A 41,302-nucleotide genomic window follows, 5' to 3' on the forward strand; every position below is an offset into this window, starting at 1 on the left:
GGGCCGCGTCGCCTTCGTCGTGTCTGCGAGGCTGCGCCTCGCGTGGCGGGGGCTGCGCCACCCGCACCCCCGCGCCACCCCGCACCCCCGCGCCACCCCGCACCCGTAGGCTGGGGATGACAGCGAGTGCTGGTCCCCGAAGGGAGCGGGCGATGGCACAGCGTGACGCCCTGGACACGGCAGACGCGGACCCCGTCGAGCCGCTGGGTCCGGACTCTCTCACCTGGCGCTACTTCGGCGACTGGCGGGGCCTTCTGCTCGCCCCCTGGGCGGGCGCCCTGCAGAACATGCACCCGCAGCTCGGCGCCGGCGTCGCCGAGCACTCCCACTTCTTCGAGGAGCGCTGGCAGCGGCTGCTGCGCTCCCTCTACCCCATCGGCGGCGTGGTCTACGACGGCCCGCGTGCCGCGGAGACGGCCCGCCGGGTCCGCCGCTACCACGACACCATCCGCGGCACCGACCGGTACGGCCGCCCGTACCACGCCCTGGATCCGGACACCTTCTACTGGGCCCACGCCACCTTCTTCATGCTCACCGTGCTGGTCGGGGACCGGCTGGGCCCGGGCCTGAGCGAGGCGGAGAAGCGACAGCTCTTCGCGGAGCATGTCCGCTGGTACCGGCTCTACGGGGTGAGCATGCGCCCGGTCCCCGCGAGCTGGGAGGAGTTCCGGCGCTACTGGGACCGGACGGCCGCCGAGGTGCTGGAGGACAACCGCCCGGCACGGCAGGTGCTGGACATCGGGCGCATCGCCCGCCCGCCCGTGCTGTCCCGGCTGCCGCAGTGGGCCTGGCGGCTGCTGCGCCGCCCGCAGGCGCGGTTCATGCGCTGGCTGACCGTGGGCCTCTTCCCGCCCGCGGTCCGGGAGCGGCTGGGCTACCGCTGGACCGCACGGGACGAGCGGCGGCTGCGGCTCTTCGGCCGGGCCCTGCACCACGCCTGGAAGCTGGTGCCGCCCGCCCGCCGCTACCACCCGCGGGCCCGCGCCGGCTGGCAGCGCGAGGCGGGGAGACGCCCCGCGTCCGCCCCGCCCGCGGAGACCCCGGACCGCAACCTGCCGCCCGTCCACCGGCGCCGGCTGCCGCAGCACTACGTTCCGGACGGTTCCGGTCCTCCCGGAGCTCCCGGTCTCCCCGGCGACTGAGCGTCTGCCGGGGGCGTGCCGGGCCGTCCTCGGGTGCAGGCCGCGGCAGCCCTTCCGCCCCCGGCAGGGATAGTGCGGGTACGACGGGGCACACCGGAGCCCGGCGGCGTGACGCGCCGCTCCCAGGAGGAGGAACGAGGCGAGGAGAGGGCGGCGCATGGCGGCCGGGAACCGGGGTGACGTGGCGGCGGCGAGCGGGACGAGGACGATGCAGGTCGGGGTCGTCACCGACCCGGGACTGCCCGCTGCGGTGGCGCGCGCGGCGACCCGGGGCCTTCCCGAGCTGCTGGGGCGTGACCTGGGGGGCCGCTTCGACTGGCGGGTGGAGACGTTCTGCGACGAGCTGCTCCTCGACGAGGAGGGGGTGCTCCCGATGCTGACCGCGGCCGAGGAGTACCAGGACCGCCACGGCTGGGACATGGTGGTCCTGATCACCGACCTGCCGCGGCGGTCCGGCACGCAGCCGATCCTGGCGGACGTCAGCACCTCGCAGCAGGCCGCGCTGGTCTCCCTGCCCGCCCTCGGCGGCGGGTTCCGGCTGCGGGCCCGGCTGCGGGGGCTGCTGGTGCACGTCATCGGGCATGTGGCCCGGGACCGGCTGGGCCTCGCCGCCGAGCGTCTTCCCGACCCCTATCGGGGGGCCACCGGACGGCTCAGTGCCCGGCTCGCCCCGCTCCGGCACCACACGTCGCCGGAGGAGAGGATCGATTTCCATCTGGGGCTGACCGGGCTGCGCGGCCGGTTCCGGCTCCTGGCCGGCATGGTGCGCGACAACCGCCCGTGGCGGCTGGTCCCCCACCTGGCGGGGGCCACCGCCGCCGCGGCGGCGACGGCGGCGTTCGGCATCTTCTACCCCAGCATCTGGAGCATGGCCGACGCCCTGCCGCACTGGCGGCTGGGGGTGATCAGCGCGGTCGCGATCGCCGTCATGGTGCTGTGGCTCCTCCTCTACAACGATCTGTGGGACCGCCCTTCCGGACACCCCCGCCCAGGTGAGGCGGTGCTCTACAACCTGTCCACCGTCCTCACCCTGGTGATCGGTGTGGGCTGCATGTACCTGATGCTCTACGGGCTGGCGCTGCTCACCGCGTCCGCGGTCATCGACCTGGGTTTTCTGCAGTCCCGGCTGGGCCACCCCGCGGGCTTCGGCGACTACGCCACCCTGGTGTGGCTGGCGAGCTCCATGGGCATCGTGGCGGGCGCTCTCGGCTCCAGCCTGGAAGGTGAAGAGGCGGTGCGCCAGGCCACGTACAGCCGCCGGGAGAACCAGCGCCAGGCGCGCAACCGCGCCCGTGCGGACGACGAGGACGCGCGCGACACGCAGCGCGAGGAGCACACCGCTTCCTGAGCCGGTGCCGCCCCGTCCGCGGCCGCCCCCGCCTGGGGCCACGGGGCGGGGCGGCCGCGGACGGGGCGCGGATCGTGCGCGAGTATTGGTCTGAACCTTGACTGGTGTAGACCAAGGTAATTGACTGTTCCCTGTCAACACCCTTCCCCACCTCGCGGCCCCGGGCCGCGTGAAGGAGTGAGTCATGTTGAAGGAGCGCAGTCAGCACGGCAGAGGCGCCCCTGTCCGCCCCTCCGCCCCCGGCCTCCGGGGGCTCCTGCGCCGCCTCGTCGGCACCCGGCTGCGGGCCCTGCTCGCCCTGTCCGCCCTGCTCGGGTCCCTCGCCGTGGTGGTGCCGGCGGCCACCGCCTCCGCCGCCGCCTGTGCGGCCCCCTGGAGCTCCGGGGCCGTCTACACCCAGGGCGACACCGTCTCGCACGCCGGTCACAACTGGCAGGCCAAGTGGTGGACCCGGGGCGAGACACCGGGCACCACCGGTCAGTGGGGCGTCTGGGCCGACCAGGGCTCCTGCGGCTCCGGCGGCGATCCCGACCCCGAGCCCGACCCCTCCGGCTTCGTGGTGAGCGAGGCGCAGTTCAACCAGATGTTCCCGAACCGCAACTCCTTCTACACGTACCAGGGGCTCATCGACGCCACCTCGGCGTACCCGGCCTTCGCGAACACCGGCAGCGACACCGTGCAGAAGCGGGAGGCCGCGGCCTTCCTGGCGAACGTCAGCCATGAGACCGGCGGCCTGGTCCACATCGTGGAGCAGAACGAGGCCAACTACCCGCACTACTGCGACTCCGGGCAGCCCTACGGGTGCCCCGCGGGGAACGCCGCCTACTACGGCCGCGGCCCCATCCAGCTCAGCTGGAACTTCAACTACAAGGCGGCCGGCGACGCCCTGGGCATCGACCTGCTGAACAACCCCTGGCTGGTGGAGAACGACCCGGCCGTCGCCTGGAAGACCGCCCTCTGGTACTGGATGACCCAGTCCGGCCCGGGCACCATGCCCGCACACCAGGCCATCGTCGGCGGCCACGGCTTCGGCGAGACCATCCGCGCCATCAACGGCGCGCTGGAGTGCGACGGCGGCAACCCCGGCCAGGTGCAGAGCCGCATCGACACGTTCCGGCACTTCACCGGCATTCTCGGCACCACCACGGGGGGCAACCTGAGCTGCTGAGCGTCCCGCTCAGCCCCGCACCCCGGCGGCCGACCCGGATGAGTCCCCGGTCCGGCCGCCGGGCCCACCGGAACCCGTACGGTCCCGGCCCCCGCGGGACCCGGCCCCCGCCGCGGCGCAGGCGGCCGCCAGCGCCGCGGCGGCGAGGGGCACCCCGTACGCGGCGGCCACGCCGCCCTCGGGCCCCGTCTGCTGCACCGCCCAGCCGCCCGCGGCCGAACCGGCGGCGACGCCGCCGAGCAGGGCGGTCACCGCGAGCGTCATCCCCTCGTTGAGCCGCTCGGCCGGGGTGCGGCGCTGGATCAGCGTCATGCCCGTGACCATCGTGGGCGCGGTGGCGCCGCCCGCCAGCAGCAGCGCGCCCGCCGTCACCGCCAAACTGCCGCTCGCCGCGGCCGCGAGCGGCAACGTCATCAGGACGGCCATCGCCGCCACGCATCCCGCGAACCGGCGGCGCACCGGGCCGCGCGGCCGCAGCGCGCCGAACGCCAGCCCCGCCAGCGCCGAGCCCGCCGCCTGCAGGGCCAGCACCGCACCGCCCAGGGAGGTGTGCCCGAGCCCGTCCGCATGGGCCAGTGTCACCACCTCCAGCGAGCCGAACACCGCGCCCGTGGCCAGGAAGGTCACGAGCAGCGGCGGCATCCCCGGCAGCAGCGCGGGTGACCGCCGCCGCCCCGCGGCGGTGCGGGGCGCCACCGGCGGCTCGGTGCGGCGCTGCGCCGCGAACAGCAGCGTCCCGGTGATCAGCAGCACGGCACCGGTGAGCGTTCCGGCCTCCGGGAAGAGCGCGGTGCACAGCAGCGCGGCCAGCACCGGGCCCAGCATGAAGCAGAGCTCGTCGGCGGCCTGCTCGAAGGAGTTGGCGGTGTGCCGGGCGGCCGGGTCGTCCCGGAGCAGGTGGGCCCAGCGTGCCCGTGCCATGCCGCCGGTGTTGGGCGTGGTCGCCGTCGCCGCGTGGGCGGCGAACAGCGTCCAGGCCGGGGCGTCCTGGCGCACGCACAGCACCAGCGCCAGCGAGCCCGCGGCCGCCAGGCTCGCGGCCGGCACCACCACCCGGGCCTGCCCGTGCCGGTCCACCAGCCGCGCGGTCAGCGGGGCGACCACGGCCGTGGCCGCCAGGCCGGTCGCCGTGACCGCCCCGGCGAGCGCGTACGAGCCGCGCTGCCCGGCGATCATCATGACCGCGGCGACGCCGAACATGCCCATCGGCAGCCGCGCGACCAGGTTCCACACGGTGAAGGCGGTGGCGCCGGGCACCGCGAAGAGCCGCGCGTACGGCGCGAACGGGTGCGGCCGGCCCGAGGGCTTTCGGCCCCGCGGCCGCCGGGCACCCGGGCCGGGCGCCCGGTCCACCGCGATCAGGCGGTCGCCGCTCACGGTGAGCAGCGGGGAGGCGGGCGGGGAGGCGGCCGGAGGACGGGCGGGGAGCGGGGAGCGCGGCATGCTCCCACCCTCACGGAGCCGCCCGCACGCCGCCAACTGCTTTTCGGCACCGGCCCCGCGGGTGCCGACGGCCGTTCCCGTGCGGCCTGCCGCCGTGCCGCCGTGCCGCCGGGGCGCCCCGCGAGGTGCGGCGCCGCGCATCCCGCGGGCCCGCGGTCGGGGCGGGAGCGGCACACCCGGCGCCGCGGGCGCTCACCGCCTCCGCGGGAGCCGGGTGAGCGCACGGTTTCGCCGTCGTCACCCGGCAGCACAGCGGGGAAATCTGCTGGTCCTAGCGTCGGCGCCGAACCTCATACGTGGCCGGGAGGCGAGGCGCCGTGGGTGCAGTGACGGAAGCGACGAGTACACGCAGCGGGAAACGCTGGATCGAGCGGTGGGACCCGGAGGACGAGGCGTTCTGGGAGGCGGAGGGCCGCCGGGTGGCCCGCCGCAACCTGACCTTCTCCGTGACCTCCGAGCACATCGGCTTCTCGGTGTGGAGCATGTTCTCCGTGCTGGCCCTCTTCATGGGCCCGGAGTACGGGATCGACCCGGCCGGCAAGTTCACCCTGGTGGCCGTGGCCTCACTGGTCGGCGCCGCGCTACGGGTGCCGTACGGCTTCGCGGTGGCGCGCTTCGGCGGCCGGAACTGGACGGTCTTCAGCGCCGGCCTGCTGCTGGTCCCCACCACCGCCCTGCTGGTGATCATGGAGCCGGGGACCTCGTACACCGCCTTCATGGCGGTGGCCGTGCTCACCGGCGTGGGCGGGGCGAACTTCGCCTCCTCCATGACCAACATCAACAGCTTCTACCCGCTGCGCCTGAAGGGCTGGGCGCTGGGCATGAACGCGGGCGGCGGCAACATCGGCGTCGCCGTGGTGCAGCTCGTCGCCCTGGGCATCATCGCCGCCGCCGGCGCCGGGCACCCGCGCCTGCTGCTCGCCCTCTACCTCCCGCTGATCGTCGCGGCCACCGTGTGCAGCGCCCGCTACATGGACAACCTGGGCCCCGTCCGGAAGGACTCCGGCGCCGCACGGGAGGCCGCCCGGGACCGCCACACCTGGATCATGGCCTTCCTCTACATCGGCACCTTCGGGTCGTTCATCGGCTACAGCTTCGCCTTCGGGCTGGTGCTGCAGACCCAGTTCGACCGGACGCCGCTGCAGGCCGCCTCGCTGACCTTCGTCGGCCCCCTGCTCGGCTCGCTGATCCGCCCGGTCGGCGGGCACCTCGCGGACCGGCTCGGCGGCGCCCGGGTCACGCTGGCCACCTTCGTCCTGATGGTGGGCGCCTCCGGGCTGGTCGTCGCCGCCTCGCTGAGCGCCTCGCTGGCCCTGTTCATCGCCGGCTTCATCGTCCTCTTCGTGCTGACCGGCCTCGGCAACGGATCCACGTACAAGATGATCCCGGGCATCTTCCGGGCGCAGGCGGAGACCCGCGGGCTGACCGGCGAGGAGGCCGCCGTGTACGCGCGCCGCCTCTCCGGCGCCTCCATGGCGCTGATCGGCGCGGTCGGCGCCTTCGGCGGGCTCGGCATCAACCTCGCGCTGCGGCAGTCCTTCCTGAGCTCCGGCGACGGCACCGGCGCCTTCGTGGCCTTCCTCGGCTACTACGTGCTCTGTTGCGCGGTCACCTGGATCGTGTACCTGCGGCGTACGGCCGGCCGTGCCCGCGGCCGCACGGTCGCCGCGGGCGGCGCCCGGACCGGGGCGGCGGACGCGGCCGGCGAGCGGCAGCCCGCGTACGCCGAGGTGTGACGAGCGCCGTCCCCGGGGAGGGGTGCACGGCACCGGCCCGTCCGGAGGCGTAACACTGGGGAAATGCCGGCGAACCGGGACCGTCACGGGGCCTTGACATGGTGGACCCCGGGGCGGTCCCGGTCCGGTCGCGTGGACGACCGGCCGGACGGCCGGGCCGTACGGGACGGCACCGGCCCGGGGGCCGGCGAGACGACAGCGACGAGGAGCGCATGAACGCCATCAAGCCACTGGACGGTTTCACGGTGGGCGTCACCGCGGCGCGCCGCGCCGAGGAGCTGGGCAGTCTGCTCGAGCGGCGCGGCGCCCAGGTGATGCATGCCCCGGCGCTGCGCATCGTGCCGCTCGCCGACGACCGCGAGCTGCTGACCGGCACCGAGCGGCTGCTCGCGGAGGCGCCCGACGTGGTGGTGGCCACCACGGCGATCGGCTTCCGCGGCTGGGTCGAGGCCGCCGACGGCTGGGGCCTCGGCGACGCGCTCCGGGAACGGCTGGCCGGAGCCGAGCTGCTGGCCCGCGGGCCCAAGGTGCGCGGCGCCGTACGGGCCGCGGGGCTCCGCGAGGAGTGGTCGCCGGCCTCCGAGTCGATGGCCGAGGTGCTGGACCGGCTGCTGGAGGAGGGCGTGCGCGGCCGCCGGGTCGCCCTCCAGCTCCACGGCGAGCCGCTGCCCGGCTTCTGCGAGAGCCTGCGCGCCGCGGGCGCCGAGGTCGTCGTCGTGCCCGTCTACCGCTGGATGCCGCCCGAGGACCTCACCCCCGTGGACCGGCTGATCGACGCGGTGACCTCGCGCGCCCTGGACGCGGTGACCTTCACCAGCGCCCCCGCCGCCTCCTCGCTGCTGCGGCGCGCCGGGGAGCTCGGCGTGCGGGAGGAGCTGCTGGCCGCGCTCCGCGGCGAGGTGCTGCCCGCCTGCGTCGGGCCGGTGACCGCCCTCCCGCTGGAGGGCGAGGACGTGCCGACGGTGCAGCCGGAGCGGTTCCGGCTGGGCCCGCTGGTGCAGTTGCTCTGCACCGAGCTGCCGGGACGGGTCCGCCCGTTGCCGCTCGCCGGGCACCAGGTCGAGGTGCGGGGGCACGCGGTGGTCGTCGACGGGGAGCTGCGCTCCGTGCCGCCCGCCGGCATGGCGCTGCTGCGGGCCCTGGGCCGGCGACCGGGCTGGGTCGTCTCCCGCGCCGAGCTGCTGCGGGCGCTGCCGGGCGCGGGCAGCGACGAGCACGCCGTGGAGACGGCCATGGCCCGGCTGCGCGCCGCGCTGGGCGTGCCGAGGCTGATCCAGACCGTGGTCAAGCGCGGCTACCGGCTGGCCCTGGACCCGGCCGCGGACAGCACCAAGTACGGCGCCGGGGACGAGCCCCCGGTGCCCGCCGCGCAGACCTCCGCCCTGCGGGACTGACCGCCGGGACTGACCGCCGGGGCCGACCGCCCCGGGACCGGGCCCGCCGCGGTACGGCCGCGCGGCGGCCCGGGCGAGGCCGGCGCCCGGCAGCGGTCCGCCTCCCGCTTGTCCCGGGGTCTGCGCGCTCTCTCCGGCCGGCGGTGAACGCACCGGGCGCCCCTTCCGTATCTCCGGTCGGGCTCAGGCTCTCGACCGGAGGTGGCGCGTGCGAAAGGATGCCGTCGTGAGGGACAGGGCGGCGCAAGAGGACGCGCTCATGCGGGCGTTGTACGACGAGCATGCCGCTCCGCTGTACGCCTTCGTGCTGCGGCTGGTGGCAGGTGACCGGCACCGGGCCGAGGACGTCGTGCAGGAGACGCTGCTGCGGGCCTGGCGCAACGCCGAGCAGCTCGGGCGGGCCACCGGCTCCGTGCGGCCGTGGCTGGTCACGGTGGCCCGGCGGATCGTCATCGACGGACACCGCAGCCGCCGGGCCCGGCCCCGCGAGGTGGACCCGGGCCCGCTGGAGTCCGTGCCGGCCGCCGACGAGATCGACCGCGCGCTGCGCACCATGATGATCAGCGAGGCGCTGGGCGACCTCACCGAGGCGCACCGGCAGGCGCTGGTCGAGACCTACTTCACGGGGCGTACCGTCAACGAGGCCGCCGAAGTGCTCCGGGTGCCGCCCGGCACGGTGCGGTCACGGGTCTTCTACGCGCTGCGGTCGCTCCGCCTCGCGCTCGAGGAACGGGGGGTGACTCCATGACATCGCCGAGCCTGCCCGAGGGGCAGGACCGTCACACCGACGTCGGCGCCTACGCGCTGGGCCTGCTCAGCGACGCCGAGGCGAGCCGCTTCGAGGAGCATCTCGCCGAGTGCGGCTGGTGCGGCGCCGAGCTGGAGTCGCTGCTCGGGGTGGGCGCCGTGTTGGACGAGGTGGCGCAGGACCCCGTGTACGACCCCACGGCCCGGCCCGACCCCGCCCTGCTGCCCCGGCTGCTCGCCCAGGTCGCGGCGCGCCGCCGGCAGAGCCGGCGACGCCGGGTGCTCTCCGTGGTCGCCGCCGCGGTGCTGGTGGCCGGCGGGACGGCGGTGCCGCTGGTGATGTGGCAGGACGAGAACAGCACCCCCGCCCAGGCGGTCCGCACGGCCTTCGAACGGGGCGAGAAGTTCTCCGACACCGACCCCGCCACCCCGGCGGACGCCACCGTGGCCGTGGAGTCCCGGGCCTGGGGCACCCATGTCACCCTGCGGCTGGGCAATCTCCGTGGCCCGCGCGCCTGCGACCTGATCGCCGTCGGCGAGGACGGCGAGCGACTGACCGTGTCGAGCTGGTCGGTGCCGCCGTACGGCTACGGCATCGAGGGCACCCGCTGGTCGGAGCCGCTCTTCATCCAGGGCGGGGCGGCCCTGCCGCCGGAGCGGATCGACCGCTTCGAGGTCCGCGACCTGGACGGCGAACGGCTGGCGACCATCCCGCTCTGACCGCCCGCCCCCTGCCCGCCCGTCGTACCGCCCCGGCGCCCCCGGGCCCGCCGGTACGTGCGCACCGGGGCCTGCGTCGCGTACGGTGGACGGCTGCCCTGAGCTGAGAGAAGGGGGCCGCGGTGGGAGCGCACGACACGGCCGGGCAGGTCACGGAGCCCGAGGGCGTCCGGGAGCGGGAGATCCGCGCCGAGCAGCAGCACCTCGACCGGGTCTACCGGCGGCTGACGGAGAAGATCCACGAGGCGGAGTTCCTCATGGACGACGCCGCCCGGCGTGCGCAGGTGGGAACCCCGGGAGCACTGGCCGAACGGGACGCCCAGGTGTTCCGGGCCGGAGTGCACCTGAACCGCCTGAACAGCGAGTACGAGGACTTCGTCTTCGGCCGGATCGACCTGCTCGACGGCAAGGACGCCGCGCGCGGCCCGGACGGCGCCTACACCTCCGTCGAGCCCGCCGAGGACGCCGTGCGCGCGGACGGCACCGCGGACATCGCCGAGACCCTGCACATCGGCCGGATCGGGGTGCTGGACGCCGGCTACTCCCCGCTGGTGATCGACTGGCGGGCCCCCGCCGCCGCCCCGTTCTACCGTGCCACCCCGGTCGCCCCCGGGCGGGTGGTGCGCCGCCGGGTGATCCGCAGCAAGGGCCGCCGGGTGCTGGGCGTCGAGGACGACCTGCTCCGGCCCGGGCTGCGTCCCCGCCTCGGCGGCACCGAGCTGCCGGTCGTCGGGGACGGCGCCCTGATGGCCGCGCTGGGCCGCGCCCGCGGCCACGCCATGCGGGACATCGTCGCCTCCATCCAGGCGGAGCAGGACGAGGTCATCCGGGCGCCCGCGGCCTCCGTCACCGAGGTGGGGGGCGGCCCCGGGACGGGCAAGACCGCGGTGGCCCTGCACCGCGCGGCCTACCTGCTCTACCAGGACCGGCGGCGCTACGCCGGGGGCATCCTGGTGGTCAGCCCGACCCCGCTGCTCGTCGCCTACACCGAGGGCGTGCTGCCCTCGCTCGGCGAGGAGGGTCAGGTGGCGATCCGGGCGCTGGGCTCGTTGGTGGAGGGTGCCGAGGCGACCGCGTACGACGAGCAGCCCGTGGCCCGGGTCAAGGGCTCGGTGCGGATGGCGAAGGTGCTGCGCAAGGCGGCGCGCGGCGCGCTGGAGCTCGGCGAGGTGCCGCAGCGGCTGCGGGTGGTGGCCTTCGGGCGGAGCGTACGGCTGGAGGCCGGGGAACTGGCCCGGGTACGGCAGCAGGTGCTCGGCGGCACCGCGCCGGTGAACCTGATGCGGCCGCGGGCGCGCCGGCTGCTGCTGGACGCGCTCTGGGAGAAGTCCGGGGCGGCCGGCCGCTACCCGGACGACCCGGAGCTGGCCGCGGAGGCGCGCGAGGGCTTCGACGAGGACGTGTCGGCCGAGCCGGAGTTCCGGGACTTCCTGACCGCCTGGTGGCCGGAGCTGACGCCGCGCCGGGTGCTCGCCGCCCTGGCCGACGAGCGGGCGCTGGCCGGCTGGGCGCGGCGGGTGCTGCGTGGTGAGGAGGTGCGGACCCTGGCCGGTTCGCTGCGCCGGCTTGATGCGGCGGGGGAGGGGCCGCTGTCGGTGCACGACGTCGCCCTGCTGGACGAGTTGCAGCAGCTCCTCGGCACGCCGCCGCGGGAGAAGCCGCCGACCGAGGAGGACCTGCTGGCCGAGCTGGGCGTGGCCGAGGTGACCACGGCCGCCGACCGGAACGCCCCCCGCCGGGCGCGGGCGGACCGGCTCGCGGAGGAGCGCACCGACTACGCCCATGTCATCGTCGACGAGGCCCAGGACCTCACTCCGATGCAGTGGCGGATGGTCGGTCGGCGCGGCCGGCAGGCGACCTGGACCGTCGTGGGCGACCCGGCGCAGAGTTCGTGGACCGACCCGGACGAGTCCGCCGTCGCCCGGGACGAGGTGCTGGGCAGCCGGCCGCGGCGGCGTTTCGAACTGACCGTCAACTACCGCAACCCGGCGGAGGTCGCCGCCCTGGCCGACCGGGTGCTGGCCCTCGCGATGCCGGGCGTGGCCCCGCCGGAGGCGGTCCGCTCCACCGGCCTGGAGCCGCGGTTCACCGTGGCCCGGGAGGACCGTTTCGGCACGGCCGTCCGGGAGGAGGCGCACCGGCTGCTGGCGGAGGTGGACGGCACGGTCGGGGTGGTCGTCCCGATGGGGCGGCGCGCGGAGGCCCGGGGCTGGCTGGCCGGGCTCGGTCCCCGCGTGGTGGCGCTGGGCAGCCTGGAGGCCAAGGGGCTGGAGTACGACGCGACGCTGGTGGTGTCGCCCGCGGAGATCGCGGAGGAGACGCCGGTGGGGCTGCGGGTCCTCTATGTGGCGCTCACCCGGGCCACGCAGCGGCTGACGCTGGTCTCCGGGGAGCGTGACCTGCCGGACGCGCAGGGGGTTCCGGACCTGCTCCGGGACTGACCGCGCCGGGCCGCCGGGGCCGCGGGCGCCCGCCGCGTACGGGAGTCGCGTACGGGCGCTCTTTGTTAGCCTGTGTGTGGCACCGGCCCGACCATGCCCCCGGGCCCAACCATCGTCGCTTCGAGCGACCACTTGCCGCGAGGCGAGCTGGCGGGTCGGTGCCGCCTCTCTTCTCTTGCGGGTGTTCCGGGCGGCTCAGCCCACGACCCGGACCTGCTCCGCCTGCGGCCCCTTGCGCCCCTGGGTGATCTCGAACTCCACCCGCTGGTCGTCCTCCAGGTTGCGGTAGCCGTCGCCGCTGATCGAGCTGTAGTGGACGAAGAGGTCCGGCCCGCCGTCCTCCTGCGCGATGAAGCCGTATCCCTTCTCGGGGCTGAACCACTTGACCGTGCCCTGAGCCATGCCTGGTCTCCTGTGACTGGATGGGTTGTGCGGGCCAGATCCTAAGGTGTTTCCGGCGGATTTCGTCCTATTGGGCTGCATTTGGGCTCAATGTTCCGCCGAGGGGCGGCACGGGCCGGGGTGTTGCCGGAGACCCTTCTCTCGTATGGTGGAAACTGTTTTCCGAATGGGAGAGCGGGTTTCCGCGTACCTGTCGGTAGGTGGGACTATCTGGTGGGCGTGTCGCGCGCGCGTGCGCGGCACATCGTGACAAGGGAAAGCAGAGGAAGTCGGCCATGGCAACGGCGCCCAGCGTCTCGTACTCGATGACCGTCCGCCTGGAGGTCCCCGCGGGCGGGACCGCGGTCAGTCAGCTCACCACGGCCGTGGAGTCCTCGGGCGGCTCGGTCACCGGTCTGGACGTCACCGCCTCCGGCCACGAGCGCCTGCGCATCGACGTCACCATCGCCGCCAGCTCCACCGGGCACGCCGACGAGATCGTGCAGCGGCTGCGCGAGATCGAGGGCGTCTCGCTGGGCAAGGTCTCCGACCGTACGTTCCTCATGCACCTCGGCGGCAAGATCGAGATGTCGTCGAAGCACCCCATTCGCAACCGCGACGATCTGTCCATGGTCTACACGCCCGGCGTCGCCCGGGTCTGCACCCAGATCGCCGAGAACCCCGAAGACGCCCGCCGGCTCACCATCAAGCGGAACAGCGTCGCCGTGGTCACCGACGGCTCGGCGGTGCTGGGCCTGGGCAACATCGGCCCCAAGGCCGCGCTGCCGGTGATGGAGGGCAAGGCCGCCCTCTTCAAGCGCTTCGCCGGCATCGACGCCTGGCCGATCTGCCTGGACACCCAGGACACCGACATGATCGTGGAGGTCGTCAAGGCGCTCGCCCCCGGCTTCGCGGGCATCAACCTGGAGGACATCTCCGCGCCCCGCTGCTTCGAGATCGAGCAGCGGCTCCGGGAGGCCGTCGACATCCCCGTCTTCCACGACGACCAGCACGGCACCGCCATCGTGGTGCTCGCCTCGCTGCACAACGCGCTGCGCGTGGTGGGCAAACGCATCGAGGACGTACGGGTCGTCATGTCCGGTGCCGGGGCGGCCGGCACGGCCATCCTGCGGCTGCTGCTGGCGGCCGGCGTCAAGCACGCGGTGGTCGCCGACATCCACGGCGTGGTGCACGCCGGACGGCCCGACCTGGTGGACGCCGAGATCGACTCCCCGCTGCGCTGGATCGCGGACAACACCAATCCGGAGGGCGTCACCGGCACGCTCAAGGAGGCCGTGGCCGGCTCCGACGTGTTCATCGGCGTCTCCGCCCCGAACGTGCTGGCCGGGGAGGACGTGGCGACCATGGCGGAGGGCGCCATCGTGTTCGCGCTCGCCAATCCCGACCCGGAGGTCGATCCGGCCGAGGCCCGCCGCACCGCCGCCGTGGTGGCCACCGGCCGTTCCGACTTCCCCAACCAGATCAACAACGTGCTGGTCTTCCCCGGCGTCTTCCGCGGTCTGCTCGACGCCCAGTCCCGCACCGTCAACACCGAGATGATGCTGGCGGCCGCCCGGGCCCTCGCGGACGTGGTGCTGGAGGACGAGCTCAACCCGAACTACATCATCCCGAGCGTCTTCAACGAGAAGGTCTCGGGCGCGGTCGCCGGGGCGGTGCGGGACGCCGCACGGGCCGCCGGGGAGTCGGCGACGGCCCCGGTGCCGGACTGAGACGGGCCCCGGACCGGCGCGTCGCGGGAGGCGGCACCCGTACGGCCCCCTTAGGGTTGCGGGCAGGGCGCCGGGAGGGCGCCGGATTGGCGTTCCCGCCGCAGGTGGGGGCAGGATGCGTCTTCGGGCACGAGGTCTGAACCTTCACCCGGGTCCGGGGAATGTCCGAGGGCCCTGGCAGCATCGGCTTCGACTCACGCCTCATCGGCAAGAAGAACACGGGAGTAACACACTATGAACCGCAGTGAGCTGGTGGCCGCTCTGGCCGACCGCGCCGAGGTGACCCGCAAGGACGCCGACGCCGTGCTGGCCGCCCTCGCCGAGGTGACCGGCGAGGTCGTCTCCAAGGGGGACGAGAAGGTCACCATCCCCGGCTTCCTCACCTTCGAGCGCACCCACCGTGCCGCTCGGACGGCGCGGAACCCGCAGACCGGCGAGCCCATCCAGATCGCCGCCGGGTACAGCGTCAAGGTCTCCCCGGGCTCCAAGCTCAAGGAAGCCGCCAAGGGCAAGTGAGCCGTGGCGCGGGCCGGCCCACCGGCCCGCCGCACGCGGCGGGGGCGGCCGCCCGTACGGGTGGCCGCCCACTGCGCTGCCGGGCCCCGGGCGCGGAGCACCGCTCCGCGCCCGGGGCCCGCGGGCTGTGTACGCTCAGGGGCGCTCCACCTGCGCCCCGAGCTCGGCGAGCTTCTCCATGAAGTTCTCGTAGCCCCGGTTGATCAGGTCGATGCCGTGCACCCGGGAGGTGCCCTGCGCCGCCAGCGCGGCGATCAGATACGAGAAGCCGCCGCGCAGGTCGGGGATGACCAGGTCGGAGCCCTGGAGCTTGGTCGGCCCGGACACCACCGCGGAGTGCAGGAAGTTCCGCTGGCCGAAGCGGCAGGGCGTGCCGCCCAGGCACTCGCGGTAGAGCTGGATGTGCGACCCCATCTGGTTGAGCGCCTCGGTGAAGCCCAGCCGGGACTCGTAGACCGTCTCGTGCACGATGGACAGCCCCGAGGCCTGCGTCAGCGCGACCACCAGCGGCTGCTGCCAGTCGGTCTGGAAGCCCGGGTGCACGTCCGTCTCCAGCGCGATGGCGTTCAGCGGCCCGCCCGGATGCCAGAAGCGGATGCCCTCGTCGCCGATCTCGAAGGCGCCGCCGACCTTCCGGTAGGTGTTGAGGAAGGTCATCATCTCGCGCTGCCGGGCGCCGTGCACATAGACGCTGCCCTCGGTGGCCAGCGCCGCACTGGCCCAGGAGGCGGCCTCCAGCCGGTCCGGCAGCGCGCGGTGGGTGTAGCCGCCCAGCCGGTCCACGCCGGTGATGCGGATGGTGCGGTCGGTGTCCACCGAGATGATCGCGCCCATCTTCTGCAGCACGCAGATCAGGTCCTCGATCTCCGGCTCCACGGCGGCGTTGGAGAGTTCCGTCACGCCCTCCGCCAGCACCGCGGTGAGCAGCACCTGCTCGGTGGAGCCGACCGAGGGGTAGGGCAGCCGGATCTTGGCGCCGCGCAGCCGCTGCGGGGCCTCCAGATACTGCCCGTCGGCCCGCTTCTCGATCGTCGCGCCGAACTCGCGCAACACGTCGAAGTGGAAGTTCACCGGCCGGCCGCCGATGTCGCAGCCGCCGAGGCCGGGGATGAAGGCGTGGCCGAGCCGGTGCAGCAGCGGGCCGCAGAAGAGGATCGGGATGCGGGAGGAGCCCGCGTGCGCGTCGATGTCGGCGACGTTGGCGCTCTCCACCCGCGAGGGGTCCATCACCAGCTCGCCGGGCTCGTCACCCGCCCGCACGGTCACCCCGTGGAGCTGCAGCAGGCCGCGGACCACCCGGACGTCGCGGATGTCCGGCACGTTGCGCAGCCGGCTCTGGCCGCTGCCGAGCAGCGCGGCGACCATGGCCTTGGGCACGAGGTTCTTTGCGCCGCGGACACGGATCTCGCCCTCCAGCGGGGTGCCGCCGTGGACGAGCAGGACATCATCGGTGCCGGTCATGGATCTCCGCGTTTCGAAGGAGACGGGCTGGGGACAGAGAAAGCCTAATGGCCCACGGGTGGGTCCCCGCACGCTTCGGCCGGTACCCGGCCGCAGTCCGGGCTCCGGCCCGCCCACGTCCGCACCGGAGAGGCCGTACGGGGCGGCCCTACCGCCCCGTACCGTCACGGCCGGGTGACCACAGGTCGCGGGCCCCTCGCACGGCGGCCGGATCGCAGCGTTGACTCCCCGCGAGCGGCGCGGGTGCGGGATCATTGCGGCATGACCGAGGTGACCTCGCTCACCGGACGGTTGCTGGTCGCGACCCCGGTGCTGTCCGATCCGAACTTCGACCGCGCCGTCGTGCTGCTCCTCGACCACGACGAGGAGGGCTCGCTGGGCGTGGTCCTGAACCGGCCGACCCCCGTCGACGTGGGAGACATCCTGGAGTCCTGGGCGGGACTCGCCGGCGAGCCCGGAGTGGTCTTCCAGGGCGGCCCGGTCTCCCTGGACGCGGCGCTGGGCGTGGCGGTGGTCCCCTCGGGCGCGGAGGGGCCGGAGGACGAGGGGCCGCTCGGGTGGCGCCGGGTGCACGGGGCGATCGGCCTGGTGGACCTGGAGGCCCCGCCCGAACTGCTCGCGGCCGAGCTGGGCTCGCTGCGCATCTTCGCCGGGTACGCCGGGTGGGGTGCCGGCCAGCTCGAGAACGAGTTGCAGGAGGGCGCCTGGTACGTGGTGGAGTCCGAGCCCGGTGACGTCTCCTCCCCGGACCCGGAGCGGCTGTGGCGCTCCGTGCTCCGGCGCCAGCGCAGCGAACTGGCCATGGTCGCGACGTACCCGGACGATCCGTCGCTGAATTAGGCTTGGGACACATGAGCACTCTCGAGCCCGAGCGCGGGACGGGCACCGGCACTCTCGTCGAGCCGACCCCGCAGACATCGCACGGCGACGGCGACCACGAGCGCTTCGCCCACTATGTCCAGAAGGACAAGATCATGGCGAGCGCGCTGGACGGGACCCCCGTCGTCGCGCTCTGCGGCAAGGTCTGGGTCCCGGGGCGCGATCCGAAGAAGTACCCGGTCTGCCCCATGTGCAAGGAGATCTACGACACCATGAGTGCCGGTGGCGACAAGGGCGGCGACAAGGGCGACGGCAAGAAGTAGCCCCGGCGGTCCGCCGCCCGGCCCGCCCCGGCGACCGGCGCCCGCCCACCGCACGCACCCGGCGCGGTCCGCGTGCTCCCTCCCGGGAAGCGCACGGGCCGCGCCGGGTGCGTGCGTCGCGGCCGCTGCGGGGTGTGCAGCGGGGGGTTGCGGGTGGGCCTCAGGTGCGTACCGTGGAAAACGGGGTCTCGGGGGACCGGCGGTACGGAGGACGGCGTACGCGCACGGTTCCGGCCCGATGTTGTGGCTCTTCGTGTTCTCTTCGCCGAGCCCGCCCTCCCGGGCCTGTGACAGGCGTTCTCGTTTCCTCCCGGCCGTTCCGGCTCCGTTGCCGGACCGTGCCGTCTCCGCCGGTGGATCTCACCGACGACGGAGGAACCACCATGCGCATCGCCTATGCAGACCGGGGCCCCGCGCCACTGGGCCCCGCGGCCGGTCCCGTGTCCCGTGACTCCACGGAAGGGCGCTGGGGCGCGTTCAGCATCGAGAAGTTCGCCGGCGCCACGCCGTTGCGCTACACCCATGAGGACGCCCTGGGTTGGCTCGGCTACCTGGAGCAGTTCGGGGAACGCAACTTCTGGTTCGCCGACGACGGCGTCAAGACCTGGGCGTACGAGGAGGAGTTCGACAACTGGCAGGACCGGTACGGGATGGACGCGGTCCTGGCCGCCTACCATTCCGGACACGGCGACATGCTCGGCGACGGTACGTTCGTCGCGCCGATGGGCGGCGTGTGGGACAACCGTTCCGAGGCCCGCTCGACGCGCATGCGGCTGGGGAACGAGAAGGTCAACTACGTCTTCTTCTCCACCTGCCTGTCGCTGCGGGTGCTCGGCGGTCACACCCCGAACCGTTCCTGGGCCGCCTCGAACCTCGGATTCCGGATGCTTTTCGGCTTCGAGACCGTGAGCATCGACGACCCCAACTACGGCGCGTACTTCTGGCAGGAGTGGCGCAAGGGGAAGACCCTCGCCCAGGCGTGGCTGGACGCGAGCTGGCGCATCAGCACCGCACAGGCGCCCTCGGTCGCGGCCTGCGGCGCCACCCGGCAGGAAGCCGTCGACCGGCTCGACCGCGAACGGCAGTTCTCGCCGGAGCACGTCTCCGACGCGTGGTGGGCCTGGCGGTGGTACGACCCGGCCCGTACGCACCGGGAGCCGTCGCTGCGCCTCCCGGAGCACCCGCAGGTGGTGCAGCTCGAACCGCGCTCGCTCGACCGCGAGGTGCAGCTCCTCGAAGAACAGGCCGGACTGGAGCACGCGGGTCCCGAGGAGGTGGCGGTCGACCGGCAGGGCGTGCTGGGCTTCTCCGCGGACGGCCGCACCCTCGGCACCGGCCCGCAGGCGAACCGCTGGATCCGGTTCGCGGCCCCGGCCGAGGCGGCCGCCACCCCGGTCCCGGAGGACGAGGCCGTCTCCGCGGCCCGCGCCTTCACCGAGCGCAACGGCTACCCCGACCTGGTGCTGGACAGCGTGCACGAGGTGCGGGAGTGCTGCGGCACCCGGTCCGGAGAGGTGGAGGAACCCCGCGTCCGGGAGACCATGGTGACGTTCCGCCAGACCTTCTCCGGCATTCCCGTGATCACGCCGGGCCGCGGCGAGGTGCGGGTCTCCGTGGACAACGACGGCCGGGTGGTCGCGGCGCAGGTCTCCACCCGTGAGGTCGTGCGCACCACGTCCCACCTCACCTCCAGCGTTCCCGACCCGGAACCCGGCGGACACGGCGCCCCGAGCCGCGCCGCCGCCCCGCGGGACCGCCGGGAGGCGCTCGCCGAGCAGGAGGACCGGCTCCTCGCCGACCTGGCCGTACGCGGCGCGGAGCCGCAGGCACGGCCCGAGGCCCGGGACGTCCCGGGCACGGAGGAAGTGGGCTACGAGATCGAGGGGAACGAGGCCTACCTCGTCGCCCGCAAGCAGATCGAGGTCGGTCCGGAGGACGGCTTCGTCACCCGCCGCTGGGTCACCGCCCCGCTGGCACGCTGACCGCGCCGCCCGGCGCGGCCCGCACCCCGGGACGCCGCAGCGGAGCCCGCAGGGCCGCACCGGGAGAGCCGCCCGGCCAGGACCTCAGCAACCTCAGCACTCACCAGGACACATCAGGCACCCCGGGAGAGACCCGGGAGCACTCCCGACGGAGGTGGGAGTCATGACCATGCACGCACAGAACGTCACCTACTACACGGTCCAGGAAGGCGACAACCTCACCGTGATCGCGCGACGGTACGGGACCACGGTCGAGCAGCTCGTCAAGTGGAACAACATCCCCGATCCGGACCTCATCCACCCCGGTCAGCGCCTGATCGTGGCGAAGGCGGAGGCGCCGCAGGACACCTACTACACGGTCCAGGAGGGCGACAACCTCACCGTGATCGCGCGGCGGTTCGGGACCACGGTCGAGCAGCTCGTCAAGTGGAACAACATCGCGAACCCGGACCTCATCCACCCGGGCCAGCGCCTGCTGGTGGCCAAGTCGCGGCCCATCGCCGCAGCCTGAGCCCCTCAACCCGAGTCCCGCACCGGGGCCCCGGTGCGGGGCCCGCACAGGGGCCCACGCGGGGTCAGCAGACGTACTCCGCCGAGTTGGCCCAGTAGGTCAGAAAGGACCAGGTCTGGGCACCGATGACGCCGTCCACGGTGATCCCGGCGCACCGCTGGAACCGGCGGGCGGCGGCCTCGGTGACCGGGCCGAAGACACCGTCCTGCACGAGGTCGTCCCCGGTCGTCGCGTAGTTGAGATAGCACTGCGCCTGCCTGACCGGGGGGCCTTCCGAGCCGCGCCGCAGTGTCGGCCGGCTCTTCGTGTGGTCGCAGGGCTGCTGCCGGCGTTCCGTGGTGGACATGACCTCACTCCCTCACTGCGCTGGACGTCGGGCTGGACGTCGGGTGGGGGCGACCGGCGGACGGGCCGGGGGCGGGTGACCGCTCTCCCGGCCGTCCGTCACCGGTCGTCGTCTTCTGCCGTGTCGTCGGCGGCTTCGGTGTCCTCGGTGCTCTCGGCGTCCTCCCGCCGGCGGGAGGACGCCGGCGGGCCGAACGGCTCGATCCTCGGGTTCGCCCACGGCCCCCGGACCTCGGGCAGGCCGCGGACCCGGGCGGCCGCCTCCGCGGTGACCAGCAGGGCGTACGAGTGCTGCTCGGGATCGACGGACACCAGGCCGTAGGCCTCGTCGACCTCCTCGGCGCCGAGCTCGAGGTGCCGCCGGGCGTCCCGGAGTGTCGAGCCCGGCGGCAGGGTGACGGTGACGAGGGTGGTGGGGGGCTGAGCGGCCACGGGCGCGTCCTAGGGCCGGCCGTTCTTCTGACGGCGGCGCAGCGCCTCCACGATCGCGGGTGCGTCGATGATGCCGTACCCGTAGTCGTAGTCGTAGCCCGCCATGCCCAGGTCCTCGGCCGTGCGCCGGAGCAGGGTGCGCATCCGGGCCGGGGACAGTTCCCGGACGGGCATCCGCGTCCGTACGGCGGCGACGACGCCGGCGGCGACCGGGCAGGCGGCCGAGGTGCCCGAGTCCGGACGGCCCGGGCCGAACGCCAGGGACCCCTCGAAGTGCGTGAAGGCGCTGAGGTCGGGCTTGGCGTCGGCGAGGCGTCCGGGGCCCTGGGAGGAGTAGCCGACCCGGGCACGGCGGGTGTCCACGCCGGCGACGGAGAGCACGCGGGGGTGCGAGTTGGCGCCGTTGATGGGGCGGTCGGGGAAGCCGCAGCGCCCGTCCGGGCACTCCCGGCCGCAGTTGCCGGCGGCGAACAGGACGTCGGCGCCGGCCCGTTCGAGGGCGGCCACGGCGAGGTTGAACGGGTGCGCGGGATTGTCGGAGTAGTTGCCCTGGTTGCCGGGCGGGAAGTCCCAGCTCGGTTTGAAGGACCCCCAGCTGTTGTTGACGATCAGCCCGCGCCGCTCCTCGGGCATCGCTTCGAGCACGGTGCGCAGATGGGCGAAGGCGGCGACCGCGTCGGAGAGCAGCCCCTCCATGGCGCTGCCGCCGGGGCGGGTGGACCGCAGCACGGGCAGGTCCAGCAGCTCCGCCTTCGGGGCGGCGATCAGCGCGTCGAACGCGCACATGGTGCCGTGGCCCACGGAGAACTGGCCGAACTCGCCCACCACACCGGCGGGCTTGAAGCTGCGCGAGGCGTCGAGGGCGACCTCCCGGTCCAGCACCCGCTTGAGGTGAGGGAGGTTGATGCCGGTGTCCACGACGGCGACGGGCACCCCGGCGCCGTCCAGGCCCTCGTTGCGCAGGTCGGACAGGGCGCGTTCGACGTCCCGCCAGTCCCCGACGGGAGCGTCGCCGCCGCAGGTCGGCATGGTCTCGATCGTCGGGTCCGAGGAGATGCCGACGATGTCCGGGCGGGAGGTGGCCAGCAGCGCCAGCCGGGCGGCGACGTCGTAGTCCTGGATCTCTCCGCGGACCAGGACGGAGGCGGCCTCGGGCGCCATGGAGAAGTCGAGCGGTTGTGCCAGCGAGAGCGGGTCGCCGCCGGGCCGTGCCGGTACGGGCTGGGGCACCGCGACCGGGGTGAAGTCCGGGTCGAGGACGACCCCGGGCACATCCCCGGCCACGTCCCGGGTCGGGGGTGTGGAGACGGCGGGGTCGACGACGGCTGCCACCACGTCGGGTTGGGGCCTCATCTGCAGCATCACGCGCATGGGTTGCTCCTTGTCGGCCGGCGCTCCCCGGACCGCGGCAGGCGGGAGGTGGAGAGCTCGGGGATCTCGTGACGGACGGGGTGCACGACGGCACCCCGCGGGCGGTCCCGGCTCTGCCTGCCGGGTCCGACCAGGTCAGCGTGGCGGGCGGGGTCGTCGCCGCACACCGCTGAACAGGCGACATGCCGTTGGCATAGGCCGTCAGCCTGGTGTGTCCCCCCGTGGGACGTGCGTACCGGCGTCACCCGGCCGGGCCCTCCCGTCGCCAGACGATGTCCTCGGGGGAGCCCAGCCGGGTCCACCGCTCCGGGCCCGGCGCCGCGGTCACGTCCACGGGCATCCGGTCCGCCGCGGGCAGCGGGCCCAGGTCCAGGCCGGTGACCGCGGCGACGTCCGCGACCGGGGCCTGGAAGGTGCGGAAGGCCCCCAGGGGCGGCGGGTCGCCGGCGGCCTCCGCCAGGGTGAGCGCCCGGTGGGCGTCGTCCAGGTCGGGGCTCTGGTCCAGCACGTAGGCCGTCGCGGCCAGTTCCCCGCGGTCGAGGAAGGCGACGGCCTTCCAGAACCGCAGCGGTATCTGCACGCCCCGGTACACGGGGTCGTCATCGAGGAGGACGGGGCCGGTGTGCACCACCAGCTTGCGGTCGAAGCGCGCGGCGTGCTCCAGGAGGTGGTTCTCCAGGCCCAGCCACAGCTCCAGCCCCTGGTTGAAGACGTCCGCCTGCGGCGCGGCGTTGGTGTAGTGGAAGGTGTCGTCGTCCGCCTGCTCCGCCTCCGCCCGGTCGCCCCACACCGGGTCCAGCCGCCGCACCAGGTGCCCGCGGTCCAGAGGGTTCTGCCGGTAGAGCTCGTTCCCCGCCTGGGCGGTGACGGGCGCCCGGGGGTCGAGCCGCCACTCGCTGTCCCGGTCGGAGTCGCGCAGCCGCGCTCCGTCGACGGCCACGGTCGTCGCGAGGGCCAGTCTGCGGGACGGGCGGAGCACGACGGTGAAGTGCGTGTAGGGCAGGAGCGTCGTCTCGATGCCGCTGTCGACCGGGTGGGGGAGCGGCACCCGTGGGCCCAGGAAGTGCTCGTCGTAGCCGGTGCGGTGGGCCGTCGCGGTGGCGGGGGAGCCGGGGGAGGGGTCCGGGGGTATCGGACCGGGAGAAGCGCACATAGTTCCTATTTAAGACATTTCTTTCCCCTCGGCATCTCGGGACGGCAGGGGGCGGTGCGCCGTTCCGTCGCACGGAGCGCCTACCGGGGTCACGGGTTGGTCGAGACCTCTTGTGGGCGAGTGGCGCCGCCCATACCCTCCTGCGCAGTTGTGCAGCGCGAAACAAGCGTTGCAATATGCGCAACACCAAGCCGCTGGGGGTCCCATGAAACTCTCCGCCCGCGTCGCCGCCCCGCTGGCGGCGCTCGTCCTCGCCGGCCTGACGGCGACCGCCTGCGCCCCGTCCTCCTCCGGCGGCGGCGCCGAGGAGGACACGAAGAGCGGCACCGTCCGGGTGTGGCTCTTCCGCGAGGTGAACAACAAGCCCAAGGAGCGGATCGTCGACGACGTCGTGACGGACTTCGAGCAGGAGCACGACGGCGTCTCGGTGGACGTGCAGTACATCCCGGTCGACAGCCGCGCGGAGAAGATCAAGGGCGCGCTCAACGACCCGTCCTCCGCGCCCGACCTGATCGAGTTCGGCAACACCGACACCGCCGGCTACGTCGCCGACGGCGGACTCGCCGACATCACCGAGGAGTTCGAGGCCTGGGACGCGGCGCGGGACACCGACCCGACCGCCCGGGAGTCGGTCACCGTCGACGGCAAGGTCTACGGCGCGCCCTTCTTCGTCGGCGTGCGCGCCCTCTACTACCGCACCGACGTGTTCCGCGAACTCGGGCTGAAGCCGCCCCGGACCCTCGCCGAACTGGCGGAGACGGCCCGTGAGATCCGCAGCGAGAAGCCCGGCATGTACGGACTCGCGGTCGGCGGCGCCTACACCTACGGCGCCCTGCCGTTCCTCTGGGCGCACGGCGGAGAACTGGCGACCCGGCAGGGCGGCGAGTTCACCGCGGCCGTCGACAGCGCCGCCGCACGCCGCGGCATCAAGGCCTGGACCGCGCTCTTCGGCGAGGACAACTGCCCGCCCGACACCTGCGCCCAGATGGGCGGCAACGACACCGTCGAGGCCTTCACCAGCGGCAAGGCAGGCATGGTCATCGGCGGCGACTTCAACCGGCAGGCCATGGAGGACGGCGAGGTCCGCGGCGACTACGCCGTCGTCCCGCTCCCCGGCGTCGAGGAGGGCGAGATCGCTCCCGCCTTCGCCGGCGGCAACAACCTCGGCGTGATGCGCAGCAGCACGCACCGCACCCTCGCCGTCGACCTGCTGAAGGACCTGGCCGGAAAGGAGACCCAGGAACGCCTCTTCGCCGAGATGGGCTTCCTGCCGACCTTCGGCGACACCCGGAAGAAGGCCGCCGCCCGGGAACCCTTCGTGGAGCCGTTCATCCGCACCCTGGAGGCCGGAGCCGAGTTCGTGCCCGCCACCCCGGCCTGGGCGGAGATCGACGCCGCCCAGGTGCTGCCGGTCATGTTCCAGGAGATCGTCAGCGGCAAGAAGAGCGTGGACGAGGCCGCCGGGGACGCCGCACGCGCGATGGACGAGGTCTTCGCCCGGTGACCTCCGCAGCCCGGCCCGTCACCCGCACCGCCCCCCGGCCCGCCGCGGAAGCCCCCGCGCCGGGCCGGGGCCGCCACCCGCGTCCCGCCCCCGCCCGGCGGACCGCCGGGCGCGGCCGCTGGACGCCCTGGCTCTACCTGGCACCCGCGCTGGTCGTGCTGACCGCGCTGCTCGCGTACCCCGTCTACCAGCTCGGCCTGATCTCCCTGCTGGAGTACACCCAGGCCCAGGTCAGCGGCGGCGAGCCCACCACCTTCCGCGGGCTCGGGAACTACGCCGAGCTGTTCGGCGATCCGCAGTTCTGGGACGTACTGTTGGCCACCGTGGTCTTCGCGGCAGCCTGTGTGCTCGGCACGCTCGCCGTCGGTTGCAGCCTCGCGGTGCTGCTCACCCGCATCCGCGCGGTGCCCCGGCTGCTGCTCATGCTCGCGGCGCTGGGCGCCTGGGCCACCCCCGCCGTCACCGGCTCCACCGTCTGGGTCTTCCTCTTCGACGCGGAGTCCGGGCCGGTGAACCGGGTGCTGGGACTGGGCGACCACTCCTGGACGTACGGGCGCTACAGCGCCTTCTTCCTGGTCTTCCTGGAAGTCGTCTGGTGCTCCTTCCCGCTGGTCATGGTGACCACCTACGCGGGGATCAGGGCCATTCCCGGCGAGGTGCTGGAGGCCGCCGCGCTGGACGGCGCCTCGGTGCCGCGGACCTGGCGCAGCGTCATGGCGCCGATGCTGCGGCCCGTTCTCATCGTGGTGACCATCCAGTCGGTCATCTGGGACTTCAAGATATTCACCCAGATCTACGTCATGACCGGCGGAGGAGGCATCGCCGGGCAGAATCTCGTACTCAACGTCTACGCCTACCAGAAGGCCTTCGCCTCCTCCCAGTACAGCCTGGGATCGGCGATCGGCGTGGTGATGCTGCTGATTCTGCTCGGCGTCACGCTGGTCTATCTGCGGCTGCTGCGGCGGAGGGGAGCGGAACTGTGAGCACCGTACGCGCCGCACGGATCCGGAGGCCCCGGCGGCTGGCGGCGGAGGCCACCGCGCTGGTCGTCGCGGCTCTCGTCGCCTTCCCGCTCTACTGGATGGTGCTCTCCGCGGTGAAACCCGCCGGCGAGGTGCAGTCCGACGAGCCCCGCCCCTGGACCCTGCACCCCACGCTGGACTCCTTCCGCCGGGTTTTCGAACAGCAGGATTTCGGGCGCTACTTCCTCAACAGCCTGCTGGTCGCGGGCGTGGTGGTGGTCGCCTCCGCGCTGATCGCCTTTCTCGCGGCGACCGCCGTCACCCGCTTCCGGTTCCGGTTCCGGACCAGCCTGCTGGTGATGTTCCTGGTCGCGCAGATGGTACCGATCGAGGCCCTGACCATTCCCCTGTTCTTCCTCATGCGGGACGTCGGCGCGCTCAACTCGCTGGTCTCGCTGATGCTTCCGCATCTGGCCTTCTCCCTGCCCTTCGCGGTGTGGATGCTGCGCGGCTTCGTCAAGGCCGTCCCGGAATCCCTGGAGGAACAGGCCTTCATCGACGGCGCGAGCCGCACCCGCTTCCTCTGGCAGATCCTCTTCCCGCTGGTCTTCCCCGGCCTGGTGGCGACCAGCGTGTTCTCCTTCATCTCCACCTGGAACGACTTCCTGTTCGCCAAGTCCTTCCTCATCAGCGCCACCGAGAACTCCACCCTGCCGATGGCGCTGCTGGTCTTCTTCGACACCGAGACGCCGGACTGGGGAGGCGTCATGGCCGCCTCGACGGTGATGACCGTCCCGGTGCTGGTCTTCTTCGTCGCGGTGCAACGGCGGCTGGTCTCGGGCCTCGGGGGAGCGGTCAAGGACTGAACCGGGCGCGGGCGCCCGCGGTCGTCCCGGCTCCCCGCGCCGCGCCCGCCGCCCCGCCCCGGGAAGCCCGGCGGGCCGGCCCCCCTTCTGCACAAGGCAGTCGCGGGCCGCGGGCCCTGGAAGCACGGAAAGCCCCGGAACCCCCCGAGCCCCCCGAGACCCGGAAGGCCCCCAGCCCCCCGAGACCCCCGAGACCCCCAAGCCCCGGAGACCCGGAAGCCCGGAAGAGAGGCCCCCCTTGACCATCCCGTCCGCCCCGCCCGCCGGCCCCGGCACCCCGGAGATTCCCGGCGTTCCCGCTCTCGTGCCCGCCCCGCGCACCCTGCGCCCCGCCGGCGGGCCGCCGTTCCTGCTCACCCCCGCGACCCCGCTGGACGCCGCACCGGGCACCGAGGACACCGCCCGCTGGCTGCGCGCCGGGCTCGGCGCCGCGACCGGCCTCCCGCTGCTCCCCGCCGGGGTTTCCGGTCAGGCCGGGCCCGCCCCGGCGCTGCGGTTGCGTACCGACGCCGGCCTCGCCGCCCGGCTCGGCCCCGAGGCCTACCGGCTCGACGTCACCGCCGCCGGCGCCGACCTCACCGGCGGCTCCCCGGCGGGCGTCTTCTGGGGCGCGCAGACGCTGCGGCAACTCCTCGGCCCGTACGCCTTCCGCCGCGCGCCCCTGGAACCGCGGAACGCCCACCCGGTGCCGGCCGTGCACATCGAGGACGCGCCGCGCTTCCGCTGGCGCGGCCACCTGCTCGACGTGGCGCGGCACTTCCAGCCCACGGACGCGGTGCTGCGCTGTGTGGACCTGCTCGCCGCCCACAAGCTCAACGTGCTGCACCTGCACCTCACCGACGACCAGGGCTGGCGCCCGGAGATCCGCCGCCACCCCCGGCTCACCGCGACCGGCGCCTGGCGGCCCCGCAGCCGGCAGGGCCACCGGGCCTCCCCCCGCTGGGACGAACGGCCGCACGGCGGCTACTACACCCAGGACGACCTCCGCGAGATCGTCGCCTACGCCGCCGCCCGGCACATCACCGTCGTCCCCGAGATCGACGTTCCCGGCCACTCGCAGGCCGCCATCGCCGCCTACCCCGAGCTCGGCAACGCCGACGTCGTGGACACCACGGCCCTCGGCGTGTGGACCGACTGGGGCGTCAGCCCCCACGTGCTGGCGCCCACCGACCGCACCCTGCGCTTCTACGAGGAGGTGCTGGAGGAGATCCTCGACCTCTTCCCCTCGCCCTACGTGCACCTCGGCGGGGACGAGTGCCCCAAGGAGCAGTGGCGGGCCTCGCCCGCCGCGCAGGCCCGGATGCGCGAGCAGGGGCTCCCGGACGAGGACGCCCTGCAGGCGTGGTTCCTGCGGCACTTCGCGCGGTGGCTCGCCGACCGGGGGCGGCGGCTCGTCGGCTGGGACGAGATCCTGGACGGCGGCGGCCCCGGCGCCGCCGGACCGGGGTCCGGCGCCGTCGTGGCCTCCTGGCGCGGCTACGCCGGCGGCGTGGCCGCCGCCCGCTCCGGGCACGACGTGGTGATCTGTCCCGAACAGCAGGTCTATCTGGACCACCGGCAGGACGCCGGCCCCGACGAACCGGTCCCCCTCGGCCGTGTGCGGACGCTGCGCGACGTCTACCTCTTCGAGCCCGTCCCGCCCGAGCTCGCCGGGACGCCGGAGGCCGAGCGGGTGCTGGGCACCCAGGCCAACATGTGGACGGAGGTCACCGAGACCCGGCAGCGCGTCGACTACCAGACCTGGCCCCGCCTCGCCGCCTTCGCCGAGGTGGCCTGGTCCCCCCTGCCGCCCCCCGCCGAACGGGACTTCGCGGGCTTCGCCGCCCGGCTGGAGGACGCCCACTACGCCCGTCTCGACGCGCTCGGCGTCGACTACCGGCCGCCCACCGGCCCCCGCCCCTGGCAGCGCCGCCCCGGTGTGCTCGGACGCCCGATCGAGGGAGCGCCCCCGATCGTGTGAGCCCAGCGGAAGCGCGGGGCGCACGCCCCCCGGCGTCTGGGACCGTGGACCGTGCCGTACTCGCCGTCCGCACGACCAGCACCCGGCCCCACGGAGCCCGGGCCCGCACCGGCCCGTAGGGCCCTGCGGTCCCCGGCGCCCGTCCCGCCCCGCACCCGGAAGGCCCCGAAGAGTCCGCCCAGGACGACGCAACCCGCCCGTTCCCGGACGAACTTCGCCGAGCGGGCCCTCCGCACCGGTCGCGGGGTGAGATGTGCCAGAGTTGCCACGTCCGGGCTGTGAGCACGTACCGTACGGCTGGGCAGCCGGGACGACCGGGGAAGGGGCAGCTGGATTGAGCACGCACGCACCGCATGCACCACAGGCGTCGCAGTCCGCTGCGCCGCCGCCCGGGCATCCGCGTCCGCAGCCGGTCACCCTGCCGAACACGCTGGACGAGGCGGTGTCGGCGCTCTCCGCCATGCCCGCCGCCGTGCCCGTCTCCGGCGGCACCGATCTCATGGCCAGCGTCAACTCCGGACAGCTCCGCCCCGCCGCTCTCGTCGCCCTCGGCCGCATCAGCGAGATCCGCGGCTGGGAGTACCAGGACGGGCACGCCCTTCTCGGCGCCGGCCTCACCCACGCGCGCATGGGCCGCCCCGACTTCGCCGCGCTGATCCCCGCGCTCGCCGCCGCGGCCCGGGCCGCCGGCCCGCCACAGGTGCGCAACGCCGGCACCCTCGGCGGCAACATCGTCAGCGCCTCACCCACCGGCGACACCCTGCCCGTGCTCGCCGCGCTGGAAGCCGCCCTGCTGGTCGCCGGGCCGGACGGCGCCCGGCGCGAGATCCCCGTCAGCCATCTGCTCACCGGCATGGAGATGCTGCGCCCCGCCGAGATCGTCGGACATGTCCGGGTGCCGCTGCTGCACGCCCCGCAGACCTTCCTCAAGGCCACCGGCCGCACCGGCCCGGGCCGCGCCCTGGCCTCCGCCGCCGTGGTGCTCGACCCCGCCCGGCGCGGCGTACGGTGCGCGATCGGCGCGGTCGCGCCGATGCCGCTGCGCCCGCTGGAGGCCGAGCGCTGGGTCGCCTCGCTCATCGACTGGGAAGGCCGCCGCGAGCTCGCCCCCGAGGCCCTCACCGCCTTCGGGGAGTACGTCGCCATGGCCTGCATCCCGGACCCGGAGCCGCCGGAGGACGGCGGTGAACCTCCCGTACTCCCGCCCGCGGCCCTGCATGTGCGGCGTACGGTGGCGGCACTGGCCCGGCGCGGACTCGGGAGGGCACTCGCATGAGCAACGGGCCGCACGATCCCCAGGCGCCGCACGGCGGCGCGCCCGGCGGCCGGGACGGTCGCGCGCCCGACGGCCACGACCCGGCGTACGGCCGGGAAGGGCCCCACGGCTACGACGGCCACGACGGACAGGACGCGTACGGCCGACAGGACGGTCACGAGGCCTACGGCGGCCACGGCGACCACGCCGGCCACGACGCGTACGGCGGCCGGGACGGTCAGCACGGCTACGGCGCCGGCACGTACGACCCGGGCGCCGGGACGTACGGACCGCAGACGTACCCGTACGACGCGTACGCGACGGGCGGCGCCCCCGGAGACGGCCCCGCGACCCCCGCCTGGCCCGCCGCACCGGGCGGCTGGGGCGGCGAGTACGACGCCGAGGCCACCGCGTTCGTCCAGCTCCCCGGCAACGTCCCGCGCCCCGGGACCGACCCGCTCGCCGCGCCCGGCACCGGGCAGGGCGGGTACACGCCGCCCGCCGTCCCGCACGGGCCCGAGGCCGGCCCGGCCGACGCCTTCCCGGAGCCCGGCCACGGCGATGCGCACGCCTCCGGCCACGTTCCCGGGCTGACCCCCGGGGCGACCACCGACCCCGCGTCGCCCGGACAGTGGACCATGCCGTTCGCGGCCGCCGGTACCGACCCGGCGGGCTACGGCACCGGCCCGGGCGAGCCGCACGGGCCGGACGGCCCGGCGGCGGAACCGGCCACCGCGGGTTCCCCGGCCGCCGGCCCGGCCGCCCACGGCGAGCCCGGAGGGGCCGAATCCGGCCGGCCCGACGGGTCGGCGGACCCCGTCGACACCGGCGATGCCGGTGGCGCACCCTTGCCCGGTGTCTCCGCGCCGCCGCCTTCCAACGTCGCCGCCGCGATGGGCCAGGGAGCGGCCGCCGCCCTCGCCGGGTCCCACGAGGCGCGGATACAGCGCCGCCCCCTCGGAGCCGGCGGCGCGGCCCGGCGCGAGACCGGACAGCACCCGCAGGACGCCGCGACCGGGCAGACCGGTTCGACGGGGCAGACCGGCTCGTCCGGGCACCCGGGGGCCGACGGGCAGGCCGGGCCGGGGCACGCCCCCGGAGCCGCCCGTGACGACCACCCCGGTACGGAGTCCCGCGTACTCGGCGTGCCCGGTGCGCACGCACCCACCGGCGGCACCCCCGCGGACGGGGCGCAGGACCCGGAGTCCGAGGCCATCGCCCGGCGCCAGGTCCCCTTCTCCGGCCCGCCCACCGGGCCCGGAGCCCCGCAGCACCCGGCCGCCCCGGCGGCGGGCAGTGGCCCCTGGGAGCCGGCCGCCGGCCCGCAGCCGCCCACGGGCCCCGCAGGCGGCACGCCGGTGACCGAGGAGCCCTCCTGGCCCCGGCCCGGCACCCTCCCGGGCCCGGACCGGGGTCCTGACCAGGCGGCGCGTGGCGAGGCCGACCCCGGTCGTACGGCAGAGCCCGGGCACACCGGTCCGCTCGCCCCCGACGCCGGACACCTGCCGGCCGGGCCCCCGGGACCGGCCCCGCAGACCGCCACCCCGCCCGCGGGCACCGCGATGCCGCCGGCCGGCGCACCGCCCACCGCCCCCGGCCGGGGCGGCACCGCGTGGGGCGGGCCGACGGGCGACCCGAGCGCACCCGGCGACTCCGGAGACGCACACGCTGGGGCGGACGCGACGCCACCCGCGAGCGGCGGCCCGGACGAGCGCCCCGCCCCGGCGGACGGCGTCGACCGGTACTGGCCGGCGACCCCCGCCGCCGCGTCCGGCACCCACCCCGGAGCGCTGCCGAGCGCCTGGCCGGAGCCGCGGCCTTACGGTGCGCCGGACGACGGCACGCCGGGCCCGGCAGCGGAGGACTCCCCGTCGCCCGGCCAGCAGCACGGCCCACCGGTGGGCGTGCCCGGCGCCGGTCCGGACGGGTTCGCCGGCCCCGAGAGCGGTGACGTTCCCGATCACGCCGACGTCCCGGTTCCGGGGGAGGCCGGGGTGCCCGACGGCACCGCGTCCGGTCCCGGCGACCCGGAAGCGCCCGCCGCACCGGCGGAGCGCCCGGAGACGACGCCCGCGGGCACAGCCCCGGAGCCCGGTGAGGCCACGCGGCCCACGGCCGGCCCCGAGGACCCGGCTGCCCCGCGCACGGCCGCCGACCGGGACGCCACCGGCCCGGCGTCCGACCCGCCCGCTGACCAGGCCCCGGCCCCGGACCCCGCCACCGCGGAGGCGGACCCTGCCCCGGCACCGGGCTCCGCGCCCGCCCCCGAGGCGAGGCCTGTACCCGAGGCGGGGCCCGCACCCGACGCCGGGCCCGCCCCAGGCACCGGGACCGCACCGGACGCCGCTCCCGCGCCTGAGGCGGGGCCCGCACCCGACGCCGGAGCCGCACCGGACCCGGGTCCCGCATCCGACCCCGGGCCCGACGCGGCGCCCGGGCCCGTACCGGACGAGCAGGCGCCCGCCGCCGCGCCCGTCGCCCACAGCGAGCACCCGCACGTCTCCTACGTCCTGCGCGTCAACGGCGTCGACCGCCCCGTGACCGAGGCATGGATCGGCGAGTCCCTGCTCTACGTCCTGCGGGAGCGGCTCGGCCTCGCCGGAGCCAAGGACGGCTGCTCCCAGGGGGAGTGCGGCGCCTGCTCCGTGCAGGTCGACGGCCGGCTCGTCGCGGCCTGCCTGGTGCCCGCCGCGACAGCCGCGGGCAGCGAGGTCCGTACGGTCGAGGGCCTCGCCGCCGGCGGCGCGCCCTCCGACGTGCAGCGCGCGCTCGCCGAGTGCGGCGCCGTACAGTGCGGCTTCTGCGTGCCCGGTATGGCGATGGCCGTGCACGACCTGCTGGAGGGCAACCACGCCCCCACCGGCCTCCAGGCCCGCCAGGCGATCAGCGGCAACCTCTGCCGCTGCTCCGGCTACCAGGGCGTGCTGGACGCCGTGGAGCGCGTCGTCGCCGAGCGCGCCGCCCGCGGCGAGGACGGGCAACCCCACGGCACGGCGCGCGTCCCGCAGCAGGGAGGCCCGGTGTCCGAGGGAGGCGACTCCTGATGCGCCGCCCGCCCGTCACGCCGCGTGCGGCCGCCGCGCGCCGCCGACTCGGGAGCCCGCGCACCGGGAGCCCCCGAGCCGCGTGCTCTCGCGACGGGAGCCGCCGGGTGGCACACCCCGGCCCCGGGCCCCTCCGTGCCGGGGGTGCCCGCACCGGCGACCCCCGCGCGGGCCGTCCCGCCGGAGGCGCCCGTACCGGGCGAGGCGCCGCGGCGCAGGCGGCCACCGGGTCCCGCGTGCGACCGCCCGCACGGCCCACGGGACGCGCCCGCCCGCCGGGCACTCCCACCCCCCGATCCGCCCGACGCGAGCAGCGAGTGCGCGACCGGCGAACCGGAGCGCGCGGACAGCGAAAGGCAGCGGTATGACCAGCACGGCCGACAACTCCGGCGCCGTCACCGCAACCCCGCCCGAGGGCACGCCCCTCCCCGCCCCGCCGGCGGAGGCCGAGGCGCACGGCATCGGCGCCTCCGTCGTGCCCGTCGACGCGGCGGCCAAGGCCGAGGGCAGCTTCCCGTACGCCGCCGACCTCTGGGCGGAAGGGCTGCTCTGGGCCGCGATCCTCCGCTCGCCGCACCCGCACGCCCGCATCACCGCGATCGACACCTCCCGGGCCGCCGCGATGCCCGGCGTACGGGCCGTCCTCACCCACGAGGACGTGCCGGGCGACGCCGCGCACGGCCGCCGGGTCGCCGACCGGCCCGCCTTCGCCCGGGACGTGGTGCGCCACCACGGCGAGCCGATCGCCGCCGTCGCCGCCGACCACCCCGACACCGCCCGGCTCGCCGCGGCCGCCGTCGCCGTCGAGTACGAGGTGCTGGAGCCGCTGACCGACCCCGAGAAGTCCTTCGAGGCCGAGCCGCTGCACCCGGACGGCAACCTCATCCGCCACATCCCGCTCCGCTACGGCGACCCGGACGCCACCGGCGAGATCGTGGTCGAGGGCCTCTACCGCATCGGCCGTCAGGACCCCGCCCCCATCGGCGCCGAGGCGGGGCTCGCCGTGCCGCGCCCCGACGGCGGCGTCGAGCTCTACACCGCCTCCACCGACCCGCATGCGGACCGCGATCTCGCCGCCGCCTGCTTCGGACTCCCGCCCGAGCAGGTCAAGCTGGTCGTCACCGGCGTCCCCGGCGCCCTCGGCGACCGCGAGGACACCGGCATCCAGATCCCGCTGGGGCTGCTCGCCATGAAGACCGGCTGCCCGGTCAAGATCGCGGTCAGCCGCGAGGAGTCCTTCCTCGGCCACACCCACCGCCACCCGACCCTGCTGCGCTACCGCCACCACGCCGACGCGGAGGGCCGGCTGGTCAAGGTCGAGGCACAGATCCTGCTCGACGCCGGCGCCTACGCCGACACCACCTCCGACGCCCTCGCCGCCGCCGTGGCCTTCGCCGCCGGCCCGTACGTCGTGCCGCACGCGGTGATCGACGGCTGGGCGGTCCGTACCAACAACCCGCCCTCCGGACATCTCCGCGGCGAGGGCGCGATGCAGGTCTGCACCGCCTACGAAGGGCAGATGGACAAGCTCGCCGCCCGGCTCGGCCTGGAACCCGCCGAACTACGGCTGCGCAACGCCCTGTCCACCGGCGACCTGCTGCCCACCGGCCAGACCGTCACCTGCCCCGCCCCCGTCGCCGACCTGCTCACCGCCGTCCGCGAGGCACCGCTGCCCGCGCTGCCCAAGGACAGCCCCGCCTCCGAATGGCTGCTGCCCGGCGGCCCGGAGGGCGCCGGCGAACCGGGCGCGGTGCGGCGCGGCGTCGGCTACGCCCTCGGCATGGTCCACATGCTCGGCGCCGAGGGCGCCGACGAGGTCTCCACGGCCACGGTGAAGGTCGACGGGCCGGTGGCCACCGTGCTCTGCGCCGCCGTGGAGACGGGCCAGGGCTTCACCACCCTCGCCCGGCAGATCGTCCAGGAGACCCTGGGCATCGACGAGGTGCACGTCGCCTCCGTCGACACCGACCAGCCGCCGGCCGGCGCCGGCGCCCGCGGCCGGCACACCTGGGTCTCCGGTGGCGCGGTCGAACGGGCCGCCAAGATGGTCCGTACCCAGCTCCTGCAACCGCTCGCGGCGAAGTTCGGCATGTCCACCGAGCTGCTGTCCATCGCCGACGGCAAGATCACCTCGTACGACGGAGTCCTCTCCACCACCGTCGCCGAGGAACTGGAGGGCAAGGAGCTCTGGGCCACCGCCCAGTGCCGCCCCCACCCGACCGAACCGCTCGACGGGACCGGCCAGGGAGACGCCTTCGTCGGGCTGGCCTTCGCCGCCGTACGGGCCGTCGTGGACGTCGACGTCGAACTCGGCTCGGTGCGGGTGGTCGAGATGGCCGTCGCCCAGGACGTGGGCCGGGTGCTCAACCCCCGCCAGCTCCGCGCCCGCATCGAAGCCGGCGTCACCCAGGGGATCGGCGCCGCCCTCACCGAGCACCTGCGGGTCGCCAAGGGCGTCGTACGCCACCCCGACCTGACCGCCTACGCCCTGCCGACCTCGCTGGACGCCCCGGACATCAGGATCGTCAAGCTCATCGAGGAGCGCGACGTCGTCGCGCCCTTCGGGGCCAAGGCCGCCTCCGCGGTGCCGGTGGTCGTCTCCCCGGCGGCCGTCGCCTCAGCCGTCCGTTCGGCCACCGGCCGCCCGGTCAACCGCATCCCCATCCGCCCCCAGGCCGCCGTCGTCACCCCCACCGACTGACCGTCGTCCCCGCCGACTGACACCCGCTCTGCGGGCCACCCCGGCTCTGCCGCCACCCCGGCCCTGGGGGCCGCGGCTTGCCCCCCGGACCTGTGGTTCGCGACGTGTGCCCCGGCGCCGGGCCCGGGGCGCGCAGCCCCGGGCCGGGACCCGCGCCTCAGGCGGTCCGATGACGCGGCCACGCCTCCCGCTGCGCTGCAGGCGGCGCGACGGGGAGGCCGCCGGTGTCCACCTCCACCGTGCCGACGGAGAGCGGAAGCCTGATGCGCTCTCCGTATGCGAACTCCTCCCGTGCCCGGTAAGCCCCGTCTGCGGGACGGGTGAAGACGGTTGCACGCCGGACACAAGGGTCCAGGACCAGGTACACGGGAATCTTGGCCGCGGCATAGGCGGCAGCCATGGTGATGTAGTCGTTCTCCACGCTGGAGGGAGAGACGATCTCGCCAGCCATGAATCCTAGACCGGCTGCTGCCCGTGCACCGGCTCCGGACGCCCAGGCTCGCGGAGGCTCCGGTTCCGGAGAGTGACGGACAGCACTCGTACCGGTGATGATCAGCCTGGTCGGCCCGGTTACGATGGTGGCTCCCCTCGCCACGGTACGTAATCAGCGGCGGGGGTCGGGGGAGGGAACCACATGGCACACCGCGCGCCGGCCGGCGGCCGCCGTGCCCGCGAGCGCACGCGGTCGCGCCGCTCCCTGCCCCGGGGCAGGCCCAGTCCCGGCCCCGAGCCGTCCGTCCGGCTCCCGGCCCCTTACCCGCCGGTCCCACGCGCCGCCCGCCGAACGACAACCGCCACCAAGACCATCGCCACCGCCACAGCCACCGCAGGAACGGGGGAGTTCATGTCCTTCGAGGAAGAATGGGCCCAGCTCAAGGCCGCGGCCTTCGAGCGTCAGCAGGCCGGGGTGGGCATGCAGCTCGCCGGACACGACCCGGACACACTGGGCCCGGGTGGAAAGCCGCAGCTCAAAGTCACTCCCAAGGTGCTCAGGGAGAAGGCAGGCACGACCGACGACGTCCGGGGCGACCTCAAAAAGGTGGACGACGAGGCGATGCGCGAAACCGGGCAGGTGAAGGCCGGACTCAAGGGGTTCGCCTGCGCCGACGCCTTCGAGGCGTTCGAGGAGCGCTGGGGCGCTCAGATGCGGTTCCTCCAGGGGGTGCTGGAGAACAAGGTCGCCCGCGCGCTCCGCGAGGCTGCCACCTTGTTCGAGGTCAACGACCGCTTCCCGACAGGAGGCGACACGAAGGATCACCAGAAGCAGCAAGTGGCCCGGTAGGAGAGAGATCACCGGAGCCGTCGACAGCAGGAGAGCAGGGCAGTGGTTTCCTATCAGGCGCTTCTCGAGGCCGACCTCGAGCCGTTGGCCGAGGCAGTCGTCAAGTGGCGCAACCTGCCGGGGAAGTTCCGGCAACTGGGCACGAACTTCGACACCGACGTCAAACGGCCGCTCACCCACTCGGACTGGGAGGGCGAAGCAGCCGACTCCGCGCACACGCAGTTCCGTGCAGTGGCGAAGCAGTTCACGGAGGCCGCCGACGAAGCGGCCGACGTACACGGCGTCCTGAAGACCGCGCACGACAGCTTCAAGGAGTCCCAGGACCAACTCAAGCGGTACAAGAGGCGCATTGAAGAGGACGGCAACCTCCACCTCGACGGCAACGGAAAGGTGACGTATCGCGCGGCGAACCCGGACGACCTGTCGGCGGCCGAGGCCACCGTGCAGGCGAAGAACTACCGGGAAGTGGTCAGGTCCTACAACAGCCAGATCAACGAGGTGCTGACCACGGCCACCGAGGCCGACGAACTGCTGGAGTACGCCCTGCGGCTCGACGCCGGCGGGAGGCGCGACGGCTTCTCCGGCGACGGGTTCGGCAGCATCGGCGAGGCCCGTAAGGGCCGGCAGCAGGCGCTCAAGGACCTCGACGCACTCACCAAGCTGGCTGGCGGCTCCCCCGAGGACCTCACGGCTGCCGAGCTGGAGAGGGCCGGGTCGTTGCTCAAGCGGCACGAGGGCGACCCGTTCTTCACGCAGAGCTTCGCGACGCGGCTCGGGCCCGAGGGCACACTGTCGTTCTGGGCGCAGGTCGCCGACCAGACCCAGTACGGCGGTGAGCGGACGGAAGCCCTGGAAAGCCTGCAGAAGACGCTGGGCGTCGCTCTCGGGACGGCCTCGCACGCAGACAGTGGGGTCCCCGCGCTCGACAGGGAGATGGAGCGCTGGAAGAAGGACGTCATCCGGCTCGGTCCCGAGCGCCTCACCAGCACCGACCTGGAAGCGGCACGGATCGACAAGGGGCCGTACGGCTTCCAGGTGATGAGCAGCCTGATGCGCTACGGCGAGTACGACACCGGCTTCCTGACGGACTACGGCAAGGGGTTCGGCGACGGCCGGGACCATGTGCCGGGCCTGATCGAGTTCGAGAAGAAGTCCGCCGGAGAGGGGGGCCTCGAGGAGCTCTGGAAGCCGGACGGCTACCAGCCCATGCTCAACTTCGGCAAGGGAAGCGACCACGGCATGGACCCCATGGTCGGTTACATGGAAGCCCTGGGTCACAACCCGGAAGCCGCACAGAAGCTCTTTCACCGGGACGGGTGGGAGACCGGTGCCACCGACAAGCCTGATCCGGACCTGCAGTATCTCCTGCAGGACCGGGAGTGGCCGGACGGGAACGTGCTGGCGGAGCACGGCAGGGGCAAGGGCTACGACGAGCTGGGGCACGCCCTGGAAGCGGCGGCGACCGGACGTCCCTATGACGAGCCCGAACTGGGACTGCACCGGGACCGCGACAGCGCCAACGTGATGAGCCAGGTCGTCAGCATCGTCGCCGACCCCGACAACACCGGGTTCCTCGACGACAGGCCCGGGTTGGAGAACAGCCTCGCCAAGACGGGTGCCGCGTACATCGACGACATCGATCACTCGGTCGCGGGCTTCGGAGACATGGAGGCCGACGACGCCCGGCACAACGAGATCTTCCGGCACACCGGCCCCGAGGGCGGCCACATCCTGCTCTCCGAGGGGACGACCACGGCCTTCCTGCGCGAAGTGGGCAGTTCCCCCGTGGGGTACGAGATTCTCACCGCGGCGCAGCAGAGGTATACGGCGAACGCCATGCTCGCGCACCCGGAGCCGAACCAGGACCTCTCCGTCATCTTCGGCACGAACGCCGAGGTGCAGGGAATGCTCAACGAGAACCGCGCCAGCGCGATCCAGGAGCACCTGAACGATCTCAAGGACGAGAAGCAGAAGGAGATCGAGGGCCGGGCCGAGTGGACGAAGGCCGCCATCAGCGGCGGGATCGGCATCGCCACCGGCATCGCGGTCGCCCCCTTTGCCGCACCGACCGGGGGAGCAGGTGCTGTGGCCATCCCACTGGCCGTCGAAACGGGTGCCCTCGCCGCCGAAACCGCCCTGGGGAGCGCTGTCGACGACGCCGTGGACGCGGAGGTGAAGGAAGCACAGGACAAGATCGACAGCCAAGGTATCAGGGACAAGCGGGAGTTCGTTGAGTTCGGTCACCGTCGAGTTGCTCACCCGTTGGAGCTTTATGCCAATGTTCATCCGAAGCTCGAGGGTAGTGATTGGTTGGGCGCGGAGGCCGAGAGAGTGGAGAGGGACTACTACAACGGCGTGAATGCGGCGAATGAGGTAGACGGTGACTGAATCCTGTCTGCGAAAGCAGTCCTTTACGCACTGGGTGGTGGGCGCGGTCATTGCGAGCGCGCTCGTCGTTGGTTGCAGGGCTGATGAGGATGGCTCACCACCCTCTCCACGTGAGCTTGGCCTGGAGAGAGTAGGGAACACGTGTAACGGGCTGTTCTCGCATCACAGCATGAGCCCGAATGACGCGTCGGCGCTCGACGAGGAGGTGGAGGTGTCCGACTCCCCGGAATATGGGGTTCTGGCGGACGAGCTCAGTGAAGATATCGACGGCGCGAACTACGTCAACATGTGTGATCTGACCGACAAGGGCGGGGAAAACGGGAAGTTCAGGATTCGTGCCGAGTGGATGCCGGTGCCGATCGAGTGGCGTAGCGACGAGGGCATGGACGTCGTGTTCGATCCGGGGGACACCTACGCGGTCGCGGCGGAGGCCTTTGTGAAGTGCGAGTTGGCCGAGAACGAGGGTGACTCTTCGTACAGGGTGCGGCTTGTCATGTATGACGTGCTGAACTTCAGCATGGCGTTCCGTTCCCAGGTCATCGTCAAGGCTGCTGAGGAACTGACGTCGCACATGGGCTGCCGCAACACGCTGGACTTCTCCGACCCGCACGTCCTCGGGCAGGAGACGGAGAAGCCGGCGCCGTCGCCGACAACGACGGTGAGTCAGGTGCCGAGGTAGTGCGGGTGTGAGGCGCCGGCCGCAGTCGGAGGGCGCACGACTCAGGGGCGATGTGGTGGGCGGGGCGGTGTGCCGTGGGGCCAGGTCGAGGAGGTCGGTGATGTCCGTACGGTCGGTGAGGGCGCGGACCCGGCTCGCGAGATCGGTCGTCGTCATGGGAAGAGCCTCCGACTTCAAGCGCTGTTCACGTCAAGGGCGCCGGGAGTGTGCGGCGTCGGCGCGTGGCCTGCGACGGCCCGCGGGGGCGGTCGTGCCCGCGGCGTAGGGTCGGCCTGTGAACGACGACGAGCCGGTCTTCAAGCGCAGCAGGTGGGGGACGAACCACTACGTCTACAACCCCCACAACCCCGTGGGTCTCGCCCTGATCCTCATCACCGTGGTGGTCGGGGCGGTCGTGATGCTGCTGATGAGTCAGCATGCGGGCCCCTTCGCGTCGCCGTCCGAGCCCACGCCCTCGTCCTCGCCGGATGAGGACTACGGGGAGGACGTGCAGCGCTACGTGCCCGACCCCGGGCAGGGCGGTACGGGGGACCCGGAACGCTGAGCCGCCGGACGGGCCGGGCACCGCGCCCGCGCCGTCGCCGGTCCGGTGGTCACGCCGCCGGGAGGAGAGCTCCGGCCGCGGGCACGCCGCCCCGGCCCGCCTCCTACCTCGCGCGTCCCCGGAGGCACCGGGAAATGCGGTGGCGGCCGGTGCCGGTGCGGTGGTGGGCTCGGGGTGTGGAGACGCTGACGACGACCCGGCGGCTGGTGCTGCGGGCGGTGCGTGAGGACGACGGTGAGCGGCTGGTCGCGCTGGACGCCGACCCCCGGGTGATGCGGTTTCTCACCGGCGGCCGGGCCACGCCCCGGGAGGTGGTGCTGGGCCGGGTGCTGCCGCGGATGCGGCACCGGTACGCCTGTCTGAGCCCTGGCGGTGGCCGTGCCGGCGCCCGCACGGGCGCTGCGGGCGCCGAGGGCCTTCCGGGGTACTGGATCGCGGAGGACGCGCGTACGGGCGCCTGGCTGGGCTGGTTCGAGTTCCGCCCGCTGGAGGAGGGGAGCGCGGAGGTGGTCGAGCTCGGCTACCGGCTGCGCAGGGCCGTGTGGGGCGCCGGCTACGCGACGGAGGGCGCGCGGGCGTTGGTCCGCACCGGCTTCACCGAGTTCGGCGTCCGGCGGGTGACCGCCGGCACGATGGCGGTGAACGCGGGTTCGCGCCGGGTGATGGAGAAATCGGGTCTGCGGTACGTCCGTACGTACACCGAGGACTGGCCGGAGCCTGTCGAGGGTGCCGAGCACGGCGAGGTGGAGTACGCGGTGACCCGGGAGGAGTGGCTCGCCGCCGGACGGTGACTTCGGCGGCGAGCCGGGCCACCGGGCGCCCGGGGCGCCGGTGACTCCGGTGGCGGGTTGCCTCGGGCGCCGGTGTCCGGTCGCCCGGGCCGCCGGTCGCCCGGGCTGCGGGGCGGTGCGCCTCGCCGCGCGGACGGGCGGGTCCTCCTCGCCCTTGGCGAGC

At 74.2% G+C, this 41,302-nt stretch carries 33 protein-coding genes and 1 pseudogene; 26 read left to right on the forward strand and 8 right to left on the reverse strand.

What is annotated here, in order from left to right:
* Positions 1 to 152: 152 nt before the first annotated feature.
* From HOY81_RS18750 to HOY81_RS18760, 3 genes are all read left to right on the forward strand, one after another.
* The gene (locus HOY81_RS18750; RefSeq protein WP_237321608.1) at positions 153 to 1,142 is read left to right on the forward strand and encodes an oxygenase MpaB family protein; all 990 of its coding nucleotides are present in this window, start codon (positions 153 to 155) and stop codon (positions 1,140 to 1,142) included.
* A gap of 157 nt (positions 1,143 to 1,299) precedes the next feature.
* The gene (locus HOY81_RS18755) at positions 1,300 to 2,490 is read left to right on the forward strand and encodes a hypothetical protein (RefSeq protein ID WP_237321609.1); all 1,191 of its coding nucleotides are present in this window, start codon (positions 1,300 to 1,302) and stop codon (positions 2,488 to 2,490) included.
* A gap of 184 nt (positions 2,491 to 2,674) precedes the next feature.
* The gene (locus tag HOY81_RS18760) at positions 2,675 to 3,658 is read left to right on the forward strand and encodes a glycoside hydrolase family 19 protein (protein WP_237321610.1); all 984 of its coding nucleotides are present in this window, start codon (positions 2,675 to 2,677) and stop codon (positions 3,656 to 3,658) included.
* 9 nt (positions 3,659 to 3,667) lie between these two features.
* On the opposite strand, the gene HOY81_RS18765 is transcribed toward HOY81_RS18760, so the two are convergent.
* Entirely contained in the window at positions 3,668 to 5,101 is a 1,434-nt protein-coding gene (locus HOY81_RS18765; RefSeq protein WP_237321611.1) for an MFS transporter, read from the reverse strand.
* Between the two features lie 326 nt (positions 5,102 to 5,427).
* On the opposite strand from HOY81_RS18765, the gene HOY81_RS18770 reads away from it, so the two are divergent.
* From HOY81_RS18770 to HOY81_RS18790, 5 genes are all read left to right on the forward strand, one after another.
* Positions 5,428 to 6,837 (forward strand): NarK/NasA family nitrate transporter, encoded by a 1,410-nt coding sequence (locus tag HOY81_RS18770; protein WP_237321635.1) that lies wholly within the window; start codon positions 5,428 to 5,430, stop codon positions 6,835 to 6,837.
* Positions 6,838 to 7,049: 212 nt separating this feature from the next.
* Positions 7,050 to 8,231 (forward strand): uroporphyrinogen-III synthase, encoded by a 1,182-nt coding sequence (locus HOY81_RS18775; protein WP_237321612.1) that lies wholly within the window; start codon positions 7,050 to 7,052, stop codon positions 8,229 to 8,231.
* Between the two features lie 208 nt (positions 8,232 to 8,439).
* The gene (locus tag HOY81_RS18780; protein ID WP_308341115.1) at positions 8,440 to 8,979 is read left to right on the forward strand and encodes a sigma-70 family RNA polymerase sigma factor; all 540 of its coding nucleotides are present in this window, start codon (positions 8,440 to 8,442) and stop codon (positions 8,977 to 8,979) included.
* Positions 8,976 to 9,698 carry a zf-HC2 domain-containing protein gene (locus HOY81_RS18785; RefSeq protein ID WP_237321613.1) on the forward strand — a complete coding sequence of 241 codons (723 nt, stop codon included), beginning with the start codon at positions 8,976 to 8,978 and terminating at the stop codon, positions 9,696 to 9,698. Before HOY81_RS18780 ends, HOY81_RS18785 begins: the two co-directional genes overlap by 4 nt.
* A 122-nt stretch (positions 9,699 to 9,820) precedes the next feature.
* The gene (locus HOY81_RS18790; RefSeq protein ID WP_237321614.1) at positions 9,821 to 12,139 is read left to right on the forward strand and encodes a UvrD-helicase domain-containing protein; all 2,319 of its coding nucleotides are present in this window, start codon (positions 9,821 to 9,823) and stop codon (positions 12,137 to 12,139) included.
* Between the two features lie 195 nt (positions 12,140 to 12,334).
* Here HOY81_RS18790 and HOY81_RS18795 read toward each other — a convergent pair whose 3' ends face one another.
* The gene (locus HOY81_RS18795) at positions 12,335 to 12,541 is read right to left on the reverse strand and encodes a cold-shock protein (RefSeq protein ID WP_237321615.1); all 207 of its coding nucleotides are present in this window, start codon (positions 12,539 to 12,541) and stop codon (positions 12,335 to 12,337) included.
* Positions 12,542 to 12,816: 275 nt separating this feature from the next.
* Between HOY81_RS18795 and HOY81_RS18800 the strand changes: the two genes are divergently transcribed.
* Complete coding sequence (locus tag HOY81_RS18800) at positions 12,817 to 14,250, forward strand: NAD-dependent malic enzyme (RefSeq protein ID WP_237321616.1); 1,434 nt, start codon at positions 12,817 to 12,819, stop codon at positions 14,248 to 14,250.
* Positions 14,251 to 14,484: 234 nt separating this feature from the next.
* Entirely contained in the window at positions 14,485 to 14,766 is a 282-nt protein-coding gene (locus tag HOY81_RS18805) for an HU family DNA-binding protein (RefSeq protein WP_237321617.1), read from the forward strand.
* A 135-nt stretch (positions 14,767 to 14,901) separates the two neighbouring features.
* Here HOY81_RS18805 and murA read toward each other — a convergent pair whose 3' ends face one another.
* Entirely contained in the window at positions 14,902 to 16,227 is a 1,326-nt protein-coding gene (murA, locus tag HOY81_RS18810; RefSeq protein ID WP_237321618.1) for a UDP-N-acetylglucosamine 1-carboxyvinyltransferase, read from the reverse strand.
* 261 nt (positions 16,228 to 16,488) lie between these two features.
* On the opposite strand from murA, the gene HOY81_RS18815 reads away from it, so the two are divergent.
* From HOY81_RS18815 to HOY81_RS18830, 4 genes are all read left to right on the forward strand, one after another.
* The gene (locus HOY81_RS18815) at positions 16,489 to 17,067 is read left to right on the forward strand and encodes a YqgE/AlgH family protein (RefSeq protein ID WP_237321619.1); all 579 of its coding nucleotides are present in this window, start codon (positions 16,489 to 16,491) and stop codon (positions 17,065 to 17,067) included.
* Positions 17,068 to 17,078: 11 nt separating this feature from the next.
* Positions 17,079 to 17,369, forward strand: coding sequence for a DUF3039 domain-containing protein (locus HOY81_RS18820; RefSeq protein WP_237321620.1), 291 nt, complete (start codon positions 17,079 to 17,081; stop codon positions 17,367 to 17,369).
* A gap of 383 nt (positions 17,370 to 17,752) precedes the next feature.
* Entirely contained in the window at positions 17,753 to 19,351 is a 1,599-nt protein-coding gene (locus HOY81_RS18825) for a DUF6345 domain-containing protein (RefSeq protein WP_237321621.1), read from the forward strand.
* A gap of 163 nt (positions 19,352 to 19,514) precedes the next feature.
* A complete protein-coding gene (locus HOY81_RS18830; protein WP_237321622.1) occupies positions 19,515 to 19,862 on the forward strand; it encodes a LysM domain-containing protein in 348 nt (115 codons plus the stop codon).
* A 64-nt stretch (positions 19,863 to 19,926) separates the two neighbouring features.
* Here the strand turns inward: HOY81_RS18830 and HOY81_RS18835 are convergent, their stop codons facing one another.
* The 4 genes from HOY81_RS18835 to HOY81_RS18850 form a co-directional block, all read right to left on the reverse strand.
* A complete protein-coding gene (locus tag HOY81_RS18835; RefSeq protein WP_237321623.1) occupies positions 19,927 to 20,208 on the reverse strand; it encodes a peptidoglycan-binding protein in 282 nt (93 codons plus the stop codon).
* A gap of 98 nt (positions 20,209 to 20,306) precedes the next feature.
* A complete protein-coding gene (locus HOY81_RS18840; protein ID WP_237321624.1) occupies positions 20,307 to 20,639 on the reverse strand; it encodes a hypothetical protein in 333 nt (110 codons plus the stop codon).
* 9 nt (positions 20,640 to 20,648) lie between these two features.
* A complete protein-coding gene (locus tag HOY81_RS18845) occupies positions 20,649 to 22,010 on the reverse strand; it encodes a S8 family serine peptidase (protein WP_237321625.1) in 1,362 nt (453 codons plus the stop codon).
* Between the two features lie 241 nt (positions 22,011 to 22,251).
* Complete coding sequence (locus tag HOY81_RS18850; RefSeq protein ID WP_237321626.1) at positions 22,252 to 23,163, reverse strand: DNA/RNA non-specific endonuclease; 912 nt, start codon at positions 23,161 to 23,163, stop codon at positions 22,252 to 22,254.
* Between the two features lie 205 nt (positions 23,164 to 23,368).
* Here HOY81_RS18850 and HOY81_RS18855 point away from each other — a divergent pair, with 205 nt between their 5' ends.
* From HOY81_RS18855 to HOY81_RS18885, 7 genes and pseudogenes are all read left to right on the forward strand, one after another.
* Positions 23,369 to 24,667 (forward strand): extracellular solute-binding protein, encoded by a 1,299-nt coding sequence (locus HOY81_RS18855; RefSeq protein WP_237321627.1) that lies wholly within the window; start codon positions 23,369 to 23,371, stop codon positions 24,665 to 24,667.
* A gap of 137 nt (positions 24,668 to 24,804) precedes the next feature.
* Complete coding sequence (locus tag HOY81_RS18860; protein WP_237321637.1) at positions 24,805 to 25,650, forward strand: carbohydrate ABC transporter permease; 846 nt, start codon at positions 24,805 to 24,807, stop codon at positions 25,648 to 25,650.
* On the forward strand, positions 25,647 to 26,495 hold the full coding sequence (locus HOY81_RS18865; protein ID WP_237321628.1) for a carbohydrate ABC transporter permease: 849 nt from the start codon (positions 25,647 to 25,649) through the stop codon (positions 26,493 to 26,495). Before HOY81_RS18860 ends, HOY81_RS18865 begins: the two co-directional genes overlap by 4 nt.
* Positions 26,496 to 26,799: 304 nt before the next feature.
* A complete protein-coding gene (locus HOY81_RS18870) occupies positions 26,800 to 28,455 on the forward strand; it encodes a beta-N-acetylhexosaminidase (RefSeq protein WP_308341120.1) in 1,656 nt (551 codons plus the stop codon).
* Positions 28,456 to 28,915: 460 nt separating this feature from the next.
* Positions 28,916 to 29,731, forward strand: a complete 816-nt coding sequence (locus tag HOY81_RS18875; RefSeq protein WP_237321639.1) for a xanthine dehydrogenase family protein subunit M — start codon at positions 28,916 to 28,918, stop codon at positions 29,729 to 29,731.
* A gap of 2,465 nt (positions 29,732 to 32,196) precedes the next feature.
* Positions 32,197 to 32,754 (forward strand): annotated as a pseudogene (locus tag HOY81_RS27460) ((2Fe-2S)-binding protein); the annotation flags it as partial.
* Between the two features lie 364 nt (positions 32,755 to 33,118).
* Positions 33,119 to 35,455 carry a xanthine dehydrogenase family protein molybdopterin-binding subunit gene (locus HOY81_RS18885; protein WP_237321629.1) on the forward strand — a complete coding sequence of 779 codons (2,337 nt, stop codon included), beginning with the start codon at positions 33,119 to 33,121 and terminating at the stop codon, positions 35,453 to 35,455.
* A gap of 157 nt (positions 35,456 to 35,612) precedes the next feature.
* On the opposite strand, the gene HOY81_RS18890 is transcribed toward HOY81_RS18885, so the two are convergent.
* Positions 35,613 to 35,906: a Uma2 family endonuclease gene (locus HOY81_RS18890; protein WP_237321630.1), complete on the reverse strand. Its 294-nt coding sequence runs from the start codon at positions 35,904 to 35,906 to the stop codon at positions 35,613 to 35,615.
* Between the two features lie 393 nt (positions 35,907 to 36,299).
* Between HOY81_RS18890 and HOY81_RS18895 the strand changes: the two genes are divergently transcribed.
* The 5 genes from HOY81_RS18895 to HOY81_RS18915 all read left to right on the forward strand — a co-directional run bounded on the left by HOY81_RS18895 (position 36,300) and on the right by HOY81_RS18915 (position 41,139).
* Positions 36,300 to 36,737, forward strand: a complete 438-nt coding sequence (locus tag HOY81_RS18895; RefSeq protein ID WP_237321631.1) for a type VII secretion target — start codon at positions 36,300 to 36,302, stop codon at positions 36,735 to 36,737.
* A 42-nt stretch (positions 36,738 to 36,779) separates the two neighbouring features.
* Positions 36,780 to 39,125 (forward strand): DUF6571 family protein, encoded by a 2,346-nt coding sequence (locus tag HOY81_RS18900; protein ID WP_237321632.1) that lies wholly within the window; start codon positions 36,780 to 36,782, stop codon positions 39,123 to 39,125.
* 169 nt (positions 39,126 to 39,294) lie between these two features.
* On the forward strand, positions 39,295 to 39,804 hold the full coding sequence (locus HOY81_RS18905; protein ID WP_237321633.1) for a hypothetical protein: 510 nt from the start codon (positions 39,295 to 39,297) through the stop codon (positions 39,802 to 39,804).
* 274 nt (positions 39,805 to 40,078) lie between these two features.
* A complete protein-coding gene (locus HOY81_RS18910) occupies positions 40,079 to 40,348 on the forward strand; it encodes a hypothetical protein (protein WP_237321634.1) in 270 nt (89 codons plus the stop codon).
* Positions 40,349 to 40,533: 185 nt separating this feature from the next.
* Complete coding sequence (locus tag HOY81_RS18915) at positions 40,534 to 41,139, forward strand: GNAT family N-acetyltransferase (protein WP_237321641.1); 606 nt, start codon at positions 40,534 to 40,536, stop codon at positions 41,137 to 41,139.
* Positions 41,140 to 41,302: the final 163 nt, after the last annotated feature.

It is taken from the genome of Streptomyces sp. JJ36 (assembly GCF_021696945.1).
Taxonomy (GTDB): domain Bacteria; phylum Actinomycetota; class Actinomycetes; order Streptomycetales; family Streptomycetaceae; genus Streptomyces.

Bases quoted from the DNA above. Each gene is read 5' to 3' on its own strand.
- HOY81_RS18750 (WP_237321608.1), top strand. From the start codon at position 153: ATGGCACAGCGTGACGCCCTGGACACGGCAGACGCGGACCCCGTCGAG.
- HOY81_RS18755 (WP_237321609.1), top strand. From the start codon at position 1,300: ATGGCGGCCGGGAACCGGGGTGACGTGGCGGCGGCGAGCGGGACGAGG.
- HOY81_RS18760 (WP_237321610.1), top strand. From the start codon at position 2,675: ATGTTGAAGGAGCGCAGTCAGCACGGCAGAGGCGCCCCTGTCCGCCCC.
- HOY81_RS18765 (WP_237321611.1), bottom strand. From the start codon at position 5,101: ATGCCGCGCTCCCCGCTCCCCGCCCGTCCTCCGGCCGCCTCCCCGCCC.
- HOY81_RS18775 (WP_237321612.1), top strand. From the start codon at position 7,050: ATGAACGCCATCAAGCCACTGGACGGTTTCACGGTGGGCGTCACCGCG.
- HOY81_RS18785 (WP_237321613.1), top strand. From the start codon at position 8,976: ATGACATCGCCGAGCCTGCCCGAGGGGCAGGACCGTCACACCGACGTC.
- HOY81_RS18795 (WP_237321615.1), bottom strand. From the start codon at position 12,541: ATGGCTCAGGGCACGGTCAAGTGGTTCAGCCCCGAGAAGGGATACGGC.
- HOY81_RS18800 (WP_237321616.1), top strand. From the start codon at position 12,817: ATGGCAACGGCGCCCAGCGTCTCGTACTCGATGACCGTCCGCCTGGAG.
- HOY81_RS18805 (WP_237321617.1), top strand. From the start codon at position 14,485: ATGAACCGCAGTGAGCTGGTGGCCGCTCTGGCCGACCGCGCCGAGGTG.
- murA (WP_237321618.1), bottom strand. From the start codon at position 16,227: ATGACCGGCACCGATGATGTCCTGCTCGTCCACGGCGGCACCCCGCTG.
- HOY81_RS18815 (WP_237321619.1), top strand. From the start codon at position 16,489: ATGACCGAGGTGACCTCGCTCACCGGACGGTTGCTGGTCGCGACCCCG.
- HOY81_RS18820 (WP_237321620.1), top strand. From the start codon at position 17,079: ATGAGCACTCTCGAGCCCGAGCGCGGGACGGGCACCGGCACTCTCGTC.
- HOY81_RS18825 (WP_237321621.1), top strand. From the start codon at position 17,753: ATGCGCATCGCCTATGCAGACCGGGGCCCCGCGCCACTGGGCCCCGCG.
- HOY81_RS18830 (WP_237321622.1), top strand. From the start codon at position 19,515: ATGACCATGCACGCACAGAACGTCACCTACTACACGGTCCAGGAAGGC.
- HOY81_RS18835 (WP_237321623.1), bottom strand. From the start codon at position 20,208: ATGTCCACCACGGAACGCCGGCAGCAGCCCTGCGACCACACGAAGAGC.
- HOY81_RS18845 (WP_237321625.1), bottom strand. From the start codon at position 22,010: ATGCGCGTGATGCTGCAGATGAGGCCCCAACCCGACGTGGTGGCAGCC.
- HOY81_RS18850 (WP_237321626.1), bottom strand. From the start codon at position 23,163: ATGTGCGCTTCTCCCGGTCCGATACCCCCGGACCCCTCCCCCGGCTCC.
- HOY81_RS18855 (WP_237321627.1), top strand. From the start codon at position 23,369: ATGAAACTCTCCGCCCGCGTCGCCGCCCCGCTGGCGGCGCTCGTCCTC.
- HOY81_RS18875 (WP_237321639.1), top strand. From the start codon at position 28,916: ATGCCCGCCGCCGTGCCCGTCTCCGGCGGCACCGATCTCATGGCCAGC.
- HOY81_RS18885 (WP_237321629.1), top strand. From the start codon at position 33,119: ATGACCAGCACGGCCGACAACTCCGGCGCCGTCACCGCAACCCCGCCC.
- HOY81_RS18890 (WP_237321630.1), bottom strand. From the start codon at position 35,906: ATGGCTGGCGAGATCGTCTCTCCCTCCAGCGTGGAGAACGACTACATC.
- HOY81_RS18895 (WP_237321631.1), top strand. From the start codon at position 36,300: ATGTCCTTCGAGGAAGAATGGGCCCAGCTCAAGGCCGCGGCCTTCGAG.
- HOY81_RS18905 (WP_237321633.1), top strand. From the start codon at position 39,295: ATGAGCCCGAATGACGCGTCGGCGCTCGACGAGGAGGTGGAGGTGTCC.